Raw genomic sequence first — 57,671 nt, 5'->3', positions numbered from 1 at the left:
TAACTGCAGCGCTGGTGTTGGCATAGACCACCACCGTACGTTCAGGATGAACATCACAAAATGCTGAAAACTCATCGGCAGGACAGCCCAAGTCAAGCGAACACTCAGCCTCCAAGTCTGGCATAAGTACCGTTTTTTCCATGCTTAGTATTTTTGCCGATTCGCCCATAAAACGTACGCCAGCGACGATCAATGTTTGCGCACTATGCGCTTGCCCAAAGCGTGCCATCTCCAATGAATCACCAACACAGCCACCTGTTGCTAATGCTAAGTCTTGAATAAAAGGGTCGACATAGTAGTGGGCGACCAATACTGCATTGTGCTCTTTTAATAGCTGCTTAATGTTTTCTTCAACTGCGAGACGTTCGGTGCGCGTCAGGTCTGCTGGTATTCTAGCTTTGGCATATTCGATGTTCATTTGAGTAGCAATACGATTATCAGTACTCATGATGGGCGCGTCATAAGGATAAGTTTTCATAAGTGCAAGCCTTTTGTGCGGTAACGACAAGCAATATGTCGCTAAAATAAATCAATTAAAAACAGCTAATAAATAGAACTATATTAATTATGCTCATTTTGAGCATAAAAACAAGATGTTTTTGTATGTTTTATAATTAAAATAATAAGTTTGGACAGTATTAATGCTCTTATTGATTTGAACTAAGCGGTATTCTCAGTTAATAATTACAACCGTTTCCTACGATAAATCATGATTCACGCTATACTGATCCTTGTCCAACATAAATCGCAAATTATCAATCATTAGCCATTAAGGATAATAATAAAGAACTATGACGTTGTCTTACTCACATGCACATCAGCAAGGCAGTGGTACCACAGAAGTGGTCGCTGTATTAGTGTCGATTAACGAGCATACCGCTCGTGTTTTAACGGTTGATCAAGGCAAGCTACTACCTAATGGCCCCCTCATGCCATTGCATCGCTCGTTGCAAGCTGGCGTACGTCAATGGGTCGAAGAACAAACACAGCAGCCACTTGGGTATATAGAGCAGTTATATACCTTTGTCGATACCAATAGACGTAGTGTCGATGGGCATGCGTTGGTTTATGTCAGCTATCTGGGTTTGGTACAAGAAACCCAAACACAAGAGCTGCAGAGCCAAGCCATATGGCGCGACTGGTACGATTATTTTCCTTGGGAAAACCACTTAGAAGGTATGCCAAGTATTATCATGGATTTTATTGTGCCAACACTGTTAGATTGGGCAAATGATACGGAGGATACAACCGCGCAGCGCCGTCGTCATCAGCGCATCAGACTGTGTTGGGGGTTGAATGAAGCGTTCTTGGCAGATGAAAATGTCAAACACAAAGACGCTGGTACTAATTCAAATAGTGATAACAATAATGAAGGCAGAAAGTGGGTGGCTGAGCATGTACTGCTACGCTATGAAATGCTTTATGAAGCAGGGTTGATACCTGAAGCGCCAAGCTATCCAGCAAGCTATTTATCCAACGCTAAAACCGCTCACTTACCTGAAAATTGGTCGCAGCTAATAGGCGTACCCATGTATTACGATCATCGCCGGGTGATAGCTACTGCCATTTCACGCCTGCGAGCCAAGATTGAATATCGACCACTGATTTTTGGTTTGATGCCCGATGTTTTTACCTTATCGCAGCTACAAAAAAGCGTTGAGGCATTATCAGGAGTACGGCTACATAAGCAAAATTTTCGCCGTTTGCTTGATTCTCAAAACTTGGTAATAAAGACAGGAGAGAGCAGTAGCACTCAGCGCGGTAGGCCGGCCAAACTGTATCGTTTTTGTCATGACATTGAGCTACAAAGTTTGCTTATGGACAGTAAGCTTCCAAAGCGCAAATAGGTAGCAAACTACTATAGCGAGTCCTAAATAAAAGTAGTAAAAAAATTATAATACGCTACTGAGATAATTTTTCCTTGCTTGCTGTGCCTACGCAGACAAAGGCTGCGCAAAAATTACCTCAGTAGCGTTGTATTTAATTTGTAGTAGATCGGCTATATCATTTTCACTATTCATAAAATTATTGAAATAATGAAAGTTATTACCTTATCTTGCGAGCTTACTCATTTTAAGTTATATTTATGCTCATTTTGAGTTTAATTAAATAAAATTCATATCAAGCATTGCGCATAAAAAAGGACTAAAGATGACAGTCATACAAGAACCAGCATTAGATAAGGTATTGCTTAAGCCATTGGTTGAAGTGGCACTAACAGAAGATTTGGGTAGACGTGGTGATGTCACATCTCAAGCAACTATCCCAGCTGATATGCAAGCACAATTACAGATTAAAGCGCGGCAAGCAGGCGTGATATGTGGGATGGATTTGGCACGATTGTCCTTTGCTTTGGTTGATGCGCAAATTGAGTTTACTGCTCAAGTTGCTGATGGTGAGTTGGTTGATGCTGATACAGTATTAGCAACTGTCAGCGGCAACGCGCGTCATCTATTGACAGCCGAGCGTACCGCATTGAACTTTATGACGCATCTAAGTGGTATTGCGACAGCGACGCGGCAGATTGTCGATAGTGTGGCAGAGTATCCCGCGCAAATTACCTGTACGCGTAAAACTATTCCAGGTCTGCGTACGGTACAAAAGTACGCGGTACGCTGTGGCGGCGGGCGCAACCATCGCTTGGGTTTGGACGATGCGATTTTAATTAAAGACAATCACATTGCCATTGCAGGTGATATCAAGACTGCCATCAAGCAGGCACAGAATTTCGCCGGTCACCTGATCCCGATTGAAGTTGAAGTCGATACGTTAGAGCAGCTACAGCAAGCGCTAGATGCTGGTGCAACTTTAGTTTTATTAGATAACATGTCACCTGAGATATTGACGCAAGCAGTAGCAATGTGTAAAGGTCGCGCTAAAACTGAGGCATCAGGTGGCATTACCCCTAAAACGGTACAAGGGGTCGCAGAGACGGGCGTTGATTTTATTGCAATGGGCTATTTGACGCACAGTACGACCGCATTAGATATCGGTCTTGATTTCAGTACTGAATTAGTGCTGAATGAGCAATAATTCGCTCATTACTAAGAGGTGTAAATATTAACCAAAGTTAATGATTTAATTAGGTTATCTGCCTATGCTACAATGCCGCTGTTAACCGATTATTGGGTCATCGTTGCACTCGCACGATGGCCTTATCTTTTGCCTGATTTTTATCGTTAAACAAGCGAGCGCTCAGTGAATACTGAAATTATCAAGATTATCTTAGCCTTTGTGGTATTGATTAATCCTTTCGCAGCTTTGACGCTGTTTTTAGATTTAACCCGCGGCTACTCGATGATTGATCGTCGTAGGGTTGCTCGGGTAGCTTGTGTCACGATCTTTATTACTATTAGTTTTTTTACTGTAGCAGGCGAGATCTTGCTGAGAGCTTTGGGTATCTCGATTGGCTCGTTTCAGTTGGCAGGTGGCATACTGATATTTTTAATTGCTCTTAATATGTTGAATGGTGAGGGGAATCCAGTCAAACCTGACCAAGAAAACTTTGATGTCGAATTTGACAAATATGCAGCACCAAGTACCGCCTCAGCAGTAGTACCCTTAGCAATTCCTATGATGATCGGACCTGGCGGCATCTCAACTGTCATTATTTATTCGTCACAAGTCTCAGGTATATTGCAGGTATCTGCAGTCATTATCGCAGGGTTATTGATTAGTCTGTTTTGTTATTTAGCATTAATGGCAGCAGGCCGTATCAGTCGCTTATTAGGTGATACTGGGCTTAATATTATGAGCCGAATCATGGGCATGCTCTTGGCAGCAGTTTCTATTGAAATTATCGTTAGCGGCCTACGTACGCTGTTCCCTAATTTAATATAGAATGTTTGAGCGTTTAGTCACCTAATCATCTAACCTTTCACTTTTAATCAAAAGCCATCGTATTTGTATACTCTTGCACAAAAAATAGTAGAAATTCTGTCTTGTTTAAGAATGTTTTAAGTTCTGGTTTTGCTCATTTATAACTAACTAGCAGTGCTCCTAAATACCATTGATAATTATGTGTTATAGTAATTGTCCACTATTTTTAGCAGGAGTTGATCTTGAGTAAGAACAGAATTGCTATTTTGGGTGCAGGACCGAGCGGTTTAGCATAGCTGCGTGCTTTTGAAGCGGCTCGTTTAGCAGGCGTAAAAGACTTGCCTGAAATAGTTTGTTATGAAAAACAAAACGCTATTGGCGGTATGTGGAATTATAGCTGGCGTACAGGTTTGGATAGAAATGGTGAGCCTGTGCACGGTAGTATGTATCGCTATCTATGGTCAAATGGACCCAAAGAGTGCTTAGAGTTTGCGGATTACTCTTTTGATGAGCACTTTGGTGAGCCTATCCCCTCATATCCTCCGCGTGAAGTCTTAAAAGACTACATCATGGGCCGTATTGACAAGCAAGATATTCAAAAGTACATACGTTTTGAATGCCCGGTACGTTGGGTGTCTTTCGACGATGACACGCAAAAATTTACCGTGACGGTGATGAACCATAAAACCAATGAGCAAGAAGTCGAAGAGTTTGATTATGTCGTGGTTGCAACGGGTCATTTCTCAACGCCAAATATGCCGTATTTTGCAGGTTTAGAGACTTTCCCAGGTCGTATCTTGCATGCTCATGACTTTCGCGATGCATTAGAATTTAAAGACGAAGATATCTTACTGATTGGCAGTAGCTATTCTGCTGAAGATATTGGCACGCAGTGCTATAAGTATGGGACCAAATCAGTCACTATCAGCTATCGCACGCAAGCGCTTGGTTACGACTGGCCAGAGGGTATTAAAGAAGTGCCGTTAGTGACGCATTTTGAAGATGATGTGGCGCATTTTGCAGATGGTACCAGTCAAAAATTTGACGCTATCATTATGTGTACAGGCTACTTGTTTCATTTCCCATTCTTGCCTGATGAGCTGCGTCTACAAACGCACAACTGCTTGTATCCAGCCAACTTGTATAAGGGTATCTTTTGGCAGCCTAATCCAAAGCTTATCTATCTAGGAATGCAGGATCAGTACTTTACCTTTAATATGTTTGATGCCCAAGCATGGTATGCACGTGATGTAATGATGGGTAATATTGAATTGCCTGACTTGACGACACGGGAAGCAGATGAGCAAAAGTGGCTAGCGACTTATGATAAATCAGTAACGGTTGATGATTCTATCGATTTCCAAGCCGCGTATATTCGCGACTTAACCAATGCGACTGACTATCCTGAGTTTGCAGTAGAGAAGCAAGGCGAGATCCTAAAAGAATGGCAAGAGCACAAAAAAGACGGCATTATGACCTTTAGAGAAAAGGCTTATCGTTCTACTTTGACAGGTACACTAGCACCTGAGTTGCCAGAGCCTTGGTTAGATGTTCTTGATGACTCGTTAGAGCATTTTTTGAATTTAAGCTTCGTTAAGCCTAAAAAACGCAAAAAGGCATCATAAACTGTAAATCATAAATCGTTATAATGGTTAACCAAGCATGTTCAATGAATGTGTTTGGTTTTTTCGTTTTTGTAGCCTTTGTTTATAGTTGGATTTACTCACTGTTTTAACTTTGGTATAGATGCCATGCCAAATACAGCATCAGTATGCCGACTAAGGCATCTAGTATGTTCCAAGCTTTGGGTTTGGCAAATAATGGTCTTAGTAAGCGTGCGCCATAGCCTAGTGCAAAAAAGAAAAAGAACGAGGCACTGACTGCCCCAGCCGCAAATACAACTTTACTGCTTGCTCCTGTTGAAACCATCCCAACTAGCACCAATGTATCTAGATAGACGTGCGGATTAAGCCACGTAAAGCCAAAGCAGAGGAGTAGCGCCTTTTTTAGACTGGTGACTACTTGTCCGTCGACATCAAGAGCATGCGATAAACGTACACTAGCATACAAACTTTGTAACCCGTAGCCTAACAAAAATATGACACCAGCGAATTTGGCAATATCGACTACTTGTGGATAGCGTGCCGTGACTGCACCAAAACCGCCAACGCCAGCAGATATTAAGATTGCATCACTGAGCGCACAAAACAGGCAGACGAAAAATATATGCTCGCGTTTGAGGCCTTGCTTTAAGACAAAAGCATTTTGTGAACCGATGGCTATAATGAGTGATAAACCAAGTAAGAAGCCAGAGATATAATCGGGAGCATTCATAATGATATTAAAACACTTAAAGGTAATTACCAACAACTGATAGAAAGTTATAAACAATCAATAATAAGTGTTGGTAAGGCATGCATTGGTGCTGTGTGTTAGAACTTTATATCTGTTGTTAACTGGACACGCATAAATTTAGGTTATGCGCTTGAACATACAGGTTCCACACTTTGATTCGATATGATCGATTTTGTAGCGTATGAAATTTTTGTTCTTGAGCACCCAGATGCTAAACAAAGCTATAGTGAAACGCGTATTGAGCAAGCGTATGCTCACTTTAACACAATGAATGACGCGCAAATTAACTTACTTGAACAAAATATAATTACAGGGCCGCCTGATGGCGAAGGGTCATGTATAAGTGAGTCAATTACAGCTGCAATTGCTCAACTGTTGGCAGCCATGAGCAACTTTGGCGCGTGCGGATAATAATTTGGTCGATATGACCGTTGAGTTTGGGTCTTAAATTCACTTTGTGCATTTAAGAAATGTTGTTCGTGAGGACAATGGTTCGTTTTATGAAGCTGAGCACCTTGATGACGATAATGATATGGCGGGCTTATTGATGGATTGCTTAATGAAGAAAAACGCCGTGAAAAAATGCATGGCATAGCGATGCCAATTTCAATGCGCCTTCATCATGGTCATTTATTAGATGGGGAAGGGAAGCGAAGCGGGACAGCCTAATGCTGAGCCTGGTTATTCCTACCTTGGGCGTTTAAAGGGGTTAGCTGAACTACGCAGTATAATTCATGCTATTTCGCATTTTAAGTACTCATGATTTAAATAAGTTTAGCCGCTCATATCTATTTTATAGTTTCGATGAATAGGTTAGGGCTTGATATAAAAGGCTGCTATGAGCGATAACCGGACATTGAAAAAGTTAAATTTATTCCTGCTTTTTTGAGTAGAAGCCTAATTTTGTCCGATAACATTATTAACCGCCGTTTTGGTGTGCTATAAACCACCAAAATGGTGTTTCATAAGTTGTTAGCTTGCAAAAGTTACTTCATCGCAAATTTTAATAAAGAATGTTTATGTTACTTACATTAAATGAACTAGAAAAATCTCAAGATATTACCTATTTAGCACTTAAAGAAAGTTTCTTTGTTTTTCCAGAAGGAGAAAATTCGAGTGAAAGGTTTGATTTGAGATTAAAAGCCAAGCAGAGAATTGATGATATTGTAATGTTTCATCGGTATGTTATGACGATATATGAAAGCAATAAAGAACAATACGAGCCGATATATGATCAATTTAATGAGCATCATGCACGTATGTTCGATGAAGTTTCTGATGAAAACAAGCATTTAGCTAGAATTTCATTTCCCAACTTTAATTGGAAAGAAGAACAAGAGCAAGTTAAGGCAATTTCTAATGAAAGTCTAATCATAAACTTATGGGCGACTATAGAACAATTTACTAATCGGGCAGCGAAATTGGTTAACCCTGATGATAACTCTTCCCATCGTTGGAATGTAGTGGAACAAAGCCTGTCAAATTTCGGAGTTGATGTTACAGCTATAAGTTCATATGGCAATATTAATGAACTGCGAGTGGTTAATAATAAAATAAAGCACTTATATTATGTTGATGAACAACTATCTCAGTTTGAAAGTTTTAATGGTTACCAAGGTCAAAGTTTAAACTCAATTGATTTTGAATTACAACGATATATATCTTCTTCATACCATTTTTTAATTGCACTCATAAATTCAGTCGGTGAAAGCATTTACTACCCAGAATAGGATAGGTATTCGCCACAAGCTAACAATCTGTTTAAGAGTGATTCGCAGCGCGTGGCATTTTTACTATGCATTGAGTTTAGTGTTCAAGCTGGTATAAGGAAGCTTCGGTATTGCGTTGCTCACGCCTTAACAGGGCTACATAGACTCCCCTTTGTCAAGCAATAGCATTTCTGACAACAAGAAGATCTGACAGCAGCTCTACATTCGGCGTTTATTAGCTTTGTTACGCTATCGCCCAGTAATGCGCGCCAGAGCAGGCTTCCATACCAATAATACACGGTGGTAATTTAGCTATTTCAACTAATAGGTTGTTTCGTTTAACAGTTTTGCGAAATTTGCACTTGTCATGCTCATCAATAGCGTGAATACTAAACACTAACTTGGCTAAATCAATGCCAACAGCTTTAATTACAGACATATGGACTCCTCATATTTGAAGCTTATAATCAACTTCACTATGGCACATTGGTAAAAATGTGCTGAGTGGGGAGTCCATATCATTCGTTATGTGATAGAGGAGGCTCAGGTGGTTGAGTTCACAAGAAAGGAGCTAATAGAAATAGTTCCTGTAGGTATAGCAACTTTGATTGCTCTTTTAGGTTGGGGCGTTACATATTTCCATAAATGGCACTTTGAGAGAAGAGCTAACCGCCTTGAAAGAATTAACAGGCAGCTAAAAGAATTATATGGACCCCTTTACATAACCTTAAAAACTGCGCATGAAGCATGGGAGTCCTTCGTTGAAAAATATTGGCCTAATCATGGAGGTAAGTTCTATTTTTCAGGAGAGCATGAGCCAACTGAAAATGAAAAGGAGCGTTGGCGCACTTGGATGAAAAATGTATTCGAGCCGCTACACAAAAAAATTGAAAACATAACTATGGAGAATTGTGATTTATTTGAAAATGGTGAAATCCCTGAATCCATACTTGCGGCATTAGCTCATGTTAGTGTTTACAAAGCAGTATTAGCTCAATGGGAAGATAATAATTATAGTGAGCACATTTCAATAAACTCCTGGCCCACTGAAGCGTTAATGAGTGAAATAGAACCGAAGTATAAGAACCTAGTAAAAATGCAACAGGAGTTATTAGGGTAATCACATAACAAGAATTTAAAGCGGGACTGCTAACAGTTTGCTCGGTTTCGCTACGCTACACAATTTTAGCAAACTATTATCAGCTCCTTAATTGGGCTACATGGACTCCCCTTTGTCAAGCAATAGCATTTCTGACAACAAGAAGATCTGACAGCAGCTCTACATTCGGCGCTTATTAGCTTTGTTACGCTATCGCCCTGATGATTTGCGCTTGAGCATTGCCTCATTCGTTAAACAGAGTGTTAATTAATAACCTCTTCCCGATTAAACAGGCTTTTTTGCTCTCGGTCTGACCGTATTATCGTCAATTGCTAATGCACAGACTCGGTGGGGTTTACCTTACTACTTTAAAAAACCATTTCACATAGTCAGCCTGATACTCTTTTTCTGAGTGTAACAGCGCCCATATTAGACGGGCATTTTTAGCGGCCAGCGCAACAGTGGCTCGTTTGAACCCTCGTCGTTCAACAAGGTCTTTTACCCACATACTCGTACGGTCGGTTTTGTTTTTACAGTTAGCAATGACAGCTATTGCGCCATGAATAAGTGAAGTGCGGATATGTTTTTCACCGCGTTTGCTAATTCGCCCTAGGTGCGCTTTTCCGCCTGTTGAATATTGTCGTGGAACTAAACCAATCCATGCAGCAAATGATCTACTGGTATTAAAATGCTTAGCGTCATTAACGGTCGCTACAACAGCTTTTTCCCCCGTAATCGATTGATACGTGCGGTTCTGTCTTTTATAGCGCCTTGCCTAATGCGATGTAAACATAAAACGGCTTGTTGCTCTTCACTTTTGATACTGACAAAGCGTGTTTTAGCTTTAAAAACTCAATTAAGTAATTTGACGAAGTCTCAAGAAACTCCCGATATTCTGAAATTAACATCATTCTGAAATTAACATCTAACATAAAAAATGGGTCGCTTAGCATCTAAAGAGTGAAAGTCGAGAGTAGGAATGGTGACATTTTGCCTACTGGCAGGCTAGCAAAAACCTGCTAAGATACGCTATTGATTTAATCTATGCAATACAAGATAAACACAATCTGACTGCAAGGGATGAGGGGCACAGTACGTCATGGTCGTAAGTCTGACAAGAATGCTACAATCATTTGGTCAAGCTCAAGATGACTTGCCAACAATAGCGGCTCAAAATATCCAACAGACGGCAAGCAGCCCTGAGGTAGAAACGACTAAGGCCAGCGACCAAAGTAGTAGTGAGCACTCTATATTGACCCCTCCTGAGCGTGCAGATCGTATCTGTGCGGCGCTGGCACATGTTAATGACATTCAAACGCCAACGCCATTAACTGACCGTTATTTGTCCAATCGTTCCCAGATGCGTCCGGCGAATAGACCTCCTTTTGACCCAGATACGTTATGGTATCTAAAACATGGAAGCTGTCCGATTATGACTGAGCTTGTTGATGTGGTCGATGAAGCCACCCTAAATGCGATGCCGATTGAGGCTGTTGCAATACTAGACCGAATCAACGGTAAGCTTAAGCGCTATCGTGAGTGGAGTAGTGAGCTTAATGAGCAGCAACAACAGCAACATAACGAACGTCAATTTGTCATCGATAAACTGATATCTGAGAGCATTCCAGAGGCATTGCATCACTATGAGCAACTTCAACGTTTTAGTCCGCACCGTACTAAGAACAATATGGTACAAGGAAAAATGACTGCAGGCGATATGTTGACAGATTTGTTTTTGGAGATTGATTACGAGCTTGATGAATTATTGGATGAGTTGCATCAAACGGTTATGGATCGTCTTGCTTCAACACATCGTTATGTGAAAAGCCGCACCCAAAGCTGACGTTACCAACATAAGGCAATTGAGTAGTATTGAACATAGGGGGTTCAATACATAACAAAATAAGGCTTTAGTACAGCCTTATTTTTTTGTTTAATGTTTATTTAAAATAATAAAAGTTTGCCAAACAATTCTGCCAAATGACGAGGACAATCTAATGACCCAAGTAACTGCAATGTTAGTGATGTTTGTTTTATATGGGTTGCTACCAGCAGCAGGGTTATATTTGGGGTATCGTGGCATCAAAAAAGTAACCGCTCCTAAAATGCTAGAATATGAAGCCATGCCGCAACTGGGTTATATCCCCGAAAAAAGCTTGCCAATTGAGGTCAAGACGACACTCGCCCAAATCAATCAAAAAGGCGAAAAGCTACGTACTATTTATGGAGATACCAATAATGATGGCAAAATTGATGACACAGATACGGTAACCGAGACCTATGTCATGATTCAGAATTTGATGGACATACATATCCCAGAGGCGGTAGCTGATTATCGCCGCTTGCATGACTTGGATGATGGTCGCGCTGATAACACCAAAATCAAGCACTCTAATGTCACGGGTAAAGAGGCGCTGCTTGAAGTGCTGAACACCATTAATACACAGTTTGACGATTTAATTAATGCTTCGTATCATCAAGATGGTCAAAAGCTACTCGCAACCAATCGTTATTTGCAGCAACGTTTTGATGGCGCTGTCTCTAATGCTCAGAGCTTACAAATAGACGATGATAACGACGTTAGTATCAACAAAAACCAAAGCTAGAAGAGTAAGAGTATATGAGTGTGCTGATAGGTGTTGGTATTGTGACCACGATTACTACTATTTATTTGGGTAAAAAAGGCTGGCAAGCGTTTCATAAAGCAGTCGGCATTACGCCAGGCGTGCTCAAATATCATGATCGTCATGCACCACTATCATTATCTACGATAAATTGGCAACAGCTAAACTTAAATAAAAAACACTTACAGGTTTTGCCCGATCATCAGTTACGCCAGTTGCAACGTATCGATGAAAAAGTAAATAGCTACTATGAGTACCAAAAAGCGTTATCAGGTCAAAATAAAACATCAGTGGTGACAGAGCAGCAGTTTATAGTAGACAAAATGCTGCATAATCGCTTGCCTGAAATGCTGGCCAGTCGTTACCATCTAGCGAGTGTTCATACAACTGTCAATCAGATAGAGGATCAAAAAAATATCGAAGCCGATGAATTATCACAACAGGTATTGGACAATATTGAACAGCGCTTAGATGGGTTGTTAGTACAAACGCAGACGCAGCACTTACAAGAGCTACAAGTTATGAAAAATTATATCGATAATCACGACAGCTAACTTATGCGTTAATACTATTATTGCAAAAGCTGTATAAAAAAGCTGCCAATGATCATGTCTCATTGGCAGCTTTTTGCTAAGTTGCGCTAAACTTTTAAAGCTTTATAGAGCAAAGACTTAAATAGCATTTTAATCAACGCTTATCACTACGATCTCGAGTATTACGCGTTCCACGACTTGCAGGGCTAGCACTACTCTTAGGTTTTGTGCTGTTACTGCGACTGTCATTGCGATTATCACTACGACGCGCTTTTAGTGGTTTGTTTTTGATGCGTTCTTGCTTTTCTTTGGCCGCGCCATGCAGACCCGTACCATAACGTGGACGTAAACTTACTAGATCCGTTAACGTATTAATGTCTTTTTTATCCAATTCTAAAAAACGTCCAGTACGTAACTCTTTTGGTAATGAGATCGTACCGTAGCGGGTACGTAGTAGACGACTGACCTTGAGACCTTGCGACTCAAACAGACGACGTACTTCACGGTTACGCCCTTCTTTTAGCTTAACGTGATACCATTTATTGACACCCTCACCGCCACCTTCTTTAATGTCTTCAAATTGTGCCATACCGTCTTCTAACATGACCCCAGCGGTAAGAGTGCGCGCAATCTCAGAGGTCACTTCGCCAAGTACACGTACCGCATATTCGCGAGTAATTTCGTTAGATGGATGCATCAAACGGTGTGCCATTTCACCATCATTGGTAAACAGCAACAACCCAGTAGAATTGATATCGAGACGACCAACCATTACCCAACGGTCATGAGTTAGCTTTGGTAAGCGTTCAAAAACCGTTGGACGACCTTCTGGATCTTTAGCGGAGCAGACTTCCCCTTCAGGCTTGTAATAAGCGATCACACGGCGACGCTTCTCGTTTTCGGCCGTGTATTTTATTTGACGACCATCAACGCGAATCTCATCACCTTGCTCAACGCGATCGCCAATCGTTGCTGGTCCATTGTTGACAGTTACTCGTCCTGATTTAATGACTTCTTCCATCTGACGACGTGAGCCAAGTCCCATACGGGCGAGGGCTTTTTGCAGTTTTTCATCTTTCATAATCGTGTCCTTGAGTCGGTTAAGTTACATTTCGCAATGTATCAACATCATTGAGTGAGTTTTAACGTGTATTCTACGCTATTTTAAAACATTTAGCGCATAAATTGCTTTATTCCTCATTTTTTAGGCATTTTTGTATGTCTCAGGTTATCAAGAGACGCTAGATGTTAATAATCATTCATACCTTAAATGTCGCGTTCATATTTTACTGGTGAGATTTTACAGGTTATTTTCTGTTGTTTGAACCGTTAAAAGTGTTATTAACACCGTTCATGCTATTAATAGATATTTCTATTTCTCTTAAGTTATGTCGGTTGTTATTATATGAGTTGTAAGAAAAGAAACCTTTAATGTCGAGAATCCCACATTAAGTGAGTATTCTTCCATTACAAAAGTTTATAGAATATTGCGTTGTATTTAATTTAAGTGTATATTCATCGTTAATTAATTCGCTATTTCGAATACATGTATTTTTTTAATCCGTTTTTACGAATATATGTAACAAATATACTCGTTTTGAAGGATATAAGGTTGAGTAGACATCATGGTCAATAAGCATTTTATCCCTACGCAAAATTCCTCAAAAAAGTTGTTGAACGCATTATGTTTGTCGACTGTTGTATTTCTTACTGGTTGCGCGACCACCATCAACGCAGGTTTGCAATCTGGAGATTTACCACCTAATGGTACTTTTGTAGCAGAGAACGGTATTCGATTTAATGTTCAGCCGTTAAACCTAGCTACCCTACCACCCAAGCAAGTTGCTGTACGCAATGATGATGTGACTCGTTTGATTCAATCTTCTAATCCAATGAATTATCGTATCGCGGATGGGGATATCTTAAGTATCGAGCTTGTTGGTTATCCAGATATCTCATCTTCATCATCCGCTGGAAGCTCTAATCCTTATGCGTCAGGTTTTCCTGTTGATCAACAAGGCTTTATTCAGTTCCCTATGATAGGTCGAATCAAAGCAAGTGGTTTGAGTGTACCGCAATTTACGAACATCTTAAGCGCAAGATTACAAAAGTATCTTAAGTATGCAGACCCACAAGTAAAGGTTATTAACTATCGTGGTAATAAGTTCTTTATTGATGGTGCAGTCAGACAACCTGGTGAATTTAATATTGAAGATGCGCCGGTAACGCTTTATGGAGCGATATCTATGGCGGGCGGAGCAACTGAAACTGGCGACTCAAACAATATTATATTGAATCGCAATGGGAAGAGCTACGAGCTAGGTCTACAGTCACTACGTGAAATGGGTTCATCAGCCAACCAAATATACTTACAAGATGGTGACTCTATCCATGTCAACAGCCAAAGCCGTAATAGGGTGCTTGTTTTGGGAGAGTTTGGACAAATCGAGCCTATCCCAATTCTTGAACAAGGTTTGAGCTTATCTAGTGTATTGGGAGAGTCAAGAGGACTCAACGCTAGTACTGCCGATGCTGCCAAGATATATATCGTTCGTGATAATAAACAAGCGCAATATACTAATATTTATTATGTCGATATGCAGACCATTACAAGTTTTGCTTTGGCCAATCGTTTTGAGATGCAGCCTAACGACATCGTTTATGTCGATCCAACCGGTCTTACTCGCTGGAACCGTGTGATCAGTGCCTTATTACCATCGACTTCTGCGGCAAGCCTAATTTCAGATTTTTAGATAAAAGCGTTGATTATGGCATTTGATAATATTTTAGTCGTTTGCGTAGGCAATATATGCCGTAGTCCGATGGCAGCTGCGATGTTAGCCAAGCGCTATCCGCAAAAGCGTATTGATTCTGCTGGCGTGTCAGCATTGGTCGGTTATCCTGCTGACGCTAAAGCGATTGAAGTAATGGCCACTGACGATACAAATATTGACTCACATATTGCCAAACAGATTAGTGAAGATTTAGTAAGACAGGCAGATTTGATTTTGACGATGTCAATCAGTCAAACCAAGTGGATTGAAGATAGGTGGCCACATTGCCGAGGCAAAACGTTTCGAATTGGCCATTGGATTGGTAAAGATATTGAAGACCCTTATGGGTTACCTACATCGGTGTTTGAGGTTGCTAAGAGCAATATTATTGATAGTCTCGAGCAATGGAATGAAAAAATCATTTAAGTAGCGGATATGAATATGAAAACAGACTCACAGAAATTATCAACATCTGGCAATGATCGAGATAACAAAGAAATCGATCTCTCAAGCCTACTTGGGTCGTTGTTACGTGGTTGGAAAATTTTGCTTTTTTTCACCTTATTGGGGCTGATAGCAGGAATAATATATACCCGCTACGTCAATCCGACGTTCCAATCAGATGCCTTGGTGCAAATTGATGCCAATCCGCAAGGTGTCTCAGCATTGGGTGAAAACATCTCTAACTTGGTGGGTTCTGGCAGCAGTCAGTCTCAAGAGGAAGCCGAATTAATAAAGTCACGGATGGTATTAAAACCAGTCGTTGATTCATTGCATTTACAGATTCGTCTAAAAAATCCTGAGATTAACGCGATAGACAGAATAGTAGAAGATCGAATTGACACGCCTGTCCACTCTGAAGAAGGAGTATCACTACAGACTGAAACTGGCGAAGTAAGAGTTAGTCAGTTTGATGTATCAGAAGAATACCTAGATCAAAGTTTCACTCTGAGCCGATCAGATACTGGTTTTGTGTTAAGTAGAGGCGCTGATACTTTTAAAGGCCAATTTAATCAACCTCATCAATTCAAAGGAACAAGAGGCTCAATTGACATTACGGTAGAAGATCTACCGACTAATGGTCAGTCTATTGATATTACTAAGCAGTCGCTAAAAATTACAACTGATGCCATAAACGGTAATTTGACAGTCGAAGAAACAGGCAATATGACTGGTCTTATTCAGTTGTCTATGACTGGTCCAGACCAGCAACAAACGACCTTGATTTTAAATGAAATCGTGATGTCTTATGTTAATCAAAACAAGGCTCGTAGCTCTGAAGAAACTACTAAAACGCTTGATTTTATGGAAACACAAATCCCTGTCCTAAAGCAAAAGCTTGAAGAGTCTGAGGCAGCGTTTAACGAGTTTCGTAAAAGATACGGCACTATCGATGTCGCTCAAGAAGCCCAGCTATTGTTAGCTGAGGAATCTCGAATCGATGGTCAGTTGAGTGATCTAAAGCTGCAACAAGCCGAACTATCTACTTATTACACTGATGAGCATCCATTGGTTGTCCAGATTAATGACCAATTAAGAGTATTAAATAATAGAAAGCAAGAGATCAACAATACTGTTGCAGGCTTGCCTGAGATTCAAAGAGAGTTTTTGAAGTTATCAGAAGATGTCGATATTAACAGAGAGATTTATCTCACTATGCTCACAAACTATGAGCAACTAAAAATCGTCAAAGCAGGTCAAATTGGTTATGCACGTATTGTTGACCTACCTGTTAGCACTTATAACCCTATCGCACCAAAAGATAAGTTGGTAATTTTATTAACTACCGTGTTAGGCGCGTTAATAGGTGCCTTGATAGTGCTACTAAGAAGTGCAATGCGTAATGTGGTTCGGGATCCTGAAACGGTTGAGTCTAATACTGGTGTTCCAGTGATAGCAACCGTTCCGCGCTCAAAAGCACTAAAACGTCTGGGTAAGAATAAACGCGTAACCAATAAATTGTTGTCTTACTCTGATCACAATAGTGCAACTTATGAAGCCATAAAAAGTTTAAGAACCTATTTAATGTTTGGTATGCCAAGCGTTGCCAAGACCAATCAGCGCAGCCGTATCATTGTTGTCACAGGCGAGAGTCCAAACGTTGGTAAGTCTTTTATCGTCGCAAATTTGGCAGAAGTCTTTGCTCAATTGGATAAAAAGGTTTTGGTCATAGATGCAGACATGCGTCTTGGTAGTCTTCATAACGTGTTCAATATGGAACAAGATATGGGTCTTACGGACTACTTCAAAGAAGAGCAAAGTACAGCGGTGAGTATCACTCATCCTACCAATATAGACAATCTTGATTTTATTTCACGTGGTCACAATGCCCGTAATCCATCGTCTATGTTAGCCAGTGAAAAGTTTAGTGGTTTGATGAACGAGCTGGCGGCTCATTACGATTACATCATTATTGACACGCCGCCTGTGCTTGCAGCCACGGATGCCGTCCTACTTTCTAAATACGCTGATCAAGTGGTTATGGTCACACGTCATAACGATTCATCAGAAGGTCAGTTGAACTATGCTGTCAAGCAGATGAATAAAGCAAATATTGAGGTGGACGGCATCATCATCAATGACCTGCAGCAAGGTATCTTGAGTAAGAATAGTTATCATTACACTTACACTTACGGCAATGCCCAATAATTGCGCTAACACAACCAGTTGAGTCTTATGTCTATGAAGCCAGAGCTTAATAAAACGTATTCTGCAAACAACAACACTGGTAATCGGTTATACAATACTGCCCAGCGATTGTTAGAGATGCCACGTGTCGCAAAGCGTGGGGTCTTTCTGACCACAGATATTGTGATGTCAATGGTCTGTCTATTTTTTGCCTTAGCTTTACGGTATGGCGACGTTGCTAACCATTTGAGTCCTTTGGCACTGTTTTTATATGCCTTACCTCCTGTTATTGGGCTTTACTTCATAGGCTTTTATAGGGGCGTTGCTCGTATCTTCTCTGATAGAGTCATGCGTAACGTATTACAGCTATTTATAGTACTGATCATTGCGTATGAAGTGATGAATTTTTTCGATATCTTGACTGATATACCGCGCTCAGTACCTATCTTGTATCTATTCTTATTCTTTGTTTGGTTGTGGGGCAGTCGCTTAAGTATACGTGAGTTTTTAGAGCGTAGTAATGGTGGTCAGCATAACCGTCTTAGTGATAAAGAAATTCAAGAGAACGTCATTATATATGGAGCAGGTGCAGCAGGTAGAGAACTGTTCGATGCGTTAGAGCGCTCAAACAAATACCGTACAGTTGCTTTTGTCGATGACAACCAACAGCTGGCTGGTGGTTACTTATTAGGCAAGAGAATACATGACGCTGCTGAAACCGTAGAGTTGGTAGATAAACTAGAGGTCTCACAAGTATTTTTGGCCATGCCATCTATCAGCCGCGCTCGCCGCAGACAGATCATCGAAGAGTTTGCAGAAGTATCGGTCAAGATTAAACAGCTGCCAAGCTTACATGAGATTGCTGCTGGACAAGTGACCGTAAGCACCATGCGTCCTGTTGATATCTTGGATGTACTAGACAGACAAACCGTTGAGCCTGACGCTGTTTTATTAAGCAAAAATATATCAGGTAAAAATATATTGGTTACTGGTGCTGGAGGCTCTATTGGCAGCGAGCTATGCCGGCAAATAATTAAAAACAAGCCTCAGTGTCTCATTCTTTATGAATTGTCTGAATATGCTTTATATAGTATTCATCAAGAGCTTAAAAACCAGCAAATGCTCAACTCTGATTATAGTGATATTCAAATCATTGCCATGATTGGCAATGTGACCAATGAAGACAAACTTATTAGAGTCTTTAAAAAGTACAAGATTCATACGGTATATCACGCTGCTGCATATAAGCACGTACCTATTGTTGAGCACAATCCTTTTGAAGGTGTCATCAATAATTCTAAAGGGACTTATCACTGCGCTTATGCAGCATTGCAAGCCAAAGTTGAGACTTTTGTGCTTATCTCTACTGATAAAGCTGTAAGACCTACTAATATTATGGGAGCGTCTAAACGCCTGGCTGAGCTTGTGTGCCAAGGGTTGAGTCAAGTTAATAGTAAAACCTGCTTTAGTATGGTGCGTTTTGGAAATGTACTTGGTTCTTCAGGGTCGGTAATTCCATTATTTACCAAACAAATTGAGCAGGGCGGTCCGATTACAGTGACTCACCCAGATGTAACTCGTTACTTTATGACCATTCCTGAAGCGGCAAGTTTGGTGATTCAAGCGGGCGCGATGGCGACAGGTGGTGAAGTATTCGTATTAGATATGGGAGAGCCTGTCAAAATCGTAGATCTTGCTAAACGTATGATTTATCTAACAGGTTGTAAGCTTAAAGATAAAAATAACCCAGATGGAGATATGGAAATTGTTGTCAGCGGACTCAGACCTGGAGAAAAACTCTACGAAGAGCTTATCATCGGTGATGACAATGTAGAGCCTACGCAGCATCCCTTGATTAGACAGGCGATGGAGCAAAGCTTCCCGCTAATGGATATCGAAAATATGCTGTCTCAATTAACCCGTAGATCGCAGCCACATGATGTGGAATGGCTAAAAGAAGAGTTCAAATATTTTGTAGAAGGCTATCATGAAGGTTCAGCGCCTTCGTAAACCTTCTCAAATAAAACAACCATTACGCTAAATGATCAAAACTATTTTATAAACTTATCTAGTAAGGAACGTTATGAGAAACATAGAAGATATAAAGATAGCAGTTATTGGCCTAGGTTATGTGGGTCTACCGCTGGCAGTTGAATTTGGCAAAAAAGTCCCTGTTATAGGCTTTGATATCAACGCAAATCGTATTGCTGACTTGCAATCAGGTACAGATCATACCTTAGAGGTGAGTGACGAAGAGTTATCTCAAGCCACGCATCTGAGTTATACCTCAGATATTCAAGCACTCAAAGACTGCAACTTTTTTATCGTCACGGTACCGACACCGATCGATGATTTTAAGCAGCCTGATTTGACACCTTTAATTAAAGCCTCAACAGCAATAGGTGGCATTATCAAAAAAGACGATATCGTTGTCTATGAGTCTACCGTTTATCCAGGGGCAACAGAAGAAGTATGTATCCCTGTACTTGAAGAGGTGTCTGGATTGGTATTTAACCAAGACTTCTATGCAGGTTATAGTCCTGAACGTATTAACCCAGGTGACAAAGAGCATAGAGTAGTCAATATTCTAAAAGTCACTGCAGGCTCTACGCCTGAAATAGCAGACTTCGTCGACGATGTATATAACCTAATTATCATTGCTGGTACGCATAAAGCTGCGAGCATCAAGGTTGCAGAAGCAGCAAAGGTTATCGAAAATACTCAAAGAGACGTGAATATTGCTCTGATTAACGAATTAGCCGTTATCTTTAACAAGATGGATATCGATACCGAAGCAGTACTTACCGCAGCAGGTACTAAATGGAACTTTTTACCGTTCCGTCCAGGTCTAGTTGGTGGGCATTGTATCGGTGTCGATCCTTACTATTTGACGCATAAAGCACAGGCTATCGGTTATAACCCTGAGATCATTTTGGCCGGTCGTCGTCTTAACGATGGTATGGGAGAGTATGTTACGACTCAGCTCATCAAAAATATGATCAAAAAGCGTATTCAAGTAGAAGGGGCAAAGGTGCTCATACTTGGACTAAGTTTTAAAGAAAACTGTCCTGACGTACGTAATACCAAAGTTATCGATATTGTCCATGAGTTAAAAGAATATAACATCGAAGTCGACATTTATGATCCTTGGGTAGATAAGGAAGAAGCTCAGCGTGAATATGGCATCACACCAATCAGCGAGCCTCAAGCAGAAAATTATGACGGCATTATTCTAGCAGTTGCTCACTCAGAGTTTACTGAAATGGGTGTTAGCAGTATCAGAAAGTTAGGTAAAGAAAAACATGTACTTTATGATTTAAAATACGTATTTGCAAAAGATGAAACTGATATTCGCCTGTAAATACAAGATATATAGATAATAAGGAAGTACCATGACGCAATATGAACAAACAACACAAACACTGGCCAATAATCCAAAGCAATGGCTAATTACTGGCGTGGCAGGTTTTATCGGCTCAAACTTACTTGAGACCTTATTAAAGCTGAACCAAACTGTAATAGGTTTGGATAATTTTGCGACAGGCCATCAAAAAAACTTAGATGAAGTACAGTCATTAGTATCTGCAGAGCAATGGCAACGTTTTCGCTTTATTGAAGGCGATATCAGAAAAGTAGATGACTGTCATAAGGCTTGTGAAGGTGTGGACTACGTATTGCATCAAGCTGCGCTAGGCTCTGTTCCTCGCTCTTTGGCAGACCCTATTGCCACTAATGAGACTAACATCTCAGGGTTTTTGAATATGTTAGTAGCGGCACGTGATGCAGAAGTTTCGAGCTTTACTTACGCAGCAAGCAGCTCAACCTATGGCGATCATCCTGCATTACCTAAAGTAGAAGACGCTATCGGTAAGCCATTGTCTCCATACGCTGTGACCAAGTATGTCAATGAGTTGTATGCAGAAGTATTTGCACGCAGTTATGGATTTAACTCTGTCGGTTTGCGCTATTTTAATGTATTTGGCAGACGCCAAGATCCAGACGGTGCTTACGCTGCGGTGATCCCAAAGTGGACAGCTGCTATGATCGCTAATGATGACGTCTATATTAATGGCGATGGCGAGACTAGTCGTGATTTTTGTTATATCGACAATACCGTGCAAGCGAACATATTAGCAGCAACATCTACCAATCCCGAAGCCAAGGATCAAGTCTACAACGTAGCAGTAGGTGATAGAACGACGTTAAATGATTTGTTTAACTCGATTAAGTCAGCATTAGCAGAAAATGATGTGAAGTATGATAAAGAGCCTGTATATCGAGACTTTAGGGAGGGTGATGTAAGACATTCTCAAGCAGATGTGACTAAAGCAAAAAACTTATTAGGGTATAAGCCTCAGTTTGATATTAGTCAAGGTATCGATAAAGCAATGCCTTGGTACGTTAAGTCGTTAGCAAATTAATAGTTGAGTTTTATGATTAGTAAAGTTCGCACCATGCTACGTAATAAAGATACTAGCCAATTGCTAAAAAACTTTTTTTCACTAGCAGTTTTAAAGCTTGTTAATGCTGTATTACCTTTCGTTACTTTGCCTTATTTGATTAAGGTGCTAGGGATACAGCAATATGGGGCGATCGTATTAGCACTGTCATTGATGGCTTATTTTCAAGCAGTAACAGACTATGGTTTTAATCTGTCAGCGACACGAGAAATTGCAAGGCATCGAGCCAATAAGAGACAACTAAGTTTTATTTACAGTAAAACAATCATTACTAAAATGTACTTACTGTTATTCTCTTTAGCTGTATTAGTACCGATAATTTTGCTTGTACCACAGTTTAGAGAGGATTTACTCGTATATCTATTAATGTGTTTGATGCTTATAGGCCAAACCTTATTCCCTGAGTGGTTTTTTCGGGGTGTTGAAAGAATGGGTTATATAACGGTTTTAAATCTTATAGTTAAGCTTTCATTTACTATAGGCGTTTTTATATTGATAAAAGCTCCACAAGACTATTGGATATACCCATTTTTATTAGGGATAAGCTATATTATAGTGTCATTTATTTCACATTATATAATAATAAGTAAATTCAATTTAAAGCTGATTTTTGTGGGTATTAAAAGAGTTAAAAAAACATTAAAGATTGGTTTTCCATTATTTATAAACCAATTCGTTCCAAATCTTTTTAATAATACAACCAATTTTCTTGTTGGAATGATACTGGGTAAGGCATCTGCAGGTTATTTTGGTGCTACAAGACAAGTTGTACAGTTATTGACTGTCTTTAATTCTGTGGTATCAGGTGTGGCTTTTCCATACTTAATTAGGTATAAAGAAAAGTTTGATATTTTTAGCAAGTATTATTTAATTTTGATAGCAGCTATTTCAGTTTTCTTATTAGTAGTACATCAGTATATTTTTGATATTATTGGTATAAAGTATAGTTTTGACTCAGAAGTCTTTTATATTCTTATTGCTGGATTTTTAGCTATTGTTTTCTACAGTGTTTACTCTACTAACTATCTAATCTCAAGAGGTTACGATAAGATAGTAATGAGAATTACAATAATAGCATCAACCATAGGATTTATATTATCCTTCCCGCTTATTTATAAGTTTGGACTATTAGGGGGAGCTACTAATATATTTATAGGTCAATTAATTTTAGGGTCTGGATCCTACTACTATTTCAAAAAAATAAACGAGGGCGTAAAGCATGCAAGCTAAAAAAATTGTAAAAAATAAAGTTGTTGGGAGCTGGAAATTTTTGTCAGCGTATTCTGCATTCCATAAGCTTCATAAGTCAATATATAACTCTCCCGGCTTCCAAAAAGTAAGTCTAACAAAAGATGAAAAGACAGAATACCGTAATTATTGGAAAGCTGTATCCCCAGTTATTAGCTTCAAGACAGTAGAGATATCAAAATCGTTATCGGGCTCTTTTAATAAGCGTATTATTCCTGAGGAGTTTTATAGCTTATATATTGAAAGATTCTTAAACAATGAAAGAAATGTTGAGTTTCTAGCGCACAAAAGCGTATATAACAAATGGTTTGGTAGAGGTATTTTCCCAAAAGACTTCTTTCATAAGTTAGATGGTAGTTATTATACGTATGAATTTGAAGCTATAGACGATATTGAAGCATTTATTGATAAAGAAGTTGACAGTAATGACTTTCCCATTGTGATTAAACCCAATAAAGACAGTTATGGTGGTAAGGATGTTTACTTTGTTAATAGCAAAGAAGATATCAAAGAAATTATAAAACAACATCCGAACTTAGTAGTCCAAGAAAAGATAGAACAGTCTGAACTAATAAATGCTTTTAATAAGGATAGTATAAATACTGTTCGTGTAAGCTTATATAAAGATAAAGATAAAGATAATGTAGTACATATGCTCAATTCCGGTATACGTATAGGAAAAGATGGAAGCTTGGATAACGTATCTGATGGTGGAATAGTCTGTAGTATAAAACTCAATGGAATGCTGAATGAGTATGCAACCGATATAGATGAAAAAAAATATTTAAGTCATCCCAATTCAGGTTTTGTGTTTGAAGGAAAGAGCTTACCACTATATGAAGATTTGGTTGAAGCCAGTAAAAGCATTGCCAGATCTGTTATAGGTGCTCGTATAATCAGTCTGGATATGGCTCTAGACTCTACTGATAGATGGCGATGCATAGAGATAAATCTGTTTGGTCAAACTATAAGAATTCCACAAAACGCAGGGGAATCATTCTTAGGTGAATATACTGATGAAATCATCAATGATCTAATTAAGTCTAGAAGATGATCTATTTTTATCAATGCTTCATCTAATAATGACAATAAATTTACAATCAGTAGCTAAAGAACGTAATTTTATAGTTAAGGTCATATTATTTTTAGATAAAAATAAAAATGTTAATTATAGGGGCTTAGGATTATGAAGGTATATATCGCCACACTACCTAATGGATTTTTTGGTAGTACTGGTCAAAGCTGGCAGAGTCTAGATATCAATAAAGTGTCAAGTCTTTTAAATTTTGATAGTGAAATTATAACTATCAATGATTTGATGCATATTGACTTTGATGAAACGGATATAGTTTTTTACACTTCTAGTGATGAGGAAAATATTAGACTGTATCTAAGAGATGTCATGTATTTCATTAATAAAAAATGTAGAATCATACCAAGTTACGATATACTTATGAGTCACGAAAATAAAGGATTTCAGGAGTTGTATAGAACTGAATTAGGTTTTGGTAATCTAAAAGGGAACTACTTCTTTGATATCGATGACTGTAACTTGCCACTACCAAAGGTATTAAAAACAGTAAGTGGGTCAGGTAGTAGTGGTGTATTTTTAGTAAAGAATGAAAAAGATCTGTTAGATATTAAGAAAAAACATTTCAATGTATCGAATAAGAGAAAAGTAATAAAATTTCAACGAAAAATTAAATTACAAGCTGAAGAGTTTTCAATATACAACTACAGGCATAAAGGGTTTAATAGATTTGTTGAGCAAGACTTTATACCTAACTTAACGAATGATTTTAAGATTTTAGTATTTGGGGACAGATACTATAGTTTAAAAAGAAATATTAAAGAAGGTGACTTTAGAGCGAGTGGTAGTGGACTGTTTGAGCATGTAAAGCCTCCGAAAGAGACTTTAGACTATGCGAAGAGTATATTTGATGAAATGAACAATCCTTATGCTTCGTTAGACATTGCTCAATCACCTGATGGTTGTCATTTAATAGAGTTTCAAGGTACTAATTTTTCGCCGGGTACTTTACTGAAAGCGCCAAGTAGATATGTTTGTACAAATGGAGAGTGGGTTAAAGAGAAGAATAATCAAGATCTTGAGGAAAATTTTGCATATGCCCTAAATTTTTTTATGAAAAGTAATGAATCGATATCCTTACAAAATATTTTAAATATGAAATTTAAAAATGAAAGTTTAAAAGTTTTATAAGAACCTAGGAAGTAGATACAGCTAATATACCTCGAACATTATTTTCATATAAAAATAGTTAAATTTTTTACAGTATTAACCGTTTTTTCAGGAATACTGGAATGTATACGAGGTTTATCTTATTCTTAGACCTATGCTGATAAAGAAAAATTATTAAGCAAAGAGAATTTTCCTTGTAACTTTTTACACTATGTGGAACGTAAAAATGACTAAAAAAATAACACACGTAATTATTGGCTTAAATGTAGGCGGTGCTGAGTTGATGCTTAAGCGATTAATACTGCACAGTCAAAAAACAGGTCAGTTTCAACATAGTGTTATTTCTTTGACAGACATTGGTATTATTGGTTCAGATTTACAGAGTCAAGGAATAAAGGTGTATAGTCTTGGCATGAAGTCTACAGCATCGGTACCTAAGATTTTCTTGCGACTTAAGAGACTACTTAAAGAACTTAAACCTGATGTAGTACAGACCTGGATGTATCATGCTGACTTTTTAGGTGGTCTAGCTGCAAAGAGTGTAGGTATTGATAATATTATTTGGGGTATCCGTACTACAGATGTATCTCAAGGTGCTTCCAAGCAAACAGTTTATCTTAGTAAGTTATGTGCAAAACTGTCTCACTACGTCCCTGATTCTATCGTTTGTGCGGCTCATGTATCAAAAGACTATCATATAGGTATTGGTTACGATAAGTCTAAGATGGTTGTTATTCCTAACGGTTTTGATGTGGAGGCATTTTCTTCTACAGAAGAAGATGGACTTAATGTTCGTAAGCAATTTGACTTGTCCTCTGATGATATCGTCATTGGATCAGTAGGTAGGTTTAATCCAGTCAAAAATCAAAAGCTTTTTGTAGAGGTTGCTTCCACATTAATAAAAGACTTTCCAGATTTGAAGTTTATGTTAGTAGGTAGAGATAATGATGCGAAGAATAAAGAGCTAGTTTCTTGGATTAAACAACATGACCTTTTAAATAGTTTCAGACTGCTGGGTCAGAGGGATGATGTACCTAAATGTCTAAAAGCTATGGATATTTTTTGTTTACATTCCAAAACTGAAGGATTTCCAAATGTAGTAGGAGAAGCTATATTATCAAACACTACATGTGTGGTAACTAGTGTAGGAGATGTCAAAGTACTTCTAGATGAGGAGTCTATTGCCCTAAGTAATGATGCAATTGGAGTTAGTGACACTATAAAAAAATACCTTACCTATCCGAAAGATAAATTACTTAAAAAAGCTCATGAAAACAAATATAATATTATTGATAAATATTCTATGGAAGTAATTATAGACAAGTTCCACAGTTTATATTAGAAAAGTCAATACACAATACTGTAGTGAATAATATGAATATAAAAATTCCTAGTTTTATTAGTTTAAACTCATTTGTATTGACTTCAATACTTATAATTTTTGTTATAAGTTTTTCGAACTTTGCTTATTTGAGAGCGCCTTTAGTAGTTGTACACTTTACTTTGTTTTATATTCTTGTGGTATATAAGCACCAAATAGTAATAATGAATAAAAGTCTAATTGCTATTCTCTTTCTTGTGCTATTTATTGTAATTCAGAGCATTATTTTCCAAGGTAGTGTGTTGATTATTTTTCAATCTATAGCTATGGTGTTATTTTTATTCTTTGCATCTCAAATAGCGTTGACTGAAGGGATGAATTTTTATAATAAAGAGCAGTATAAAACATTATCTAAGACGCTACTTATTTTACTACCGCTTTTTCTTATAAGTTTTACAAATTGGTCTGACTTCCGAAAGCCTGGTTTGTTCATGAATCCAAATATTACCAGTCACCTATCTGTAATGTTACTACCCTTTTTACTTTTGGGTTTAGATAAAAAAAGATATAAGTTTCTAGGTATTGGGACAGTCTTACTAATCCTAGGTATTACTGCTTCTAGAAGTGCAACTTTGGCATTTGTATTAAGCTTATTGTCTTATGCTTTTGTTGCAAAATTTCCTAGAAGTAATTTTTTCTCCTTATTTGTAGTAATAGCAATTGTGCTAGGTTTATCTATTTATTCTGTTGAGATCGCAGATTGGGTATCTGGTAACTTTACTAATGTAGCGAGTTCATCTGATTCAAGGTTATTAGATACAGGTTACAATGGGCGTGATGTACTCATGCAGCTAGCACTCGAAAGATTTAAGAGCCAACCTATTATAGGTTTAGGTTTTGATGGTGTTAAATTTGAAATTGATGGACATGAGCTTGGAACACACAATGGTTTAGTAGAGACGCTAATCAAGTTTGGTATTGTTGGAACATCTATTTTTACAGTATTTTGTTTATCTCTAATTTGGATGACTTCTAAGCATACGGCTCGATTTAAGGCCGCTACAACAATGTCACTTGCAGCGATATTTTCTTTATCTACTAATAGTTCAACTTTTCTTCTACTCAATTATTTGTTCATTTATACCGTTCTCTTAGTTTATCTTGGTTATAGAGTAAGGAATGCAAACGTTCAAAAACTTTCTGTCGAACATTAATTCATTTTAATAGAGTAATTTATGAGATTTCTAATTATAGCAAGCTATGCACCTTCCTTACTTAATTTTCGCGGCGCTCTATTAGCTGCTTTACAAGATGCAGGGTTTGAAGTCCATGTTGCTGCTCCAGGACTTCAGGATCATATGAAGGTTGTTGAGCGTCTTGATGCCCTTGGTTATGCGGTTCATGATATTCCTATGCAACGTACAGGTACTGATCCTATTAACGATGCTAAAACTCTAGGCACTTTATATCGTTTAATGAAAGAGATTAAGCCTGATTATGTGCTCAGTTATACCATCAAACCAGTCATTTACGGCATGTTAGCTGCTTGGCTTGCTAAAGTACCTCATCGTTTTGCCCTGATTACAGGGTTAGGCTACGCTTTTCAGCAAGTTGAGGTAGCAAAAAAACGCACTAAACTACAAAAATTAATTCATGAATTATATCGTCGTGCCTTATCTAAAGCCGATAAGGTTTTCTTTCAAAACCCAGATGATGAAATGTTGTTTCGTGATTTAAAAATCGTATCTAAGAATGCAGATACTTGTATCGTAAACGGTTCAGGTGTAGATGTGTCGCAGTTTAACGTTGTGCCTTTGACTGAGCAGTCTGCGCCAAAATTCTTGATGATTGCTCGATTGTTATGGGATAAAGGGGTCCGTGAATATGCACAGGCAGCCCAACAAGTCAGAAAAACTCATCCTGAGATAAACTTTGATTTGGTAGGTTGGCTTGATACCAATCCCCATGCTATTAAACAAACTGAGCTGGACGAATGGATTGCAGAAGGAACAATTAACTTCTTAGGTAAGCTGGACGATGTACGACCAGCTATTGAAGCAAGTTCTGTCTATGTACTACCGTCTTATCGTGAAGGCACTCCTCGTACAGTATTAGAAGCAATGTCTATGGGCCGAGCAGTGATTACTACAGATGCGCCAGGCTGCCGTGAAACTGTTGTAGATGGTGATAACGGTTTTTTAGTACCGGTAAAAGATGTTGATGCTTTAGCCCAAGCGATGCTTCGTTTTATTGAAGAGCCTGAATTAGCTGTAGAGATGGGGGAGCGCTCACGGACTATAGCTGAAGAAAAATATGATGTGCACAAGGTTAATGCCAAAATGTTTAAAGAGATGGGTCTATAGTCACTCCTCTCATAAGTTTATTGTCGCACGTAGAAATGTCATGAAACTGATTATATTGTTGCGAGACGAAGATTTAAAAATATAGTAATTTTTATAACACACTATAAACGCATATTTAAGCTATAAGGTTTTCTATGAAACGCTGTTTTGACTTTCTTATAAGTATTTTTATATTGGTCATACTATCTCCGCTGCTCATCGTAACGGCGGTATTAATAAAATTAACCAGTAAAGGCCCACTGTTTTTTAAACAGCAACGAGTGGGTAAAAAAGGTAGAGTATTTTCGGTCTATAAGTTTAGAACCATGACGGACAAAGTGAGAGAGATTAAACAGACTTTCAACGATGACCCTGAGGTTACTAAAGTTGGTAAGGTAATACGTAGACTAAAGATTGATGAATTGCCACAGCTTTTTAATGTAGTTAAAGGCGATATGTCTTTGGTTGGGCCAAGACCTTGCTTACCAAATCTAGTAAAAGAGTTTAATGAAAGTGCGAAAAAACGTTTATTGGTTCGTCCAGGTCTAACGGGATTGGCACAAGTAAATGGAAACATTCATTTAACTTGGAAAGAGCGCTGGGAGTTTGATAAAGAGTATGTCGAAGAACAATCACTGCTATTGGACTTAAAAATTCTTTCTAAAACAGCGTTGATAGTTTTGTTTGGTGAGAAATGGGGTAAAAAATAATGAGAGTTGGATTGATTGGTGGCGTGGAATCAAGCGCTCTTACCTTGCGAAAACTACATGAGCATGGATTAGACGTAGTCGGAGTATTTGGCTATAAACCAAATATAACCAAATTTGTCAGTGGGCACTGTGATCTGGAACCATTTTGCTTAGAAAATTCAATTAGTTTTACGCCATTTACTAAAATTAATGACCATATTGAAGAGATACAATCTTTAGATCTTGACTATTTGTTTGTCGTTGGTATTTCTCAATTAGTGTCTAAAGATATCATTCACGCTCCCGAATTAGGCGCTATAGGTTTTCATCCGACTAAATTACCTGAAGGAAGAGGTCGGGCGCCTTTGGCTTGGCTTGTTCATGAAGCGCAAGAAGGAGCAGCTACCTTTTTTATGCTTGAAGAAGCTGCCGATGCTGGCGCTATTGTAGCGCAAGAAGGATTTGACGTTTCTTGTGAAGATACAGCTAAAAGTGTAAAAGAAAAAATCCACGAGGCCATGAGTCTAGCGTTAGATTCTTTATTACCTCAGCTAGCTAATGGTGAATTAATAGCTATTGAACAAGACGATTCATTAGCGACAGAATTTGGCATTAGAAAACCGGAAGATGGATTGATTGATTGGTCCTGCTCAGCGTACGATATAGACCGTCTTATCAAAGCTGCCTCTGAGCCACATCCTGGTGCGTTTACTTTTTCAGGTAATAAAAAACTAGAAGTAAAATCTAGTAGAGTGGAACAAAATCTAAAAATAAAAGGTGTTGAAGGTCGTATCTTGAAGAGTCAAAAAGATGAGTTCTTGGTTCAGACAGGTAAAGGGCTTATTTGGATTACAATTGCTTTTGATGATTCAAGCAGACTGAGAGTAGGAAGTTTGTTGGGCTACAAAGTTGAGCTTGAGATATACGAGCTTAAAAAACAAATTGCAGAGTTAAAAGAGATTATTGGGAAAATGTCATGAAAAATGTTTTAGTAGTAGCGCCTCACGCTGATGATGAGGTTTTAGGGTGCGGTGGCACAATAGCGAAACATGTACGCCAAGGGGATAATGTATACGTCGCGATAATGACAAATGCAGCAGTTGGTGCGCCAGAGCTTTTTAATTCTGAAAGAATAGAGTTTGTGCGCTCTGAAGCGTTGAAATCTCATGAGGTATTGGGAATAAAGGAAACACTATTTTATGACTTTCCTGCGCCGCAATTGGAGCAATATCCACAGTACAAAATCGCTGGTACATTGAACGCGTTGATAAAAGAAAAGAATATAGACACTCTGTATATACCTCATAAAGGTGATTTACATCTCGACCATGGTGCTATATATAATGCTTCTCTTGTGGCTGCTAGACCATTACCAGGTCAGAGTGTTAGGCACATTTATGCCTATGAGACACTATCTGAAACAGAGTGGGGCCACCCAACAGTAGAGGCTGTTTTTATTCCGCGTTACTTCAATGTGTTAAGTGAAAATGATTTTGCAACTAAAATCACTGCTATGAAATGCTTTTCTAGTCAACTTAAAGCGTTCCCGAATACGCGATCCATTAAAGCAATAGAACATCTAGCCGCTCTTAGAGGTGCTTATGTTGGTGTAAATACGGCAGAAAGTTTCGACATTATTAGAAGTATCAATGATTAAACGACTAATTTTATCTTCGCATCTTAAATGATCTTTTGATGCTTGATCAAAGAAGACATAAATGCAAATAATAACGTGACAATGAGCAGATTTACTGGTAATCCGCAATAAGGAAAATAGATGCAGCAATTAATTGGAATATATGGTGCAAGTGGTAATGGGAAGCAAGTTGTTTCTTTATTGAAGTTGCAATATCCTTTGCTGGATAAATTCCGTATTGTGTTTATTGATGATTTTAGTAAGCTTAATACGCTTATGGGTCATCAAGTGTGGAGGTATGAGCAATTTTTGAGCGACCCTTCTAAGAATAAAGCGGTAATCATCGCTATCAGTGATAGTAGAGTTCGTGAGTTATTGGCAGACAAGATTGAACAAGACAGTATACCTACTCTCTCTATTCATGCACCTACAGCTATTATTTTGGATCCTGAATCAATAGAGGTAGGTGAAGGTAGTATTCTTTCACCACATACTTGTTTGACAAATACCCTGAAAATAGGAAAGTTTTTCCATGGTAATTTGTATTGTCATGTATCGCATGACTCAATCATTGGGGATTACGTCACCTTTGCGCCTAGAGTGAGCTGTAGTGGAAATGTGCATATACATGATCATGTATATGTTGGTGTTGGAGCGGTTATTAAACAAGGAACATCAGATAAACCTTTGGTTATCGGCAAGGGCGCGGTCATTGGTATGGGTGCTGTGGTCACCAAAGATGTTCCAGCAGGCGCCATTATGGTTGGGAATCCAGCCAGAGCCTTAGTTAAGTAAGTATTGGTGTCCGCTTTACAGGCTAAAGTTAGGTAACAGGATACATATATGGCATTTACGTTAGCGCATATGGCTGCAGCATTGCCACTTTATCGTAGTAAGAATAAAAATCGTAGTATACGCGGTTTTCATTTTGAAGCATTACTCATCGGTACGATGATGCCAGATTTTCCTTATTACATCGGTGCTAGTAGCGCAACTGGTGATCTTTCCCATCAGTGGGTAGGTATCTTTACTTATTGTCTACCTTGGGGGTTGTCGATATTTGCATTGTGGAAATGGGGTCTAAAACCGGCTGCTTTTGCGCTAGTTGAACCATTTTTGATGAAACGTAGAACAAAGTTTCCTAATATTCAAGATACGGACATCAGTGCTAGCCATAATAAAACTGTAAGGCATTTTACTGGTTACGCTGATAGATATTGGTCGTTTGCAGGTATCAAAAAACGAGTCATACACAAGGTAAAGTCTTTTTGTTTGCCGGTAGTATTTGGATTGATCTTAGGCGCAGCCAGCCATCTAGTTTGGGACGGTATTACTCATGCTGATGGCTCTATTGCTCGTCATATTGACTGGTTACAATACCCTCTATACTTTTATCCTTTTAAAGGAACGAGTATCGCCAGATTATTACAGTATTTAAGTTCAATGGTAGGTTTAGCGGCATTATTTTGGTTTGCCTTGTTACACCTAAAAAACTGGCAAATTAACAACAAAGACGTGGTCAAAGAAAGATTAGGAATAGACAACATAGTCAGGCTGGTCTTTTCTAAAAAGCAGAGTGCAATAATCATTGCGTTAATGGTTACCTTAACTCTGATATGGGGTATGCAGGCAGTTTTAAGTTGGTATCCATCTTTGACTAGCAGTCCCTACAGGTTTGCGGCAGGGGTATCAGTGAGTTTGTTAAAAAGAGTTACTTTATTATGTGTTAGCTATGCTGCTCTATATCATTTGACGTACTTTGTTCAACGTACTTATCGACAGTATAAAAACAATAAAGTAGGTTGATTGTGTCACGTAGTTTTAAAGGTTTTTACTGTATTGAAAATGCATAGGGATTTTCAGACAGAGCTTTGATGTAATAGTATTGGTTATTTATTTTTTGTATAGTTGAAATAAAGTGATTTATAAAGTTGATGATTTACTTTGTAAACCGATGATAATTACCAGAATTTAACTCATACATTTATAAAGAATATAACTAACCTGCTTAATATAATTCGAATACGACTAGAATTTTATATTATATTCGGATAATAGAATATATATGAAAATTTTATTAAATTATTTACATATCAAAACTTGGAAACGTCATGATTCTTATACACAATGCACTTATCAATAATATAAAACGCTGTGAAGCGGCTTATAAAGTTTATCAGAAAGGTTTGACTTATCATCAAGCTTTGCATATTTTTCATGCTAACAAAAAGATATATGACGAACTTATTCTTTTACTAAATGATAATAGTTTAGATGCGTCTATGAGTAAAAAAATATTTAACTATATTTTTTATCTCGAAGATTGGTTTGTCCAATTCTCAAGATTAGAAAAAGAAGTTGATAGTCTTGAAGATCGTTTTTCTTTTGAATCTCTTAAGAATAGTATAGATTATCCAGCAAGTTTTCTTGATGATGTTATAAAATAGAATATAGTTATATCTATCAAACTTTTATGGCTAAGGCGTATCGTTATAACTGAACTTCTAAAAAATAGATTTGGTTAGTATTATTTTATAACTTATATAAAATAACGCACGATGAAATAAAACCGTAAGAATAAATAGTTTAAAACAAAATGAGGTATTACTACTCATTAATTCGATAATAAATAAGGAAGCTATATGCTAAATTCCCCTTTTTCACCGTGGCCAAGTTTTACCCAAGAAGAGGCTAATGCAGTCAGTAAAGTACTATTGTCTAACAAGGTAAACTATTGGACAGGACAAGAATGTCGTCAATTTGAGCAAGAGTTCGCTGAGTGGGCAGATAGTAAGTATGCCATCGCATTGGGCAATGGTACTCTAGCTTTGGATGTGGCTTTGCAGGCGTTAGATATCGGTGCAGGTGATGAAGTTATCGTTACGCCACGTACCTTTATTGCCAGTATTTCTAGTGTGGTTAATGCAGGCGCTACGCCTGTGTTTGCAGATGTTGATGAGTCTACTGGTAATATTACTCCAGAGACGATTGCTGCCGTTCTAACGGACAAAACCAAAGGCATCGTGTGCGTGCATCTAGCAGGTTGGCCATGCGATATGGATGGCATAATGGCGCTTGCAGATGAGCATGATCTATATGTCATTGAAGACTGTGCACAGGCGCATGGCGCACATTATAAAGGTCGTAGTGTCGGTAGTATCGGGCATGTTGGCGCATGGAGCTTTTGTCAAGATAAGATTATGACGACTGGCGGCGAAGGCGGAATGGTCACTACTAATGACGAAGATCTGTGGCGTAAAATGTGGTCATATAAAGACCATGGCAAAAGCTACGCTGCTGTGTATGAAAAGGAGCACCCACCTGGTTATCGTTGGTTACATGAAAGCTTTGGTACTAACTGGCGCATGACTGAGATGCAGGCAGTGATAGGACGTATTCAGCTTGAGAGAATGTCAGATTGGACGGCCAAGCGTACGGTTAATGCACAAGCAATTTTGCAAGCATGCACTCAGTGGGAAAATAAAGGCTATGTACACGCACCAAAGCTAGAAGAAACACCAGAATTTGCCGATTCTAAGCATGCTTATTATAAGTTATATGTTTATATAAATACCGACAGCCTGCCTGATGGCTGGTCACGTGATCGTATTATTGAAGAAGTCAGTCAGCTAGATGTCCCCTGTTTTTCTGGAACTGCCTCTGAAGTCTATCTAGAAAAAGCGTTCGATGGCACAGGACTGCGTCCTGAAACTAGAATGCCAGTTGCAAAAGAGCTTGGGGAGACAAGTTTGATGTTTTTAGTACACCCGACGCTTACTGAGGCCGAAATTGATAAAACGGTCGAAGCAATCAATACGGTATTCAATAAGATAGATATCTCATCTCAACCATAACAGCTACCACACTAATCAAATTATAAATCAAGACATTCCACCAATAGCTGCTATATCTGGCATTGGTGGTAACTCATCTAAATTGGTCAGCCCAAACGCATCTAAGAATTGCGACGTAGTATGTAGCAAGGCTGGACGACCCAATGTTTCTTTATAACCATCCTCAATGATCCAGCCTTTATCAAACAGCTGCCGTAGTATGTTGCTCGATAGCGTCACACCACGTACATACTCTATGTCGCTGCGAGTCACTGGTTGTTTATAAGCAATGACACTTAGTGTTTCGAGTAATGCCTGACTTAAGCGTTCTTGACGCTGCGGAAAAACACGCTGTATTAATGCACTATAGTTATCTGCTATTTGTAGGCGATAACCGCTAGCAGTCTCGTGTAAGCTTAGGACGCCAGTGTCTAAGCGCAGCTTTAATAGCTCTAAAGTCTGCGTTAATTCTTTACCAGATAAAGATAAATGTTTCTTGATAGCGTTTGCAGTGAGCGGCGCTTCTGACGCATGTAATAGCACTTCTATCTGTCTACTTATCTCATCAAGATGCTGATGTTTAGTATCTGTCATTACACATTCTCTATTAAGACTGTCAAGCCAGCCATTGTAGCGTTAATGGTTCGATTAGATGGTGCTTTGCAACCTCATTATTAATCGTGGCCTTATCTATCAAATCAGTACTCACCACACCAACCAACTGCCGTTTTATCAGTTCTAGTACTGCGACAAAGCTGACCACGACACCTATCTTACCTTGTGCTTTATCTAGTAGCTCATAAAAAGAGTGTGTGCCATCAGTACTTAGCTGACGGCTGATACTGGCAATACGATCGGACAGGGGAACGGCATCGACCTTGATGGTATGCATTTGATAATCGGGTTGTAATTGCATTTTAAACAAGCTATCAATTAATAAGTTTGGAGAGTAGCTAGGTAATTCGGCAGCCATAACATCTTGATTAGGCATACTCACCATCGCCAAAAACACATCGCGCTCAAGACGAATCAGGCTATCTAAACGCTGACTAACGGTTTTGATTTGTGCATATTCTTCTAAACGTACAATCAGCTCAGCCTTTGGGTCGCGTTCATCATTAAGTGTCTCAGGTATCGGTAGCAATAACTCGGTCTTTATCGCAATCAATGTCGATGCCATGAGTAAATAGTCACCTGCCAGCTCAAAATGTTCAGTATCCAACTCACTAATATAAGCCAAATACTGCTCCGTAATAGGCAATATCGGCATTTTGGTCAAATCTACATTGTTTTTTTTAACCAAATATAATAGAAAATCTAACGGCCCTGCAAACTGCTCTAGCCAAATGGCAAACGCTTGCGGGGGTACGTACAGATCTTCAGGTAGCTGCTGTATTGGGGTTTGATAAATGCGCAAAGACATATCATTGATAACTGAGCCATCGTGATTGTTGTTATCAGATAGTGAAATAGAAGCTTGAGAGGCTTGACTTGGGCTTGCAGACAAAGCAGGTTTTGACAAAGCTACACGTTTGTTTTTTGGCTCAGTCTGCACGTTTAATATCCGTCTTCATTATGACAAGTTATGATAATCAAAAGGTGGTTTAAGCCATATGGTTATTTAAACCAAATAATTACTTAAGCTTAGCAAGTGGGCGAATACCGATAGCACGGCGGGCTTTATCTAACTGTTTACGGCTATGACGACGGGCTTTGTCTGCGCCCATTTGTAAGATTGCTTCCAGCTCTTTTGGATTAGCCATCAACTCTTCATAACGTGCGCGAAACGGCGCAATTTCATCATTGATTTTGTCAAACAGTACTTGTTTGGCATCACCCCAGCCGATACCGGACGCATAGCGTGCGCGCATATCAGTAATTTCTTCAGGCGTTGCAAAAGCTTTATAAATCTCAAAAAGAGCTGAGTCGTCGGGATCTTTTGGCTCATCAGGCAATTGTGAATTGGTCACAATTTTCATGATGGCTTTATGCATCTGCTTTTCAGGACTAACTTGCGGATTAGGATCGCCAAATAGTGGTATGGTATTACTATAGCTCTTACTCATTTTACGACCATCAAGCCCTGTCAGTAGCGGAATATCTTCATCAACGACTGCTGAGGGCAAGGTAAAGAGAGACTTATAACGATGATTGAAAGTGCCAGCGATATCACGTGCCATCTCAATATGCTGCACTTGGTCACGGCCGACGGGCACATGAGTGGCGTTAAACATCAAAATGTCAGCTGCCATGAGTACTGGATAGCCAAACAGACCCATAGTAATGCCTTGATCTGGATCAACATCCGCTTTTTCTACATTAATATCGACGGCTGCTTTATACGCATGAGCGCGGTTCATAAGACCTTTGGCACACGAGCAGTTTAAAATCCAAGCAAGCTCGGGAATCTCAGGCACGTCCGACTGACGATAGAAGGTCACACGCTCAGGGTCAAGACCACAAGCAATCCAAGTCGCTGCTATGATTTTAGTCGATTCATGAATAACCGCTGGGTCATAACAACCGATAATCCCATGATAATCTGCCAAAAAGAAAAACGCTTCATCATCACTGTTTTGGATAGACTCAATCGCTGGACGAATAGCGCCAACGTAATTACCTAAGTGCGGAATACCGGTAGGCTTAATGCCTGTGAGGATACGTTTGGTTTCTTTTTTAGGTGCATCAGTTTGATTACTCATGGAAAATCCGTAGTTGGGTTGTTAGTTTATTGCAAATTTAATATCGTACACTTAAGTCAACGACTCAATTTAGTGGCGCAAATTATAACAAATTTATCTACTGCTTTGTTTGTGTATAAACGCCTACTTATAGATTTCAGTGCGACCATCTGGGCTGTTTTTAAAGCGCCGATGAAACCACATCCATTGGGTTGGATCAATACGAATGAGTCCTTCTAAGACTTCATTAATACGAGTGGCATCAGCGACTTCATCATTACTAGGGTAGTCATCCAGTTCTGGTGTAATGGTTAGATGGTAATGGGGGCGCTTGCCGCTTGGTAGGTTATCCGGTGTTTGCCGATAGGTGTGCAGAGCCATTAGCGCTGGAGGATATTGCTTGTCGCCTAATTTTGCCATGCGCCGTGAAGCTGTGATAGTGGCTGCTGGCACGCCAAAAAACGGTGCCATTACGCCTTGCTTGAGACCATAATCTTGATCAGGCGAGTACCAAATCACATGCCCAGCTTTAATTGAGCTGACCAAACTGCGCATATCACGGCTGGATATTTGCTTTCCAAAGATACGCGTACGACCGTTATAAATAAACCAATCAAGAAGTACATTATTTTGTGGTCGATACATTGCATCTAACGCAAAAAACTGAGCGCAAAATACCCCCCCCAAATCGAGCATGGTGTAATGAGCGCCTAACAAAATAACAGGACGATTGTCTTTTTGGGCATTGATAAGATGTTGTAGCCCTGAAATAGAAACCGTACGGGTAAAAACATTAGGGCGAAACCAAGCACAAAGCGTCTCAAATACTCCAATACCTTGATTGACAAAAACTTGCTTTGCCATCAGTTCTCGCTCAGCTTCTGGCTTTTCAGGAAAAGCCAGCTTAAGGTTAATCAGCGTATCCTGTCTGCGTGAGCCTGCAACTTTATAAATCAAGATGCCAAGCTTACGACCCAACCAAAACTGCCAACGTAACGGCAGATAAATCATGGGCAAAAATATCACAAATAACAGCCAAATACCCCAGTATTTAGGCAGTAAAAATTGCCACTGAAAAGGCTTTTTATCAGCTTGTGCTGTGCGTTTATGAGTCTGCGTAATAGTTGGTGTACCAGTAGGAATAGCCGGCGATTTAGCAGACTGCTGTACGCTCTGCGATAGTGTACTGTTCTTTGAGGGTGTTTTACTTGGATCGTATTGTTCGGGCGCTTTCATAATGTCCTTTTACAGCACTGTTTGTGGCATCTATAGCATTGGGCTATATCGTCGAGGCTAATGATGAAAAGTTACTATCATGATGGGGTAGCGGTAGCTGGTTTGCAAGTTGGTTTTGACTATAAAAGCGAAGTGTTTAACAGTTTATAAAGCCAGTTTATAAAGTCAGGCTATTGAGTACATTAGCGTTTAATATGACTACTATTAAGCTTTAAGCATAAAAAAACCTTATAAGCTGTGACCAGCTTATAAGGTTTTGCAAATCTAGCGTTTTACTTGATGCTATTAGTATAACTCTGAGAAAAAGACAACTATAACAGTAAAACGATAAACAGCTTTTATTAACGCTTCGAGAATTGTGGACGTTTACGTGCTTTACGTAGGCCCAATTTCTTACGTTCAACTTGACGTGAGTCACGAGTAACAAAACCAGCGGCTTTTAGCGTAGATTTGTTGGTGTCGTCAAGTTCGATTAATGCACGAGTAATACCGTGACGAATAGCACCTGCTTGACCACTAATACCACCACCTTTTACGGTGATATAAAGATCGTAGTCATTAGGAGTATCTAATAGCTCTAATGGCTGACGAACGACCATACGTGAAGTTTCACGGCTAAAGTACTCATCAAGTGGCTTACCGTTAACGACGATACTACCAGTACCTTTTGCTAAAAAGACACGAGCAGTAGACGTCTTGCGGCGACCAGTTCCGTAATTGCGTTCCATAAGTGTTTCCTTAGATGTCTAGTTCTTTAGGTTGCTGTGCAGTATGTGGATGTTCTTCCCCTGCATATAGCTTTAGCTTCTTAATCATTGCATAGCCAAGAGGACCTTTTGGAAGCATACCCTTAACTGCTTTATGTAGAACATCTTCAGGCTTATGTGCAATCAGCTTTGTGAAGTTGGTTTCTTTAATACCGCCTGGGTAGCCACTGTGACGATAGTACTTTTTATCTTGCGCTTTTTTACCCGTTACCGCGATTTTTTCTGCGTTGATGACAACGATAAAGTCACCAGTATCTACGTGCGGAGTATAAGAAGTTTTATGCTTGCCACGTAAGCGAGTAGCGATTTGGGTGGCTAAGCGACCAAGGGTTTTGCCGTCAGCATCTACGACGTACCAGTCATGGGTCACTTCAGCTGGTTTTGCACTAAGTGTTTTCATGATAAAACCTTAAAATTAGAATTCATTGAGAGTTTAGCTGGGAACGGGGCTCTCAAAAAACAGACTGCATATTATAAGCAGTAGCGCCTACGCTTGCAAGCTGCATTGGGGTTTATTTTCGCCTTATATACATTAAACTGCAGCGTTAGACCAGTTTTTCAGCGGTTTTTAGCATTCATTAATGCAAGTTGCATGATTATGACGATTCTAGTCTATAAAGTCCAGCGACAACTTGTCCCACTTTGGTCTGTTTGATTGTCTCAAACCCGCTTAACCCTTGCATTGTAAAGACTGCGCTTAGGGACTGAGCCAATTCATTTAATTGCTCATTTAAATCTTTATCCGCTTCTAGATAAATAAGCGTCTCTGTCGTAAATAACGACTGTTCGATTAAAGTGGTCAAAATTGGTTGCCATAACTCTTTGGAATAGGGCGGATCAATAAAAACAATGTCGAACGGTTGTTTGAAATTCTTGTTTTGCGATAAGACGTGCTCAGCATGGCCATGAAGGATTAGATAACCGTCAGTGTCGATGTTTAACTGCTGAGAGCTTTCTAGTAGCATTTGGTACTGAGATTGATTGGTTTCGATAAAGGTGCAGTGAGCTGCACCGCGAGATAAGGCCTCAAATCCTAATACACCGCTGCCTGCACAGCTATCAAGGACACGTGCGCCATGCATATCGGCGAGTAACCAGTTAAACAGTGTTTCTCGCAAGCGATCTGGAGTCGGCCGTAAGCCATCAGCATCGATAAAATTTATGCTACGACGTTTAAACTGTCCACCGATAATGCGTACCTTGCCCGCAGTGGCTTGTTTTTTATGATTTGTGTCACGCTTTAGGCTGCGCGATGTCGATGTTTTTGTATTTTTTTTCATAATGACTATTCTTTATTCGGACGCTGTAATGGTTGCTGCCTGTGCTTCTGCCTGTTCCTTTAATGCTTGTTCTTGATCGCGAATAGCATCATGTTTGGCTTTATCCAATGCTCTTTGGTATTTAATAGCTTTTAGCTCATCAGGTGTTGGTGGCGTAATAGGGTCGCTTTTACGCTGCAGGACCCAATAATCAAATAACGCACGTCCAATAGGTGCTGCTACTGCGCTACCGCCGCCGCCGTTTTCAACCAGTACCGCAAGGGCAATTTGCGGGTCTTCTACGGGTGCAAAACCATTAAACCATGCATGATCCCAATGACGCTTATCTATTGCCGATTTATTATAACTTTTGCCTTGAGCGATAGATTTGACCTGAGCCGTACCTGTTTTGCCAGCGATACGGTAGCGTGAGGTATAGATACCACGAGCAGTACCAGCTTTGACAGTGTCTTCCATCGCATCATGCATACGTGTCCAGTCAGAAGGTTTGCCATCATAGTCAATCTTACCGTCAGATTTGGTGATGACATTCACTTCTGCAGCGCCATCACTACGTTTTAGCAGATGCGGGGTAATATGATTACCTTTATTTGCCATCATGGCAGTCGCATTGGCAATCTGTAGTGGCGTTGCTAAAAAATACCCTTGACCGATACTGACTGAGATGGTCTCTCCTGATAACCAGCCTTTGTCATAAGTGTCTTTTTTCCATTTTGGAGAAGGCATAATACCTGACTTTTCATTCGGCAAATCAATACCAGTATCTTCACCAAAACCAAAGCGCACCATCCAGTCATGTAAGCGCTGAATCCCCATCTCGTATGCCAGTTTATAATAATACGTATCCACTGACATCATAATAGACTTTTTGAGATTCACTGAGCCGTGACCACCGCGTTTCCAGTCACGAAAACGATGCGAGTCACCAGGTAAGCTAAAGTAACCTGGGTCATAAATAGTCGTCTCCCAATCTCGCAAACCGTAATGTAGTCCACCCAACCCTTCAAATGGTTTGATAGTAGAGGCTGGTGGATACATCCCTTGAAGCGCACGGTTATACAGGGGCTGATCGATATCTTCTCTTAATGCATCGTAGTCTTTAAAAGAGATGCCTGAGATAAAAGGATTGGGATCGTAACTTGGATTACTCACAAACGCTAACACATCGCCATTTTTTGGGTCTATCGCCACAATGGCACCGCGGCGACCGTCGAGCTGCTGCTGAGCAATCGTTTGTAAGCCGTAATCTAAACTTAAAGTAATATCGTTGCCAGCAACGGGCGGTTCGGTGTCTAACTGCCGTAGAATATTGCCATGAACATCTGTCTCCACCGACTGATAACCTGGTTCTCCAAGCAAAATATCTTCGTAAAAATCTTCAATACCAATTTTACCGATGAGGTCAGTACCAGCATAACGATCTTTATCAATACGCTTGGTCTCTTTGTCATTGATACGGCCAACATAACCGATAACATGGGCAAACAGCTCATCGTAGGGGTAGGAGCGAGTTAATTTACTCTGGATAGTAACGCCAGTAAAAAAAGGCTTTCGCTCGCTAAATTGTGCGACCTGCTTTTCTGTCAAATCAATTTTAATGGTCACCGGATCGTTCTTACTCTTACTTAATCTCGCCAAGATGTCAGTAATATCAGTGTCTGTTAAATCAAAAATAGGCGCAAGCAAGCTTAGAGTGCGTTCTGGATCTTGTACCTCATCTGGGCTGAGCATGGCAGTAAATACAGGCTGATTATCAGCAAGCAATATGCCATTACGATCGTAAATATAACCACGGCTAGGCGGTGCAGATATGAGCTTGATACGGTTATTGTCAGCCTGAGTTTTATATTTATCATGAGCGTATACTTGCAAGTACCCGTAACGCAGTAATAAAACACTCATACCCAAGAATATGAATAAACCAAGAATAAAAATACGGCGCATAAAAATGCGGTTGATCTGCTCAGTGTCTGGGATAAGCGATTTATTCATGTAAAGTTAGTACCAATGAGCGCAGTAGATAAAACAAAAATTACTTTGATAAAGGAATGTTGTGACAAGGTATTTAAGCAAATGCAGACGATAAAAACAATCATTTCAAACACATAGAGTAAGTGACCCTATAATATTGAAGTATGAACTTAAAAGCGTATTGCTATTATTGCTGTGCGACAAATTATAACAGAATGTAATAAGCTGCGCTGATCCTGTCCGCTTATTTGTTGATGAATTCACACATGTCATTGATAGTACTATTTATAAGCTATTTTATCGCTCCAGTTTGTAGTAACAAATATAAGTCAGACATATGATGTTGTCATGTATAGTCACAACTTGGTTTAGCTGTATATGTGCTAATGAGTAGCAAGTATGCTAAAATCGGGCGATTTATTTTGTAGTGTTTACTTGGCATTAAAGTGCTGTTTTTATTAAGCGTTTTTTAACAATATTAACAAACGACTATAGATTAACGAGTATCGTTACGTCAGAGGCAGGAAGAGTCATGGTCGCAACCTCAATATGGCAAATGCTCGCTGAGCATCCAGAGTTTCTTGCCATGCTGACCATCCCACCAGTGACTGCATTTGTCACTTGGTTGCATGTATGGATGGCATTGAAAATGCTGTTTTACCCCATTAAATTTTGGGGACTACGTATACCTAATTTTCCATTTTTTGGTTTGCCTGGACTTGGTTGGCAAGGTATCGTCCCGCGTAAAGCGGGGAAAATCTCTGGAGTTATTGTCGATCAGACACTCTCAAAGCTTGGCTCACTTGAAGAGTTTTTTCAGGCGATGGAGCCTGAGCAGATGGCAGCTTTTATCACTGATACGGTTGATAAAAACCTTGAACCACTGATTGATGAGATTATGCTTGAGCATTCGGGTGCATTGTGGGGCAGTCTGCCATACGCACTAAAACGTCGTATCTATACGCAAGCCCATCAAGAGCTGCCAGACATCATGCAATCTTTGGTGACTGATATGACCTACCATGTCGAGGACTTGGTCGATATGCGTCAAATGATCGTCAATAAGATGGAAAGTGATCGTCGCTTAATGGTGAATATGTTTTTAAGGGTTGGTCAACACGAGATCAACTTTATTTGGCATATCAGTGCTTTAATTGGATTGATTTTTGGTATTATCCAAATGTTTATCTTTTTGGTGGTGCCGCAACATTGGACAGTGCCATTTTTCGCTGCCATTTGGGGCTTGTTGACCAATTGGATCGCAATCTGGATGGTGTTTAATCCAGTAGAGCCACGCTTTATCTCTTATATAAAAGTTTTTGAGCGTTGTGACGGTTTTCCTTTTACAAAATTGAGGCTACCGCACATCGCGCAGTTTCGTTTTCAAGGCGGCTTTATGAAGCGCCAAGAAGAAGTATCTGAAGTTTTTGCTGAAATCGTAGTCAACGATTTAGTGACTTTAGAGAATATTATGAATGAGATGATGTATGGTGATCGATCGGCGCAAACGCGTGAGCTGATGAAGTCGCACCTTTACCAGATATTAGAGTCGCCAGTGGTTAGAACGACTTTGCGTATGGGACTTGGTCGCCGTGAGTACGGGCAATTGAAAAATACCATTATCAATAAATCAATCACCGCTACGATGGTACCGCTACGAGATCCTGAACTAAACGAGAGTCGAGCCAGCAAAATATTCGGTCTATTTCGTGATCGTATTCGCGCTTTATCGCCTTATGAGTTTCAAAACTTATTGCGTCCAGCATTTCGTGAAGATGAGATGACGTTGATCGTACTTGGTGGTTTGACTGGATTTTTGGCAGGTTGGTTGCATCTTGTTTTAGTGTTCTTTCCGGCGGTGCAGTAAACCAATGATTTTGTTATAAAAATATTTTATAATTATCCATGGTCAATGAATGTATATGGAAAGTTAGTACTAAGTTAGATAGTTCATTCAAAATTTGTCTTGACAAGGAAGCTTCATGTTAATCATACAGTTGTATGGTTGGCAAAGCTTGTGTTGTTTTGATTTTGTCATGAGTAGACTATAGGTGCTTTTCAATAAATAAGAGCCCAATCCGCCACAGTAAACTATGACCGTATTAGGGTAAACAGGGTTAGATTGTATGTTAATCACAGAATTGGGTTATTTTGCCTTACTGGCTGCCTTTGTGTTGGCAATTTTGCAAGTTGTATTGCCAACCATTGGTGTTATGCGTCATCAGATTGCTTGGCAGCGTCTTGCACCAAGTTTGGCGTGGGCACAGTTTGCAGCGCTGATCGTGTCGTTCGCAGCGCTGATGGCAGGCTTTTATTATAATGATTTTAGTCTAGTCTATGTCGCACAGCACTCTAACACTTTATTGCCTTGGTATTATAAGTTATCGGCAACTTGGGGTGGTCATGAAGGGTCTTTGCTACTATGGATGACTATCATGGCGACATGGTGTGCGCTAGTGTCTTACTTTAGTCGCGGCTTGCCATTATCGATGCGAGCACGAGTATTGGTCATTTTGGCAGCAGTACAAATGATGATGCTAGCGATGCTGATTTTTACCTCATCGCCATTTAACCGCACTTTGCCAAACATACCTGTTGATGGTGCGGATCTAAACCCAGTATTACAAGATTTTGGTCTGATTATTCACCCACCCATGCTATATATGGGTTATGTAGGTATGGTTGTACCCTTTGCTTTTTGTATGGCGGCGCTGTGGGAAGGACGCTTAGATGCAGTATGGACACGCTGGTCACGCCCTTGGGCGCTAGCTGCGTGGGGGTTTTTGACCATCGGTATCGCTTTAGGGTCTTGGTGGGCTTACTACGAGCTTGGCTGGGGCGGTTGGTGGTTTTGGGATCCAGTAGAAAACGCGTCGCTCATGCCATGGCTTGCTGGTACAGCGTTATTACATTCGTTAGCAGTGACTGAGAAGCGCGGTGTATTTAAAGCATGGACAATTATGCTAGCGATTTTTGCGTTTGCATTGAGTCTACTAGGGACATTTTTGGTACGCTCTGGGGTCATTACCTCAGTCCATTCGTTTGCAGCCGATCCCACGCGTGGTTTAGTTATTCTAGTCATCCTTGGCATCATCGTGGGCGGTGGACTGTTGATGTTTGCAGTACGTGGCTGGCGCTTGACGGTTGAGAGTCAGTATCAGCTGATCTCACGTGAGTCGTTTTTGGTTATTAATAACGCCATTATTTTGATTGCCACTTTAGTGGTCCTGCTAGGTACGCTTTATCCAATTATTGCGGATGCTTTTAATCTAGGTCAAGTATCCGTTGGCCCTCCTTACTTTAACGCTTTGTTTGTACCTTTGACTTGGTTGTTACTGCTTGCTATGGGCATGGGTTCTAATATTCGCTGGAAAAAAGACAAGCGTCCACTGCTTGGCGTTGGTATGGTCATCGCAGCCAGTAGTCTGATATTGGCGGCGATCATCGCTTACTTTGTTCATCCATCATCTATGCTAAATATCGGTGTGACCTTGGCAGTAAGCTTTTGGGTACTATTATGGATGGTTATCGATTTTAAAGATAAAACCAAGAATGCACCGAATATGATCAGCGGACTGCGTCAATTACGTCTTAGTTATTGGGGACAACAAACTGCTCATATTGGGGTTTTAATCGCAGCGATTGGCGTTGCTTTTACTAGTAGCTTAAGTATTGAGCGTGATGTAGCACTTGGACCGAATGATACTGTTCATGTTCAAGGTTATGATTTTACTGTCAAAGACTTTCGTGAAGTAAAAGGCAGCAATTTTGATGGTATTCAAGCTGAGGTTTCAGTCACAAAGGATGGGCGCGACGTTACAGTTTTATACCCTGAAAAACGTACCTATATTATTAGTATGATGCCGATGACAGAAGCTGCGATTGACGCCAGTCTTATGCGCGACTTGTATGTTGCGCTTGGTGAGCCAATCGCTGAAGGCAGCAATCAATGGGCAGTGCGTATCTATGTAAAACCTCTGATTCGCTGGATATGGCTGGGGTCGATTATCATGGCTTTAGGAGCACTAATAAGTATGTTTGATAGTCGCTACCGTATCAAAAAAGTCAAAGCGTCACATAAGGTCGCGGCTGATACTACTGCTAGTACAACCATACCGACAACAGCGTTTGGGGAGAAATAAGATGAGCCAATCGGACAATACTCCCAACAGCCAGCAGAGCAATGCACAGCATCGTAAAATGACGAACAAAAAACAGCTGAAAGTATGGTTTCTAGTGCCACTTATTGTGTTCTTAGGGCTAATAGTGATGCTTTATATGCGCTTGGGTAAGCCTACTGATATCGTGGCTAATATGGCGCTTGAGCGTCCAGTTCCTGCATTTGAGCTGCCGTTGTTGTCAGACACCAGCCGTATTATGACCAATGACAATTTACCCGACAAACCGTTTTTGATGAATATCTGGGGTTCTTGGTGTCCAACTTGTATTATTGAGCATCCGTTCTTAATGGAGCTAGAAGAACGCGGGGTCAATTTGGTTGGCGTCAATTACAAAGATGATATTGGTGATGCATTAAGCTATTTGAACCGAGGTGGCGATCCGTTTTCGATGTCCATTCAAGATTTGTCAGGTCAGTTTGCACTAGACCTTGGTTTAACTGGGGCTCCTGAAACTTTCATCGTCGATGGTGACGGTATTATCCGCCAGCATATCATTGGAGAAGTCAATGAGGCCAACTGGCAAGAGCGTATCATGCCTTGCTTAATGGTACTAAACGAAGCAAATAAAAATGGCAACAGTCCTGATCCAAGTCAAGTTGGGGAGGCATGCAAATGAGAGGCGCTCAAATAACAACGGCTATTGTTATAAGGCTAGGAAGCCTTATACTGGCGTGCCTACTGAGTATGACAGCTTATGCAGCAATCGATGTTTACGACTTTGATTCAGTGCAGCAAGAAGCTCAGTATCGCGGTCTTATTGAAGAGCTGCGTTGCCCTAAATGCCAAAATCAAAACCTTGCAGGATCTGATGCGCCGATTGCACAAGATCTAAAACAAAAAACTTATGATATGGTCAAAGACGGACGTAGTGATGCAGAGATACGTAGCTATATGCAAGAACGTTACGGCGATTTTATTACCTATAAGCCACCTGTCCGTCCATCAACATGGATACTGTGGTTTTTTCCGCCATTATTATTGATCTTTTTGATTACCGGCTGGTTTTGGCAGAGTAAACGCCGACAGCTGGCCGCTCGGGGCGATACGGATAAGATGATTGATACCCCTGCTACAGCTTTGACACCTGCAGAAAAAGCTGAGCTGGATCGTCTTTTATCACGTTCGCATAGTACCGATCATGATGTCACAAGCACAGAGGACAAAAAATGACCCTATTTTCTACTGCTGGCTTATTTATTGCCCTAAGTTTACTCGTTGCCTTAATCCTTGCTGTCATCGTCATCACGCCATGGCTACGTGCAACTCGCTTAAAAAACAATCCTGTAGACAACCAACTGTTAGACATCAACGTAACCGTGTTTCGTGAACGTTTGGCAGAGCTTAAAGCTGATAAAGACAGCGGCACTATTGATGATAACCATTACCAAAATCAAAAGCTTGAGCTTGAACGCCAGCTATTAGATGCGCAACGTCAAGTAGCACCGATGATAAACCCTGGTGTCAAAAGCCGTTTAATAATTATTGTCTGGGTGCCAGTGATGGCCACGATGGCATATTTACTGATAAGCGATCGCACCCCAGTATTTGAGCTATGGCAAGCAGAAGATAAAGTTGGACAAGTAGCTGATGACCTTTTGACAGGTAAGATTGATCAGCCGCCAGAATGGGCTATTGAAGATGGCCGTCAACTGATTACTGCCATGCAGACCAATGTCCATCGTCATGCTGACGATCCTGATCGCTGGATGCGCCTATCAGAGCTGTTTTTGTCACTTGAAGTAACTGACTCTGCATTAGAAGCTTTATCTAGAGCGTATCGTTTATCTCCTGACAACGAAGAGATTGCAACCACTTATGCGCAAATTAGCTTTTTTGCTAATGAAGGTCAACTGGATGCTAATAGCCGTCGCGTCTTGCAAGATGTGCTGAGTAATAACCCCCAACATGAAGGCGCGCAAATGTTAATGGCAATGGGTGAAGCACGGGCTAGCAACTTTGAACAAGCACAAGGCTGGATCAAAAGATTACGAGCGAGTATCGCAGCCAAACCAGGAGATCATACCCGAGCGCTGGCAAGCCTAGACGAGTTGAGCGCCAACGTAACAGGGCAGCAGCAACAAGCCGCTGAAGGTGTTGATGTCACTATAAGTGTTAATCCTAGCTTATTACCATTGGTCAAAGGCGATGACGTATTGTTCGTTGCCATTCGCGATGTTAATGGCGGCCCACCATATGCAGCCAAGCGTTTGCCGATTAGTGTGATTCAGCAAGGTGAGGCTAATATAAGTTTAAGTGACATTGATGCTATGATACCTGAGCGGACGCTACAATCAGCACGCGCAGCAAAAACTCAACTGGCTGTCATTGCCCGTATTAGTCATAGTGGCAATGCTAGTGCAGAGTCAGGCGACTTGTCAGCCAATCCTGTCGTAATTACTGCTGACCAAAAACAAGTCAATATCGAAATTAACCAGCAAATACCATAACTTTGAAAAATTCAACAATCTGGGCGCTGTAGTGATTGCTACGGTGTGCAATTGTGTTATATGAACAGCTAAGTCATACCTACATACGGTACTAATACCAAAAAAACTTGAGCTTTATAATGTCACAAGGTAAGGTATATCTGGCATTCGCGCAATTAACAAATCCCTAACATCCCATCCACCAAGGAGAGACGTATTATGATGCGTATTATTTTGCTAGGTCCACCTGGCGCTGGTAAAGGCACCCAAGCACAGTTTATTTCGAAAGAGTTTGATATCCCGCAAATCTCTACTGGCGATATGCTACGTGCAGCGATTAAAGAAGGTAGCGAGCTTGGTAAGCAAGCTGAAGGCATTATGAATGCAGGTGGTCTGGTTTCTGATGAACTTATCATCAACCTAGTAAAAGAGCGTATCTCTAAACCTGATTGTGCTAATGGCTGTATCCTTGATGGTTTTCCGCGTACCATTCCGCAAGCTCAAGCCCTTGCAGACGCTGACGTTGCTATCGATCATGTGGTCGAGATTAGCGTACCTGACGATGAGATTGTAAAGCGTCTATCTGGTCGCCGCCAACATCCAGGCTCAGGCCGTGTATATCATGTCGATCATAATCCACCAAAGCAAGATGGTGTCGACGACGTCACTGGCGAAGCACTTATCCAGCGCGAAGATGACAAAGAGTCTACTATTAGAGAACGCCTCGCCACTTATCATCAGCAGACATCAGCCTTGGTAGGTTTCTATCAAGACAAAGCCAAAGAAGGTGAAAACGCACCCAAATATGACAAGTTTGATGGTACACAAGCTATCGATGACGTCAAACAGCAAGTTTTGTCAGCGTTGAGAAGCTAGTCTTTTTCTATTATTCTTTGTGCTAATAAAAACCTTGCTCATTAGCAGGGTTTTTTGTTGATACTTTATAACAATACAATACTAAAAAGACCCGCCCATAAAAAAGCCATCTACCTAAGTGAGGAGATGGTTTTTTAAAAATATAAAATCTTTTTTGAAATTTATGCATTACCTTCAGCATCAACTTGCGCTTGTTGTTGGCTTTGCGCGTACGCTTGATCAAAATTGACTGGTGCAAGCAACAGCTGCGGGAAGCTACCACGAGTAACAATGTCACTAATGACTTCACGCGCATATGGGAACAACACATTAGGGCAATAAGCGCCTAAAATCTGTCCAATTTGATCATCAGGGATATTTTTTAATAAAAAGATACCTGCTTGATGAACTTCAGCAATAAACGCTGGTTCTTCAGCGTTCTTAGCGGTAACGCTTACTGTCAAGATAACTTGATAGTGGTCGTCATCTAGCTTTTCAGCGTTACTTGATAGATTGATATCAAGCTCAGGATTCCACTCTTTAGTAAATACTCCAGCGCCTGGTACTTCAAGAGACATATCTTTTACATAAATGCGTTCTAATGCCAGTTGCGGTTGTGCTTGTTCTTCAGCCATGTTGATTCCTCGAATAAATAATGCAATGTGTCGTTATTGTCTTGATAGAAATGTTTTTATAACAACGTGTGATATCAAGCTACATTATTACAAGCTAGGACAATAATAACAATAGTTTGTCATCAATCACCTAATACTATAACTAGATTTGCTAAAAGTGATCACTGTCGTCGTTATATAAACTGTTTAAAATCGCAAATTAACCTGCTAGTAACTCATCCAGCTTACCTTGCTGATTCATCTGATTTAGTTCATCAAAGCCACCAACAAAAGTATCACCAACAAAAATTTGAGGCACAGTACGATAGTTATTGGTTTTTTGCATCAGTGCACGGCGATCGTCGCTACTCATATCGTGCATACCGATTTCTTCATAATCAACGCCTTTATTCTTTAATAGTTGTTTGGCGTTTGTGCAATAAGGGCAGATAGGTGTTGTATAAACTTTAACTGAAGCAGTCATAAGATATCCTTAATTATTAAATATTATATAAAATCTTTATTGTCTTAAACTGAATAGACTGATAATGAATGTATGTTTGATTGCGCTCATTATAAAGTGGGGGTAGGGTTAGTAAATTCAAGTCAGCTTGTTATAAAAGCTCATAAAACGCTGTTAGAAGCTTATTAGCTAAGTTCCCATAAAAAAAGACACAACTAAAAGTCATGTCTTTTTATTCATACCAAGAGCAAGCTTACTTGTGCAAGCTAGGTTTAGTTTTGCCTTTATTCTTAGGTTTGGCATCTTTTAATCCTACTAATGGCATGCCAGCTCCTTGCCAGCCACCCACACCACCTTCTAGGCGATAGACGCTGTCTTTACCAATCATCTGGATAGCCGCGCCTGCTTGTACGCCCATATCACAGACGATGATCACTGGCTGTTCAATTGCGCGGATCTCATCTAAATGATCTTTGAGCTCAGTAAAAGGAATATTACGACTGCCTTGGATATAGCCGGTGGCAAACTTCTTTTTGGCGCGAATATCAATAAGCTGCGCATTTTGAGAGTTAACCATCATGCCGAGGGTATTGGGCGACACTTTTTTGCCGCTACGTTTGTTTTCAATGGTAAAAAACAGTACGGCAAGTACGGCCAATATACCAAATAAAAACGGGTGGTTGCCCACAAATTCAAGCGCACGATCCAAACCAAACCTCCAAAAAATAAGCGTTCTATTAAGCTGAGAAGACAGCTCAATGATTTTGAACAAGGCGCTATTATACCGATTAGGTCATCTATAGTAAATGTATAAGGAGCAACCTATGTTTTGATAGTATTGATTCAATAAATAGGGCTACTAGTATGGCTTAGTATCCGCTTCTGCTTGTAACGTCACAAGGTTTTCAACACGGCGCTGTAGCACATTACCATCAGCCACCGCTTGCCATAGCGCGCAGCCTTTGCTGTTATAAGTGTGACGACAGTCACGAAATTGGCAATCGCCTGCAAGTGGCGCAAGTTCAATAAAACCTGAAATAATATCGTCAGGATCTAAATGCCAGATACCATATTCACGAATGCCAGGCGTGTCGACGATACCGCCTTGAGTAAGATCGTCTGGATTAAATGGCAATAAACGACTGGTGGTGGTGGTATGTTGACCAAGTTTTGAGTTTTCAGAAATGATATTAACGCTCTGCGCGGAGTCAGGCAACAATGCATTAATTAAGCTGCTTTTACCGACGCCAGACTGACCGGCGAAAATGACCAGTTTTTTGTCTATGTGGCGCTTTAGCTCACCAAGACCCTGCTGCTCATCGTTATCGGCAATGTTTTCGGGACAATCAACTGAGGTCAGTACGCTTTCATAACCAAGGGCTGCATACTGTGCCAATAACTCATTGGTATCGACGCCATTTTCTTGGGCAAGAAGGTCCGCTTTATTAAGCACCAATAGCGGTTTGACACCAGCGTGATGACAGACAACCAAGTAGCGATCAATGAGTGTCGGCGCAGCAGCTGGCAATGGGGCAAATACAATGGCTAAGATATCGATGTTGGCAGCGACAGGTTTAAGCTTATGATAGCGGTCTGGACGTGAGACAAGAGAAGCCCGTGGCTGCACGGACTCGATACGGCCAAAACCAGTATTGGGATCTGCAGTCCAGCGCACATGATCGCCTGCAGCTAGCATCGGTAAATTGGTACGCACATGGCAGCGCCAGATGTCGCCCATCTCAAGTGCTTGCCAAAACGGCTCAGGGTCATCAGGCGCAATTTCTGGCTGCACGGGTATCATCGCAGGCAAGCTTGTGACTTGTACTTCTAGTTGCTTACCATAATGCGCCATGACCACACCATCCATTAAGCTTTCATCGATGATTTCTTGACTCTCAAGCTGCTGCTTGTCGATGCGACGAATCTGTTGTTTAGTCAGTTTGCGTTGCCGGATTAGTGCCATGGGTTTGTGACCTATTATAAAAATATTGCTAAGTGTAGCGTGAAAATTTGCTAACATACAGCCTAAAGCGTTTATAGCAGACAGGGGTTTTGTAATATTTTGAACCTTTTAAATATCTTAAATCAGCAGACGCGTACTGTTACTAATCAAATACTATTATCGCTGTATGATTTATACACGAAACTTACTTAAATATTGTTTAAAAATTTATTGACCATAGGACAAAATATGAGTACCGATGACCATCCCAATAAAATCAAAATTAAAAACCAAGGTAAAAAAGGGCTGGTATGGATTGATTTAGAAATGACTGGTCTAAATACCTTAACTGATGAGATTATTGAGATTGCGACCGTTGTCACTGACGAAGACTTAAATGTCTTGGCAGAAGGACCAGTATTTGCGATTAAGGTATCTGACCGTATATTAAATGGGATGGATGAGTGGAATACCAAACAACATGGACAATCAGGCTTGGTTGATCGTGTACGTCGTAGCAGCGTGACATTAGCAGAAGCTGAAGCTGAGACCATCAAGTTTTTGAATAAATGGGTCGATAGTGGTAAGTCGCCGATGTGCGGTAACTCCATCTGTCAAGATCGACGTTTTTTAGCGCGGCAAATGCCAGAGCTAGAAAAGTTCTTCCACTATCGCAATCTTGATGTGTCATCTATTAAAGAGCTATGCTTTCGCTGGCGTCCTGATGTCTTAAAGAATTTTGAAAAAGGTGGTAGTCATTTAGCGTTAGACGATATTCGCGACTCTATTCGTGAGCTTAAGCACTATCGTCAGCACTTTTTTAAACTGATGCCATAAAGTTAAGTGGTTTTAGCATAGTCAAAAAAGGGTCTGTTATTTTAATGGACCCTTTTTATCGTAAATAAGAGACGTCCACATATAGTCGAATCTAGATAACTCAGATACATGGCTATCCAGTCGCTCAATAAAACGTTGATTTTCTTACGTGCTGTGCCTACGCCGACAGAGGCTGCGAAAACAACGTTTCATCTCGCTGTATCGTTTTTATATCGAATTAACTATAGATATCATGCCATGAGTCGTTTAAATTCAACCAATTTAAATTCAGCTTTATTGCTATCTGAGTGTTCGTTAGCGATCACCACACCAATCACTGCGCTGACCATTGGTTTACTAGTGTTTTGATTTAGCAGTCGCCAATCTCCCAGTACATAGCGTTTTTTAGTGTCGGTCGCTTGATGGATATCTGGACGATGCGTATGGCCATGGAGTAGAGCATCGCTGTTAGTCACGGCTTGTATCACCGCATCATCGTTGACATCCATAATATGAGTGGCTTTATTGGCATTATTTTGCTGGCTTTTTTGGCGCATTTTATCGGCGATTGCCAAACGTTTTTCTAGGGGTTTATTAAGCAGATACCACTGGGTTAGACGGTTACGCATGATTTTACGAAAAAACTGATATTTCTTATCATCAATACAAAGCGCGTCGCCATGCTCAAGACGATAGTTTTGCTGTCCGACAGTTAAGGTATATGGCTCATAAATCAGCTCACCACCGAATAGGTTACAAAAAGGCTGATCCAATAAAAAATCTCGGTTGCCATGCATGACTAAAATCTCACAGCCTGCTACCCGCAATTGTTTTAATTTAACGATAAGCGGGGTGAGCCAATGGCTTTGGCGCGCGTCATTTGACAGCGTTAAATAAGCGTCATCACCAATCCAGACCTCAAACCAGTCGCCTAAGATAAACAAGCGCTTGAGGACAGGTAGAGCAAGGCAGTCATTGAGCAGTGCTAAAAAAGCCTGCACTAAGGCAGGCTCCTCTGGCGATAAATGCAAATCGCTGATCAATACTTGTCGCACCTCGTGAGGGCGGGTCGTTATCAGGTGATTAAACGTTTGCATTTATCATAATCCTTGTCGTCTATTATCAGACTATAAGTAAAGCTTACTTATATGACTTATTTAGAAACGATGGTCGCAGAGTTAATAACCACTGGCTCTTTTGGCACATCAGCATGCATACCAAAACGACCGGTTGGTACGCCGCGCATTTTTTCGATGACGTCCATGCCACTAGTGACTTTACCAAATACCGTGTAGCCCCAGCCTTGCATGTTTTTGCCAGAGTGGTTTAAGAAATCGTTGTCTTTGACGTTAACGAAAAACTGACTGGTCGCTGAATGCGGGTCTTGCGTACGCGCCATGGCGATGGTGCCTTTGTCGTTCTTTAGACCATTGTCCGCTTCGTTTTCGATTGGCGCATTGGTTGCTTTTTCGTTCATCTCAGCGTCCATACCGCCGCCTTGAATCATAAAGCCATCAATAATACGATGAAAAATCGTACCATCGTAATGACCAGATTTTACGTAGTTTAAAAAGTTTTCTACGGTTTTTGGCGCTTTTTCTTCGTTGAGTTCGATGACGATCGCACCCATACTGGTGTCAAGTTCTACTACTGGTGGCATGTCTACCATGAGATATTCCTTTTTGATTGCAGCGCCTTAAATGACACTGTCAAGTGGTGGTTGAAAGTTGGTGACTAAAAGTTATGGCTAGTCTAACGGCTTTTTTGTCGTCTGTCATGTATCAGGCTGTTAATGCGTTTGTGAAACCTGATAGAATAACGCAACGTTATCTTTTATCAGTCTTTTTTAATTTATCATTTTTAAGCGCGATGATACGCGCTATATCCTGAACACTTGCGCTAGGAGCAATGAGTAATGAGTGAGCACTCAAGCAATAATGCACAAAAAAACGACTTTATTCGCAATATCATTCGTGATGACGTCAACGCGCAAAAATATCCTCAAATCGTGACGCGCTTTCCGCCTGAGCCAAACGGCTATTTGCACTTGGGTCATGTGAAATCTATTTGTCTAAACTTTGGGGTAGCTGAGGAGTTTGGCGGTGTCTGTAACTTGCGCTTTGATGACACCAACCCAACCGCAGAAAAACAAGACTTTATCGACAATATCGAAAACGATGTTAGATGGTTAGGGTTTGAATGGGCAGGCGAGGCGCATCACGCCTCAGGCTATTTTGATCAGCTCTATGCATGGGCAGTGCAGCTCATTGAGCAGGGCGATGCTTATGTGGATTTGCAGTCGCCTGAACAAATCCGCGACAACCGCGGCTCATTTAATGAGGCAGGCACGCCATCGCCGCAGCGTGATGCCAGTGTCGCAGAAAACTTGGCGCTTTTTGATGAGATGAAAGACGGTAAGTTTGCCGAAGGTGAAGCGGTGCTACGTGCCAAGATTGATATGGCCAGCCCCAATATGAACATGCGTGACCCTGTCATCTATCGCGTCATGCATCAATCCCATCACCAAACCGGCGATAAATGGTGCATTTATCCGATGTATGATTTTGCTCATCCGCTCTCTGATGCGCTCGAAGGTATCACCCATTCATTGTGTACGCTGGAATTTGAAGACCATCGTCCATTCTATGATTGGGCCGTAGAAAAAATTGGCTTTGAGGTACCGCCGCATCAGTATGAGTTTAGCCGCTTAAATGTCGATCACACTATGACCAGTAAGCGTAAACTCAAGCAGTTGGTCGACGAAGGGGTGGTGAGCGGCTGGGATGACCCACGTATGCCGACCATTGCAGGTATGCGTCGCCGTGGTTATACGCCAGAAGGTTTGCGCGACTTTTGTGAGCGCGTTGGCGTGACCAAAGTCGACAGCGTTGTTGATTTTCGTTTATTAGAATTCAGTATCCGTCAGTCATTAGAGACGACGACCGCACGCGGCATGGCTGTGCTCAAGCCCTTAAAAGTGACGATTACGAACTTTGCGGAAGCGGTCAGCAGCTGGGAATCACAAAAGGCCGACAGCGTCAATGCACGCTGGGATGAAGGTGCTCAGACTCTATGGCTAAAGCAGCCAAAACATCCTAATATCGATATGGGCGAGCGTGAGATTCCGTTTACCGAAACCCTTTATATCGACCGAGGCGACTATGAGATT

The 57,671-nt window shown here is 40.3% G+C and carries 54 protein-coding genes and 2 pseudogenes (2 of these 56 cut by a window edge); 37 read left to right on the top strand and 19 right to left on the bottom strand.

What is annotated here, in order from left to right; all coding sequences use genetic code 11:
- Positions 1 to 478, bottom strand: partial view of a quinolinate synthase NadA gene (nadA, locus tag ACS8FC_RS07935; protein WP_439296402.1) — the beginning only. It extends 662 nt beyond the left edge of the window; only the first 478 of its 1,140 coding nucleotides appear in the window; its start codon is at positions 476 to 478; its stop codon lies off the left edge, out of view.
- A gap of 313 nt (positions 479 to 791) precedes the next feature.
- Between nadA and ACS8FC_RS07930 the strand changes: the two genes are divergently transcribed.
- The 4 genes from ACS8FC_RS07930 (at position 792) to ACS8FC_RS07915 (ending at position 5,444) form a co-directional block, all read left to right on the top strand.
- Complete coding sequence (locus ACS8FC_RS07930; RefSeq protein ID WP_439296401.1) at positions 792 to 1,847, top strand: NUDIX hydrolase; 1,056 nt, start codon at positions 792 to 794, stop codon at positions 1,845 to 1,847.
- 304 nt (positions 1,848 to 2,151) lie between these two features.
- Complete coding sequence (gene nadC, locus ACS8FC_RS07925; protein ID WP_439296400.1) at positions 2,152 to 3,033, top strand: carboxylating nicotinate-nucleotide diphosphorylase; 882 nt, start codon at positions 2,152 to 2,154, stop codon at positions 3,031 to 3,033.
- A gap of 165 nt (positions 3,034 to 3,198) precedes the next feature.
- Positions 3,199 to 3,840 (top strand): MarC family protein, encoded by a 642-nt coding sequence (locus ACS8FC_RS07920; protein WP_439261204.1) that lies wholly within the window; start codon positions 3,199 to 3,201, stop codon positions 3,838 to 3,840.
- Positions 3,841 to 4,157: 317 nt separating this feature from the next.
- Positions 4,158 to 5,444: an NAD(P)-binding domain-containing protein gene (locus tag ACS8FC_RS07915; RefSeq protein ID WP_439296399.1), complete on the top strand. Its 1,287-nt coding sequence runs from the start codon at positions 4,158 to 4,160 to the stop codon at positions 5,442 to 5,444.
- 106 nt (positions 5,445 to 5,550) lie between these two features.
- Here ACS8FC_RS07915 and ACS8FC_RS07910 read toward each other — a convergent pair whose 3' ends face one another.
- On the bottom strand, positions 5,551 to 6,153 hold the full coding sequence (locus tag ACS8FC_RS07910; protein WP_439296398.1) for a LysE/ArgO family amino acid transporter: 603 nt from the start codon (positions 6,151 to 6,153) through the stop codon (positions 5,551 to 5,553).
- 183 nt (positions 6,154 to 6,336) lie between these two features.
- On the opposite strand from ACS8FC_RS07910, the gene ACS8FC_RS07905 reads away from it, so the two are divergent.
- Together ACS8FC_RS07905 and ACS8FC_RS07900 are read left to right on the top strand one after the other, a co-directional pair.
- Positions 6,337 to 6,585, top strand: a complete 249-nt coding sequence (locus tag ACS8FC_RS07905; RefSeq protein WP_439296397.1) for a hypothetical protein — start codon at positions 6,337 to 6,339, stop codon at positions 6,583 to 6,585.
- 608 nt (positions 6,586 to 7,193) lie between these two features.
- Positions 7,194 to 7,904, top strand: coding sequence for a hypothetical protein (locus ACS8FC_RS07900; RefSeq protein ID WP_439296396.1), 711 nt, complete (start codon positions 7,194 to 7,196; stop codon positions 7,902 to 7,904).
- 232 nt (positions 7,905 to 8,136) lie between these two features.
- Here the strand turns inward: ACS8FC_RS07900 and ACS8FC_RS07895 are convergent.
- Positions 8,137 to 8,322 (bottom strand): annotated as a pseudogene (locus ACS8FC_RS07895) (IS110 family transposase); the annotation flags it as partial.
- Positions 8,323 to 8,430: 108 nt separating this feature from the next.
- On the opposite strand from ACS8FC_RS07895, the gene ACS8FC_RS07890 reads away from it, so the two are divergent.
- Positions 8,431 to 9,003: a hypothetical protein gene (locus tag ACS8FC_RS07890; RefSeq protein WP_439296395.1), complete on the top strand. Its 573-nt coding sequence runs from the start codon at positions 8,431 to 8,433 to the stop codon at positions 9,001 to 9,003.
- 334 nt (positions 9,004 to 9,337) lie between these two features.
- Here the strand turns inward: ACS8FC_RS07890 and ACS8FC_RS07885 are convergent.
- Positions 9,338 to 9,834, bottom strand: a pseudogene (locus tag ACS8FC_RS07885) (transposase); the annotation flags it as partial.
- Between the two features lie 268 nt (positions 9,835 to 10,102).
- On the opposite strand from ACS8FC_RS07885, the gene ACS8FC_RS07880 reads away from it, so the two are divergent.
- From ACS8FC_RS07880 to ACS8FC_RS07870, 3 genes are all read left to right on the top strand, one after another.
- Complete coding sequence (locus tag ACS8FC_RS07880) at positions 10,103 to 10,825, top strand: hypothetical protein (protein WP_439296394.1); 723 nt, start codon at positions 10,103 to 10,105, stop codon at positions 10,823 to 10,825.
- A gap of 154 nt (positions 10,826 to 10,979) precedes the next feature.
- On the top strand, positions 10,980 to 11,588 hold the full coding sequence (locus ACS8FC_RS07875; RefSeq protein WP_439296393.1) for a hypothetical protein: 609 nt from the start codon (positions 10,980 to 10,982) through the stop codon (positions 11,586 to 11,588).
- A gap of 14 nt (positions 11,589 to 11,602) precedes the next feature.
- Positions 11,603 to 12,160 (top strand): hypothetical protein, encoded by a 558-nt coding sequence (locus tag ACS8FC_RS07870; protein ID WP_439261197.1) that lies wholly within the window; start codon positions 11,603 to 11,605, stop codon positions 12,158 to 12,160.
- A 133-nt stretch (positions 12,161 to 12,293) separates the two neighbouring features.
- On the opposite strand, the gene rluB is transcribed toward ACS8FC_RS07870, so the two are convergent.
- Positions 12,294 to 13,220 carry a 23S rRNA pseudouridine(2605) synthase RluB gene (gene rluB, locus ACS8FC_RS07865; protein ID WP_439261196.1) on the bottom strand — a complete coding sequence of 309 codons (927 nt, stop codon included), beginning with the start codon at positions 13,218 to 13,220 and terminating at the stop codon, positions 12,294 to 12,296.
- Positions 13,221 to 13,827: 607 nt separating this feature from the next.
- On the opposite strand from rluB, the gene ACS8FC_RS07860 reads away from it, so the two are divergent.
- The 19 genes from ACS8FC_RS07860 (at position 13,828) to ACS8FC_RS07770 (ending at position 35,291) form a co-directional block, all read left to right on the top strand.
- On the top strand, positions 13,828 to 14,892 hold the full coding sequence (locus ACS8FC_RS07860; protein WP_439261194.1) for a polysaccharide biosynthesis/export family protein: 1,065 nt from the start codon (positions 13,828 to 13,830) through the stop codon (positions 14,890 to 14,892).
- A 15-nt stretch (positions 14,893 to 14,907) separates the two neighbouring features.
- Positions 14,908 to 15,339: a low molecular weight protein-tyrosine-phosphatase gene (locus ACS8FC_RS07855; protein ID WP_439296392.1), complete on the top strand. Its 432-nt coding sequence runs from the start codon at positions 14,908 to 14,910 to the stop codon at positions 15,337 to 15,339.
- Between the two features lie 15 nt (positions 15,340 to 15,354).
- Entirely contained in the window at positions 15,355 to 17,562 is a 2,208-nt protein-coding gene (locus ACS8FC_RS07850) for a polysaccharide biosynthesis tyrosine autokinase (protein WP_439296391.1), read from the top strand.
- Positions 17,563 to 17,589: 27 nt separating this feature from the next.
- Entirely contained in the window at positions 17,590 to 19,551 is a 1,962-nt protein-coding gene (locus ACS8FC_RS07845) for a polysaccharide biosynthesis protein (RefSeq protein ID WP_439296390.1), read from the top strand.
- 73 nt (positions 19,552 to 19,624) lie between these two features.
- Positions 19,625 to 20,902, top strand: coding sequence for a Vi polysaccharide biosynthesis UDP-N-acetylglucosamine C-6 dehydrogenase TviB (gene tviB / locus ACS8FC_RS07840; RefSeq protein WP_439296389.1), 1,278 nt, complete (start codon positions 19,625 to 19,627; stop codon positions 20,900 to 20,902).
- 31 nt (positions 20,903 to 20,933) lie between these two features.
- Positions 20,934 to 21,962, top strand: a complete 1,029-nt coding sequence (locus tag ACS8FC_RS07835; protein WP_439296388.1) for an NAD-dependent epimerase/dehydratase family protein — start codon at positions 20,934 to 20,936, stop codon at positions 21,960 to 21,962.
- A 12-nt stretch (positions 21,963 to 21,974) separates the two neighbouring features.
- Entirely contained in the window at positions 21,975 to 23,231 is a 1,257-nt protein-coding gene (locus tag ACS8FC_RS07830) for a flippase (RefSeq protein ID WP_439296387.1), read from the top strand.
- Positions 23,221 to 24,303 (top strand): sugar-transfer associated ATP-grasp domain-containing protein, encoded by a 1,083-nt coding sequence (locus ACS8FC_RS07825; protein ID WP_439296386.1) that lies wholly within the window; start codon positions 23,221 to 23,223, stop codon positions 24,301 to 24,303. Before ACS8FC_RS07830 ends, ACS8FC_RS07825 begins: the two co-directional genes overlap by 11 nt.
- Positions 24,304 to 24,435: 132 nt before the next feature.
- A complete protein-coding gene (locus ACS8FC_RS07820) occupies positions 24,436 to 25,470 on the top strand; it encodes an ATP-grasp domain-containing protein (protein WP_439296385.1) in 1,035 nt (344 codons plus the stop codon).
- A gap of 205 nt (positions 25,471 to 25,675) precedes the next feature.
- Positions 25,676 to 26,791, top strand: a complete 1,116-nt coding sequence (locus tag ACS8FC_RS07815; protein WP_439296384.1) for a glycosyltransferase — start codon at positions 25,676 to 25,678, stop codon at positions 26,789 to 26,791.
- 203 nt (positions 26,792 to 26,994) lie between these two features.
- Positions 26,995 to 27,984: an O-antigen ligase family protein gene (locus tag ACS8FC_RS07810; protein ID WP_439296383.1), complete on the top strand. Its 990-nt coding sequence runs from the start codon at positions 26,995 to 26,997 to the stop codon at positions 27,982 to 27,984.
- 21 nt (positions 27,985 to 28,005) lie between these two features.
- Positions 28,006 to 29,133 (top strand): glycosyltransferase family 4 protein, encoded by a 1,128-nt coding sequence (locus ACS8FC_RS07805; RefSeq protein WP_439296382.1) that lies wholly within the window; start codon positions 28,006 to 28,008, stop codon positions 29,131 to 29,133.
- Positions 29,134 to 29,267: 134 nt separating this feature from the next.
- The gene (locus ACS8FC_RS07800) at positions 29,268 to 29,822 is read left to right on the top strand and encodes a sugar transferase (RefSeq protein WP_439296381.1); all 555 of its coding nucleotides are present in this window, start codon (positions 29,268 to 29,270) and stop codon (positions 29,820 to 29,822) included.
- An 11-nt stretch (positions 29,823 to 29,833) separates the two neighbouring features.
- Positions 29,834 to 30,781, top strand: coding sequence for a methionyl-tRNA formyltransferase (locus ACS8FC_RS07795; RefSeq protein WP_439296380.1), 948 nt, complete (start codon positions 29,834 to 29,836; stop codon positions 30,779 to 30,781).
- Entirely contained in the window at positions 30,778 to 31,458 is a 681-nt protein-coding gene (locus tag ACS8FC_RS07790) for a PIG-L deacetylase family protein (protein WP_439296379.1), read from the top strand. Before ACS8FC_RS07795 ends, ACS8FC_RS07790 begins: the two co-directional genes overlap by 4 nt.
- A gap of 120 nt (positions 31,459 to 31,578) precedes the next feature.
- Positions 31,579 to 32,232 carry an acetyltransferase gene (locus ACS8FC_RS07785; RefSeq protein ID WP_439296378.1) on the top strand — a complete coding sequence of 218 codons (654 nt, stop codon included), beginning with the start codon at positions 31,579 to 31,581 and terminating at the stop codon, positions 32,230 to 32,232.
- A gap of 48 nt (positions 32,233 to 32,280) precedes the next feature.
- Entirely contained in the window at positions 32,281 to 33,243 is a 963-nt protein-coding gene (locus ACS8FC_RS07780) for a DUF4184 family protein (RefSeq protein WP_439296377.1), read from the top strand.
- A gap of 305 nt (positions 33,244 to 33,548) precedes the next feature.
- Complete coding sequence (locus ACS8FC_RS07775) at positions 33,549 to 33,884, top strand: hypothetical protein (protein WP_439296376.1); 336 nt, start codon at positions 33,549 to 33,551, stop codon at positions 33,882 to 33,884.
- 195 nt (positions 33,885 to 34,079) lie between these two features.
- Complete coding sequence (locus tag ACS8FC_RS07770; protein ID WP_439296375.1) at positions 34,080 to 35,291, top strand: DegT/DnrJ/EryC1/StrS family aminotransferase; 1,212 nt, start codon at positions 34,080 to 34,082, stop codon at positions 35,289 to 35,291.
- A gap of 27 nt (positions 35,292 to 35,318) precedes the next feature.
- Here the strand turns inward: ACS8FC_RS07770 and scpB are convergent, their stop codons facing one another.
- From scpB to mrdA, 8 genes are all read right to left on the bottom strand, one after another.
- Positions 35,319 to 35,864: an SMC-Scp complex subunit ScpB gene (gene scpB, locus ACS8FC_RS07765; protein WP_439261173.1), complete on the bottom strand. Its 546-nt coding sequence runs from the start codon at positions 35,862 to 35,864 to the stop codon at positions 35,319 to 35,321.
- Positions 35,865 to 35,886: 22 nt separating this feature from the next.
- The gene (locus ACS8FC_RS07760; RefSeq protein ID WP_439261300.1) at positions 35,887 to 36,693 is read right to left on the bottom strand and encodes a segregation and condensation protein A; all 807 of its coding nucleotides are present in this window, start codon (positions 36,691 to 36,693) and stop codon (positions 35,887 to 35,889) included.
- A gap of 211 nt (positions 36,694 to 36,904) precedes the next feature.
- Complete coding sequence (gene trpS, locus ACS8FC_RS07755; RefSeq protein ID WP_439261172.1) at positions 36,905 to 37,972, bottom strand: tryptophan--tRNA ligase; 1,068 nt, start codon at positions 37,970 to 37,972, stop codon at positions 36,905 to 36,907.
- A 123-nt stretch (positions 37,973 to 38,095) separates the two neighbouring features.
- Positions 38,096 to 39,187: an LpxL/LpxP family acyltransferase gene (locus ACS8FC_RS07750; RefSeq protein ID WP_439296374.1), complete on the bottom strand. Its 1,092-nt coding sequence runs from the start codon at positions 39,185 to 39,187 to the stop codon at positions 38,096 to 38,098.
- Between the two features lie 341 nt (positions 39,188 to 39,528).
- Positions 39,529 to 39,915 carry a 30S ribosomal protein S9 gene (gene rpsI / locus ACS8FC_RS07745; RefSeq protein ID WP_299188314.1) on the bottom strand — a complete coding sequence of 129 codons (387 nt, stop codon included), beginning with the start codon at positions 39,913 to 39,915 and terminating at the stop codon, positions 39,529 to 39,531.
- Between the two features lie 10 nt (positions 39,916 to 39,925).
- The gene (rplM, locus tag ACS8FC_RS07740) at positions 39,926 to 40,354 is read right to left on the bottom strand and encodes a 50S ribosomal protein L13 (protein ID WP_299219188.1); all 429 of its coding nucleotides are present in this window, start codon (positions 40,352 to 40,354) and stop codon (positions 39,926 to 39,928) included.
- 196 nt (positions 40,355 to 40,550) lie between these two features.
- Positions 40,551 to 41,234 carry a 16S rRNA (guanine(966)-N(2))-methyltransferase RsmD gene (gene rsmD, locus ACS8FC_RS07735; RefSeq protein ID WP_439261170.1) on the bottom strand — a complete coding sequence of 228 codons (684 nt, stop codon included), beginning with the start codon at positions 41,232 to 41,234 and terminating at the stop codon, positions 40,551 to 40,553.
- Between the two features lie 12 nt (positions 41,235 to 41,246).
- On the bottom strand, positions 41,247 to 43,226 hold the full coding sequence (gene mrdA / locus ACS8FC_RS07730) for a penicillin-binding protein 2 (protein WP_439296373.1): 1,980 nt from the start codon (positions 43,224 to 43,226) through the stop codon (positions 41,247 to 41,249).
- Between the two features lie 511 nt (positions 43,227 to 43,737).
- Between mrdA and ACS8FC_RS07725 the strand changes: the two genes are divergently transcribed.
- The 6 genes from ACS8FC_RS07725 (at position 43,738) to adk (ending at position 50,688) form a co-directional block, all read left to right on the top strand.
- Complete coding sequence (locus tag ACS8FC_RS07725; RefSeq protein WP_439296372.1) at positions 43,738 to 45,072, top strand: DUF445 domain-containing protein; 1,335 nt, start codon at positions 43,738 to 43,740, stop codon at positions 45,070 to 45,072.
- Positions 45,073 to 45,331: 259 nt separating this feature from the next.
- A complete protein-coding gene (locus ACS8FC_RS07720; RefSeq protein WP_439296371.1) occupies positions 45,332 to 47,347 on the top strand; it encodes a heme lyase CcmF/NrfE family subunit in 2,016 nt (671 codons plus the stop codon).
- 1 nt (position 47,348) lies between these two features.
- A complete protein-coding gene (locus ACS8FC_RS07715) occupies positions 47,349 to 48,002 on the top strand; it encodes a DsbE family thiol:disulfide interchange protein (RefSeq protein WP_299219197.1) in 654 nt (217 codons plus the stop codon).
- Positions 48,003 to 48,070: 68 nt separating this feature from the next.
- Positions 48,071 to 48,556, top strand: a complete 486-nt coding sequence (locus tag ACS8FC_RS07710) for a cytochrome c-type biogenesis protein (protein WP_439296370.1) — start codon at positions 48,071 to 48,073, stop codon at positions 48,554 to 48,556.
- A complete protein-coding gene (ccmI, locus tag ACS8FC_RS07705; protein ID WP_439296369.1) occupies positions 48,553 to 49,833 on the top strand; it encodes a c-type cytochrome biogenesis protein CcmI in 1,281 nt (426 codons plus the stop codon). The genes ACS8FC_RS07710 and ccmI overlap by 4 nt, the downstream gene beginning before the upstream one ends.
- A 198-nt stretch (positions 49,834 to 50,031) precedes the next feature.
- Positions 50,032 to 50,688, top strand: coding sequence for an adenylate kinase (gene adk / locus ACS8FC_RS07700; RefSeq protein ID WP_439296368.1), 657 nt, complete (start codon positions 50,032 to 50,034; stop codon positions 50,686 to 50,688).
- Positions 50,689 to 50,849: 161 nt separating this feature from the next.
- Here adk and secB read toward each other — a convergent pair whose 3' ends face one another.
- The 4 genes from secB to rsgA form a co-directional block, all read right to left on the bottom strand.
- On the bottom strand, positions 50,850 to 51,302 hold the full coding sequence (secB, locus tag ACS8FC_RS07695) for a protein-export chaperone SecB (protein WP_299219203.1): 453 nt from the start codon (positions 51,300 to 51,302) through the stop codon (positions 50,850 to 50,852).
- A gap of 199 nt (positions 51,303 to 51,501) precedes the next feature.
- Positions 51,502 to 51,765, bottom strand: coding sequence for a glutaredoxin 3 (grxC, locus tag ACS8FC_RS07690; protein WP_299219205.1), 264 nt, complete (start codon positions 51,763 to 51,765; stop codon positions 51,502 to 51,504).
- A gap of 232 nt (positions 51,766 to 51,997) precedes the next feature.
- The gene (locus tag ACS8FC_RS07685; RefSeq protein ID WP_299219207.1) at positions 51,998 to 52,453 is read right to left on the bottom strand and encodes a rhodanese-like domain-containing protein; all 456 of its coding nucleotides are present in this window, start codon (positions 52,451 to 52,453) and stop codon (positions 51,998 to 52,000) included.
- A gap of 150 nt (positions 52,454 to 52,603) precedes the next feature.
- Positions 52,604 to 53,707: a ribosome small subunit-dependent GTPase A gene (gene rsgA / locus ACS8FC_RS07680; RefSeq protein ID WP_439296367.1), complete on the bottom strand. Its 1,104-nt coding sequence runs from the start codon at positions 53,705 to 53,707 to the stop codon at positions 52,604 to 52,606.
- 228 nt (positions 53,708 to 53,935) lie between these two features.
- On the opposite strand from rsgA, the gene orn reads away from it, so the two are divergent.
- Positions 53,936 to 54,523 carry an oligoribonuclease gene (gene orn, locus ACS8FC_RS07675; protein ID WP_439261162.1) on the top strand — a complete coding sequence of 196 codons (588 nt, stop codon included), beginning with the start codon at positions 53,936 to 53,938 and terminating at the stop codon, positions 54,521 to 54,523.
- Positions 54,524 to 54,753: 230 nt separating this feature from the next.
- On the opposite strand, the gene ACS8FC_RS07670 is transcribed toward orn, so the two are convergent.
- On the bottom strand, positions 54,754 to 55,599 hold the full coding sequence (locus tag ACS8FC_RS07670; RefSeq protein WP_439296366.1) for a UDP-2,3-diacylglucosamine diphosphatase: 846 nt from the start codon (positions 55,597 to 55,599) through the stop codon (positions 54,754 to 54,756).
- A 56-nt stretch (positions 55,600 to 55,655) separates the two neighbouring features.
- Complete coding sequence (locus tag ACS8FC_RS07665; protein ID WP_299219215.1) at positions 55,656 to 56,171, bottom strand: peptidylprolyl isomerase; 516 nt, start codon at positions 56,169 to 56,171, stop codon at positions 55,656 to 55,658.
- A 246-nt stretch (positions 56,172 to 56,417) separates the two neighbouring features.
- Between ACS8FC_RS07665 and ACS8FC_RS07660 the strand changes: the two genes are divergently transcribed.
- Positions 56,418 to 57,671 carry the 5' portion of a glutamine--tRNA ligase/YqeY domain fusion protein gene (locus tag ACS8FC_RS07660; RefSeq protein WP_439296365.1) on the top strand. The gene runs 474 nt beyond the window's last position, so 1,254 of the gene's 1,728 nt are visible here — the first part of the coding sequence; it begins with the start codon at positions 56,418 to 56,420; its stop codon lies off the right edge, out of view.

The organism is Psychrobacter sp. 1Y4 (genome assembly GCF_051847555.1).
The sequence above is the reverse complement of the archived record's forward strand: the minus strand, read 5'-3'. Positions and strand labels throughout refer to the sequence as shown.

Bases quoted from the DNA above. Each gene is read 5' to 3' on its own strand.
- ACS8FC_RS07930 (WP_439296401.1), top strand. From the start codon at position 792: ATGACGTTGTCTTACTCACATGCACATCAGCAAGGCAGTGGTACCACA.
- nadC (WP_439296400.1), top strand. From the start codon at position 2,152: ATGACAGTCATACAAGAACCAGCATTAGATAAGGTATTGCTTAAGCCA.
- ACS8FC_RS07910 (WP_439296398.1), bottom strand. From the start codon at position 6,153: ATGAATGCTCCCGATTATATCTCTGGCTTCTTACTTGGTTTATCACTC.
- ACS8FC_RS07905 (WP_439296397.1), top strand. From the start codon at position 6,337: ATGATCGATTTTGTAGCGTATGAAATTTTTGTTCTTGAGCACCCAGAT.
- ACS8FC_RS07900 (WP_439296396.1), top strand. From the start codon at position 7,194: ATGTTACTTACATTAAATGAACTAGAAAAATCTCAAGATATTACCTAT.
- ACS8FC_RS07880 (WP_439296394.1), top strand. From the start codon at position 10,103: ATGCTACAATCATTTGGTCAAGCTCAAGATGACTTGCCAACAATAGCG.
- ACS8FC_RS07875 (WP_439296393.1), top strand. From the start codon at position 10,980: ATGACCCAAGTAACTGCAATGTTAGTGATGTTTGTTTTATATGGGTTG.
- ACS8FC_RS07870 (WP_439261197.1), top strand. From the start codon at position 11,603: ATGAGTGTGCTGATAGGTGTTGGTATTGTGACCACGATTACTACTATT.
- rluB (WP_439261196.1), bottom strand. From the start codon at position 13,220: ATGAAAGATGAAAAACTGCAAAAAGCCCTCGCCCGTATGGGACTTGGC.
- ACS8FC_RS07855 (WP_439296392.1), top strand. From the start codon at position 14,908: ATGGCATTTGATAATATTTTAGTCGTTTGCGTAGGCAATATATGCCGT.
- ACS8FC_RS07850 (WP_439296391.1), top strand. From the start codon at position 15,355: ATGAAAACAGACTCACAGAAATTATCAACATCTGGCAATGATCGAGAT.
- ACS8FC_RS07845 (WP_439296390.1), top strand. From the start codon at position 17,590: ATGTCTATGAAGCCAGAGCTTAATAAAACGTATTCTGCAAACAACAAC.
- tviB (WP_439296389.1), top strand. From the start codon at position 19,625: ATGAGAAACATAGAAGATATAAAGATAGCAGTTATTGGCCTAGGTTAT.
- ACS8FC_RS07835 (WP_439296388.1), top strand. From the start codon at position 20,934: ATGACGCAATATGAACAAACAACACAAACACTGGCCAATAATCCAAAG.
- ACS8FC_RS07830 (WP_439296387.1), top strand. From the start codon at position 21,975: ATGATTAGTAAAGTTCGCACCATGCTACGTAATAAAGATACTAGCCAA.
- ACS8FC_RS07825 (WP_439296386.1), top strand. From the start codon at position 23,221: ATGCAAGCTAAAAAAATTGTAAAAAATAAAGTTGTTGGGAGCTGGAAA.
- ACS8FC_RS07820 (WP_439296385.1), top strand. From the start codon at position 24,436: ATGAAGGTATATATCGCCACACTACCTAATGGATTTTTTGGTAGTACT.
- ACS8FC_RS07815 (WP_439296384.1), top strand. From the start codon at position 25,676: ATGACTAAAAAAATAACACACGTAATTATTGGCTTAAATGTAGGCGGT.
- ACS8FC_RS07810 (WP_439296383.1), top strand. From the start codon at position 26,995: ATGAATAAAAGTCTAATTGCTATTCTCTTTCTTGTGCTATTTATTGTA.
- ACS8FC_RS07805 (WP_439296382.1), top strand. From the start codon at position 28,006: ATGAGATTTCTAATTATAGCAAGCTATGCACCTTCCTTACTTAATTTT.
- ACS8FC_RS07800 (WP_439296381.1), top strand. From the start codon at position 29,268: ATGAAACGCTGTTTTGACTTTCTTATAAGTATTTTTATATTGGTCATA.
- ACS8FC_RS07790 (WP_439296379.1), top strand. From the start codon at position 30,778: ATGAAAAATGTTTTAGTAGTAGCGCCTCACGCTGATGATGAGGTTTTA.
- ACS8FC_RS07785 (WP_439296378.1), top strand. From the start codon at position 31,579: ATGCAGCAATTAATTGGAATATATGGTGCAAGTGGTAATGGGAAGCAA.
- ACS8FC_RS07780 (WP_439296377.1), top strand. From the start codon at position 32,281: ATGGCATTTACGTTAGCGCATATGGCTGCAGCATTGCCACTTTATCGT.
- ACS8FC_RS07775 (WP_439296376.1), top strand. From the start codon at position 33,549: ATGATTCTTATACACAATGCACTTATCAATAATATAAAACGCTGTGAA.
- ACS8FC_RS07770 (WP_439296375.1), top strand. From the start codon at position 34,080: ATGCTAAATTCCCCTTTTTCACCGTGGCCAAGTTTTACCCAAGAAGAG.
- scpB (WP_439261173.1), bottom strand. From the start codon at position 35,864: ATGACAGATACTAAACATCAGCATCTTGATGAGATAAGTAGACAGATA.
- ACS8FC_RS07760 (WP_439261300.1), bottom strand. From the start codon at position 36,693: ATGTCTTTGCGCATTTATCAAACCCCAATACAGCAGCTACCTGAAGAT.
- trpS (WP_439261172.1), bottom strand. From the start codon at position 37,972: ATGAGTAATCAAACTGATGCACCTAAAAAAGAAACCAAACGTATCCTC.
- ACS8FC_RS07750 (WP_439296374.1), bottom strand. From the start codon at position 39,187: ATGAAAGCGCCCGAACAATACGATCCAAGTAAAACACCCTCAAAGAAC.
- rpsI (WP_299188314.1), bottom strand. From the start codon at position 39,915: ATGGAACGCAATTACGGAACTGGTCGCCGCAAGACGTCTACTGCTCGT.
- rplM (WP_299219188.1), bottom strand. From the start codon at position 40,354: ATGAAAACACTTAGTGCAAAACCAGCTGAAGTGACCCATGACTGGTAC.
- rsmD (WP_439261170.1), bottom strand. From the start codon at position 41,234: ATGAAAAAAAATACAAAAACATCGACATCGCGCAGCCTAAAGCGTGAC.
- mrdA (WP_439296373.1), bottom strand. From the start codon at position 43,226: ATGAATAAATCGCTTATCCCAGACACTGAGCAGATCAACCGCATTTTT.
- ACS8FC_RS07725 (WP_439296372.1), top strand. From the start codon at position 43,738: ATGGTCGCAACCTCAATATGGCAAATGCTCGCTGAGCATCCAGAGTTT.
- ACS8FC_RS07720 (WP_439296371.1), top strand. From the start codon at position 45,332: ATGTTAATCACAGAATTGGGTTATTTTGCCTTACTGGCTGCCTTTGTG.
- ACS8FC_RS07715 (WP_299219197.1), top strand. From the start codon at position 47,349: ATGAGCCAATCGGACAATACTCCCAACAGCCAGCAGAGCAATGCACAG.
- ACS8FC_RS07710 (WP_439296370.1), top strand. From the start codon at position 48,071: ATGACAGCTTATGCAGCAATCGATGTTTACGACTTTGATTCAGTGCAG.
- ccmI (WP_439296369.1), top strand. From the start codon at position 48,553: ATGACCCTATTTTCTACTGCTGGCTTATTTATTGCCCTAAGTTTACTC.
- adk (WP_439296368.1), top strand. From the start codon at position 50,032: ATGATGCGTATTATTTTGCTAGGTCCACCTGGCGCTGGTAAAGGCACC.
- secB (WP_299219203.1), bottom strand. From the start codon at position 51,302: ATGGCTGAAGAACAAGCACAACCGCAACTGGCATTAGAACGCATTTAT.
- grxC (WP_299219205.1), bottom strand. From the start codon at position 51,765: ATGACTGCTTCAGTTAAAGTTTATACAACACCTATCTGCCCTTATTGC.
- rsgA (WP_439296367.1), bottom strand. From the start codon at position 53,707: ATGGCACTAATCCGGCAACGCAAACTGACTAAACAACAGATTCGTCGC.
- orn (WP_439261162.1), top strand. From the start codon at position 53,936: ATGAGTACCGATGACCATCCCAATAAAATCAAAATTAAAAACCAAGGT.
- ACS8FC_RS07670 (WP_439296366.1), bottom strand. From the start codon at position 55,599: ATGCAAACGTTTAATCACCTGATAACGACCCGCCCTCACGAGGTGCGA.
- ACS8FC_RS07665 (WP_299219215.1), bottom strand. From the start codon at position 56,171: ATGGTAGACATGCCACCAGTAGTAGAACTTGACACCAGTATGGGTGCG.